The organism is Pseudomonas sp. yb_9, assembly GCF_043103635.1.
GTDB classification, from domain to species: Bacteria; Pseudomonadota; Gammaproteobacteria; order Pseudomonadales; family Pseudomonadaceae; genus Aquipseudomonas; species Aquipseudomonas monteilii.
The window spans coordinates 1-57,671 of the sequence record NZ_JBICKA010000051.1; the positions used below are offsets into that span (position 1 = coordinate 1).

A 57,671-nucleotide genomic window follows, 5' to 3' on the forward strand; every position below is an offset into this window, starting at 1 on the left:
CGCGGGCGCGTCCGGGGTGGCGGCGACTTGCGCCTCGATCAGTTGCTGCAGGCACTGCTCCAGCGGGTAGTCGGCGTGGGTGCGGTTCCAGTCGTAGACCACCTGTTGCTGCTGCGCGGCATTCAACAGCGGCAACTCGGCGATGCGCTGCTGCGGCTGGGCGACGATGGCGGCCAACAGGCCCTGCCAGTGCCCGGCAAGCTGGGCGATGGTGGCTTCGTCGAACAGCGCGGTTGCGTAGGTCAGCGACACTGCAATCCCTGCCTCGTGCTCCACGGTCTCCAGCGTCAGGTCAAACTGCGCTGTCCCGCGTTCCCAGTTCAGGGTCTCGACAGCCAAGCCAGGCAGCTGCCGACCCTGCCCGCGCGCTTCAGTCCGGTGATTGAACATGACCTGGAACAACGGGCTATGGCTGAGGCTGCGCTCTGGCTGCAAGGCTTCGACCAGCTGCTCGAACGGCAGGTCCTGATGGGCCTGGGCACCCGAGACGCGTCGCTGAGTCTGCTCAAGCAGTTCAGTGAAGGTCATCCCCAGGTCGAAGTCCGCCTTGAGTACCTGGGTGTTGACGAAAAAGCCGATCAGGCCTTCGGTCTCCATTCGATTGCGGTTGGCCGTGGGTATGCCGACACGGATATCGTTCTGCCCGCTGTAGCGGTGCAGCAAGGTCTGGTAGCTGGCCAGCAGGAGCATGAACACGGTCACGCCCCGATCACGCGCCAGCTGCTTGAGGCCGGCACACAGTGTGTCGTCCAGGCTGATATCCAGGCTTGCACCTGCCCGGCTCTGCACGGCCGGGCGAGGACGGTCGATCGGTAGTTCCAGCACCGGCTGCTCCCCCCCCAGCTCGGCCTCCCAGTACGCCAGCTGACGCGCCAGCTCACCCGCTTCCATGCACCGGCGCTGCCAGATGGCATAGTCGGCATACTGGATCGGCAGTTCCGGCAACGACGCCGGCTGGCCAAGGCGATGCCCCTCGTAACTGCGGATCCACTCGTCCAGCAGTATCGGCATCGACCAGCCATCGGAGACGATATGGTGCATGACCAGGATCAGCACATGGTCGGCCTCGTTCACCTGCAGCAGCCTTACCCGCCACAGCGGCGCCTGCCCCAGGTCGAAAGGCTGGCCGGCCTCTTCTTCGATGCGACGTTCAAGGCGCTCGGCAAAATCAGCGTCGGGTGCCGCTGCAAAGGGCTCCTGCACAATGTCCACCCGCACACTCGGTTCAATGACCTGGACAGGCTGGTCGCCGTCCTGGGCAAAAGCGGTGCGCAGGCTTTCGTGGCGGTGCACCAGGTCTTCAAGGCTACGCTGCAGAAGCGCGGGGTCCAATGCGCCCCTGAAACGCAGGGCCATGCTGATGTTGTAGGCCGCGCTTTCGGGCTCGAACTGCCAAAGGAACCACTGGCGCTGCTGGGCATACGACAACCCGATGGGCCCCCATTCGTCCCGTATCCGCGGGATCGGCAGCCGAGCGAAGCTCATGCCCTTGGACTGCATCTTTTCAAAGAATTGCTTGCGCTGCTCCAGTGGCAGATGCAGAAACCGTTTAACCAGCTCGATGTTCTGGGCCGTCATTTCAAACACTCTCCAGTTCTGCCAGGAAATCACTCAACTCATCGACATCCGCTGCGCTGGCAGGCGCCAGCTCAGCCATCGTCGCCACGTAGTCCGCAAGTCGCCCGGCACTGAACAGGGCCGAAAGCGGCACCTCCAGCCCCAGCAGCAACTGCACGCGCTGGGTCGCCTGGACTGCCAGCAGCGAATGCCCGCCCAGCTCGAAGAAGTTGTCGTTCATGCCGACCCTTTCAAGCTTCAGCACATCGGCCCAGATCGCTGCCACCTGCACTTCAAGTTCGCTGCAAGGCGCCACGAAACCTTCCTGAAGCGTGTTTGCATCCGGTGCAGGCAGGGCTTTGCGGTCCAACTTGCCATTGGGGGTCAGTGGCAGAGCGTCCAGCGCGACGAAGTGCGCCGGGACCATGTATTCCGGGAGCATGGCCTTCAGATACTCACGCAGGGTGTCGCGAAGCGACTGCATGCACGCATCAGCCACAAGGTACGCGACCAGTTGCCGCCCACCCGGGCCTTCGCTATCGATCACCACCGCTTCGCGAATGGCGGGATGCGCAAGCAGCTTGAGTTCGATCTCGCCCAGCTCGATGCGGAAACCACGGATCTTCACCTGATGATCGATACGCCCGATGTACTCGATCATGCCGTCGTTGCGATAGGACGCCAGATCACCGGTCCGGTACAGACGGCCTCCGCCATGCTCGGAAGTGTCGAAAGGATCAGGCAGGAATTTCTCCGCGGTCAGTGCCGCACGCCCCAGGTAGCCCCGGGCAAGACCGGCACCGGTAAGGCAGAGCTCGCCCGCAACCCCGGACGGCATGGATTTACCATTGATGTCCAGCGTGTACGCTGTCGTGTTCGCGATAGGCCGGCCAATATTGGCTCGCCCACCGGACTCACGGCGGGTCCAGGTGGAATAGGTGGTGTCTTCGGACGGCCCGTACAGGTCGTAGACATGCTCCACGTGGCCCAGTGCATAGAGCCTGTCCACCACTGGCTGCCGCAAGGGTTCGCCTGCCAGGTTGACAATGCGCACGCTCGCAGGCAGCGAACCGGCGTCGAGCAGCGCCTTGATGGCCGAGGGCACGGTATTGACCAGGCGTACGCGTTCTCGTGCCGCCAGGTAGGGCAGTTCCAGCGCATTCTGCGCGAGCACCGCGTAGCCACCCGCAGCCAGCGTGACAAACAGCTCCCATACCGACAGGTCGAAACAGATGGACGTCGATGCCAGCACGCCTTGCAGGTCCTGCGTGGTGTAGACCGTGCGCGCCCAGCCGATCAGCGCCGTGACATTGCGGTGCTCGATCAGCACACCTTTGGGCAGCCCTGTGGATCCCGAGGTGTAGATGCACAGTGCCAGGTTGCCCGGCGCGGTGACATTGTCCAGATGCCCATCAGCGTCGTCTCGCAGCTGCAACCGGTCAAGCAGCAAGACTTCGGCCGTCCCGCCCTGCGGCAAGCGATCCGCCAGCGAAGCCTGGGACAGCAACAGACGAGCCTGACTGTCCTGCATCATGTAGGCCAGGCGATCACGGGGGTAGAGAGGGTCCAGCGGCACATACGCACCGCCTGCCTTCAAGATCGCAAGCAGACCGATCACCATCTCCAGGCTGCGCTCGAGTGCAACCCCTACCAGTACATCCGGGCCCACCCCGCGTTCGCGAAGGTGGTGCGCCAACTGGTTGGCACGCCGGTTGAGCTGCTGATAGGTCAGGTGTTGGTCGCCGAAAATCAGCGCGGTGGCATTCGGCGTGCGAGCGGCCTGCGCTTCGATCAACAGGTGTACACAAGGCGCGTCCGAAAGCAACAAGGCATCACCGTGTCGATGAGCGAGGTCTTGCAGGTCCTCGTCCTCGGTCGTCATTGCCAGGTCACCCAGCCTCTGATCTGCACCACTGACCAGCGCCTGCAACAGCGTGCCGAAGTGGCGGGCGATCTGCGCGATGCTTTCTTGCGTGAAACACTGGCGGTCGTAGCTGTAGTGCACCGACAGGTGCGTACCTGCGCCAATCGCCAAGGTCAGCGGCACGCTCGACTGTTCATGCCCGTGCACGTTGCCGAACACGAGCCCGGCGGGTGCGCTCTGCTGCAGCGCATCGCCGACCGGGTAGTTCTCGAACACCAGCAAGGTATCGAACAGCCCTTCCCCACCCGATCCGGCCCAGCGCTGGATGTCGTACAAGGGGCTGTGTTCGTATTCGCGCAGCGCCAGGTTCTGCGCCTGCAGTTGCTGCACCCATTCTGCCACCCGCTGCTGCGGACGCGGGTTGGCGACCACCGGCAGCGTGTTGATGAACAGCCCCAGCTGTTGCTCCACACCGCGCAGCTCCGCCGGGCGACCGGATACCGTCGCACCGAAGCTCACGCACGATTGCCCGGTGTAACGCTGCAGAAGCAGCAGCCACGCCGCTTGCACCAAGGTATTGACGGTCACCCGCTGCTGCCGGGCAAAAGCAGCCAGCGACTGCGTCTGCTGCTCGCTCAAGCGCTGCTGGTGTTCACCGTAGCTGGTACCCAGGCGGGCCTTGTCCTGACGCATGGCCAGTGCCAGGCGCGTAGGCTCGTTCAGGTCATGCACCTGCTGCTGCCAGAAAGCCTGAGCTTGCCGGGCATCCTGGCGCTGCAACCATTCGATGTAATCGCGATAGCGGCCCGGCAGCCCACCGTTCGGCACCCCGGCATACGCCTGGAGCACCTCCGCGAGCAACTGTGCATTGCTCCAGCCATCCATCAGAATGTGATGGCTGGTGAAGACCAGATGGCACGATGCTTCACTGGTGCGGATAACCGCCAGGCGCAGCAGGGGGTCATGCTGCAGGTCGAAGCCCTTGCGCAGATCCGCTTCGGCCCAGCTGTCCAGAGCCGCACCCTGCTCGGCGATGCCGGCCCAGTCCAGGTACGTGAACGGCAATTCGAGCTGCCTGCGAATGACCTGCAGCGGGTGCTGGAAGCAGGTCACGAAGTTGGCCCTGAGCACCTCATGGCGATCGACAGCGGCCTGCCAGGCGAGCCTGAAGCGTGGCACGTCGAGCCCTTTGACGTCGACGCGCATCTGGTTGATGTAATGCCCCCCGCCTTGCTCGAACAGGCTGTGGAACAGCATGCCCTGCTGCATGGGCGCAAGGGGATAAAGATCTTCGATCTGCGCCGCCGGAACAGGCAGGCTGTCCAGTTGGGCCTGGGTCAGCCCGGCCAGCGGAACATCCGAAGGCGTCAAACCTGCGTGGGTATCCGCCAGGCAATGCTCGACAATCGCCTTGAGCTCGGCAGCGAACTGGTCGGCCAGGCGCTGCACCGTGTCAACGTTGAACATGTCGCGGCTGAAGGTCCACTCAAGGTTCAGCTCACCGGCATAGACCTGGCCATTGATCGACAACCAGTTGTCCAGCGGCGCTTCGCTGCTCTGGCTGGCGCCGGCGCTTTCGCCAGCAGGCACCAGGAACGCCGACGCATCGGCGTCCGAGCCCGGCGCGAAGCTGCCGTCGAACTGCCCCAGGTAGTTGAAGGTGATGCGGGGGTTCGGCAACTGCGCGAGCGCCGCGCGGGCCTGCTCATCGCCCAGGTAGCGCAGGGCACCGTAGCCAATGCCTTTGTCCGGGATCGACCGTAGCTGTTCCTTGATCCGCTTGATCGACGCATCAAGCGTCTGCTCTGGGCTCAGTCGCACCGGGAACACGCTGGTGAACCAACCCACGGTCCGCGTCAGATCAATGGTATCGAACAACGCTTCGCGGCCATGCCCCTCCAGTTGCACGAGCACGTCGCTGCGCTGGGTCCAGCGTGCGATGACGCGGGCCAGTGCGGTCAGCAGCAAGTCGTTGATCTGCGTACGGTAGGCAGCAGGTGCCTGTTGCAGCAGTTGCCGGGTACTGGCCGAGTCAAGACGGGTGCGGGCGGTGCCGACATGCATGCCATGCAACGAGCCACCCGGGTTGTCGCAAGGCAGGTCGGCATCAGCCTGGCCGAGTTGCGCCTGCCAGTAAGCCAGCTGCGCCTGCAGCGTTTCGCTGCGAGCGTAGCGCTGCAAGTGCGCAGCCCACGCCTGGGTCGCGCTGGTCTTGGCTGGCAGGTCGACTGGCTGGCCGGCGTGCAACTGGCGGTAGGCGGTTTGCAGGTCTTCCAGCAGCACGCGCCAGGACACCCCGTCCACCACCAGGTGATGGATCGCCAGCAACACGCGCTGGCTGCCATCCGCGAGGGTTGCCAGCAATGCCCGCAGCAACGGGCCGCGCTGCAGGTCAAGGCTACCCTGGACGTCATTGCACAACGCTTCAAGCGCCTCGGCATCCGCCACAGTAGCCTGCCACAGCAGACCTTGCTGTGGCTCTGGCGAACCGTAACGAGCCGTCCATTCACCCGCTGCACAATCGAAGCGCAGGCGCAGCGCGTCATGGTGGATCACCAGGGCCTGAAGCGCTTGCTCCAGTGCCTGGCTGTCGAACGCCTGACCTGCCTTGAGCAACAGCGCCTGGTTCCAGTGGTGGCGCTGGGCAATGTCCTGCTCGAAGAACGATTGCTGGATCGGCAGCAGCAGGGTCTGGCCAGTGGCAGCCTTCTGCTCGATCAGCAATCCGCCTTCGTCCCCTTGCCTGGCGACCGAGGCCAGTCCTTGGACGGTCTGGTGCTGGAACAGCTCTTTGGGGGTGAAGTGGATACCCGCCTGACGCGCGCGGCTGACCACCTGGATCGACATGATGGAATCGCCACCCAGTTCGAAGAAGTTGTCGGACAGCCCCACCTTGTCGACTTTCAGAACATCCGCCCAGATCCCGGCGATGGTCTGCTCCAGCGCGTTTCGAGGTGCCACGTACACTTGCTGCAGCTGAGTGACGTCAGGCGCTGGCAGGCCCTTGCGGTCCAGCTTGCCATTGGGCGTGAGCGGCAACGTGTCGAGGAACACCAGGTGCGTGGGCACCATGTAGTCCGGCAAGGTCGCCTTGAGGTGATCGCGCAGTTCGCTGCGCAGCAGGCTTTGCCCCGGCAGGTCGTCAAGCTGCACATCCGCACTGACCAAATACGCGGCGAGCTGCTTGCCGCCTGGGCCCTGGATGTCGATGACCACACTTTCGCGCACCGCCGGGTGATCCTGCAACCGCGCCTCGATCTCGCCAAGCTCGATACGGAAACCGCGGATCTTGACCTGATGGTCGATGCGCCCCAGGTAGTCAACCAGACCGTCGGCGCGTGTGCGGGTCAGGTCACCGCTGCGGTAGACGCGCTCGCCGTTCGCGGCGAACGGGTCGGGGACGAAGCGCTCGGCGGTCAGGCCTGGGCGGTCGAGATAGCCACGCGCCAGGCAGAGCCCGCCAAGGAACAGTTCGCCACTGTGCCCCAACGGCACCAGGTTGAGGCTGGCATCGAGGACATAACTGCGGCGGCGCCCGACCAGGCGGCCGATAGGCGCGTAGGCCGCGCCGCAGGTATCGCCTGGCGACGCGCTCCAGAGCAACGGTGTGACCACCGTTTCGGTCGGCCCGTAGCCGTTGAAGATGTATTGCGGGCGCAGGGCCTGCCAGGCCAGCTCGTATCCAGCTTGCGGTACGGCATCACCACCGAAGCAATAAATGCGCACCGGTGGCGGGTTGCCCACCCGCAGGGCATGCTCGGCCAGCTGTTGCAGATAGACCGGCGGGAACACGGCAATGGTCACGCCATGCCGGTGCATCTCGGCGTAGGCCTGCTCGGGCAGCCACAGGCTGTCGTCACGCACCAGCACACTGGCGCCGTTGATCAGCAGGTGCATCCAGGCCTCATGGGCGCCATCGAAGGCGAAGGACATGAAGTGCAACTCGCAATCCTGCGGGCCGGTTTCATAGCGTTCACCGTTGGCCAGAATGTGCGAGGCCAGAGGCCCGTGCGCCACTGCGACACCCTTGGGCATGCCGGTCGAACCCGAGGTGTAGATCACATAGGCAAGGTTGTGCTTTGACAGCGCCACCTCGGGCGCCGTGTCCGGGCCTTGTTGCCAGGTGGCCGGCAGGTCCACCGCCAGCGTCGGCAACCCGTGCGGGATTGGCAGCGTGCCCAGCACATCGCTCTGCGTCAGCACCAAGGCCGCAGCGCAGTCCTGCATCATGTAGCGCAGGCGGTCCTGCGGATAGGCGATGTCCAGCGGTACATACACGCCACCGGCCTTGAGCACCGCCATGAACGCCACCATGATCTCGGTGGAGCGGCGCATGGCGATGACCACCCTGACCTCCGGGCCGACGCCTTGCTCGATCAAGCGGTGCGCCAGGCGATTGGCCTGCGCATCGAGTTGGCGGTAGCTCAGGCGTTGATCGTCGAAGCGGATCGCGATGGCTTCGGGGGTGCGGGCAACCTGGTCTGCGAACAGTTGATGGACGAAACGGTCGTCCGGATGGTCGTCGCCAGTCTGGTCCCACCTTGCCAACAGTTGCTCACGCTCCTGCCTGCCCAGCATCGCCAGTTCGGCGACACGCTGATGGGGTTGACGCACGATGTCGGCCAGCAGGTTGCACCAATGCTGCGCCAGCGCCTCGATGCGCGGGCGGTCGAACAGCGCGGTGGCGTAGACCAGCGAAGCGCCCAGCCCCTCGGCATGCTCGAAGGTATCAAGGGTGAGGTCGAACTGTGCGGTATAGCGCTCCCAGGCCATGCCTTGAACTTCCAGCCCGGGCAGGCTGCGCACCTGCCCCCGCTGTTCGGTCTGGTGATTGTAGAGCGCCTGGAACAGCGGGCTGTGGCTCAGGCTCCGCTCAGGGTGCAGCGCCTCGACCAACTGCTCGAACGGCAGATCCTGATGAGCCTGGGCCGCCAGGGCCGTCTGACGCGTTTGCTCAAGCAGCTGGCTGAAGGTGGTGTGCAGGTCGAACTCGGCCTTGAGCACCTGGGTATTGACGAAGAAGCCAATCAGGCGCTCGGTTTCCAGGCGGTTACGGTTAGCGATCGGCACCCCAACGCGAATGTCGTCCTGCCCCGAATAGCGGTGCAACAGGGTCTGGAAGCTGGCCAACAGCAGCATGAACAGGCTGACGCCCTGCTGCTGGGCCAATGCCTTGAGCGCGTGCACGAGGTCGCGGTCCAGGTCGATGGCGAAACTGGCGCCGGCGAAGTCCTGGTTGGCCGGGCGCGGGCGATCACCGGGCAGTTCGAGCACCGGCTGCCGGTCGCCCAGCTGGGCCTTCCAGTAGGCCAGCTGGCGCTCACGCTCACCGGCCTCCATCCACTGGCGCTGCCATACGGCGTAGTCGGCGTACTGGACAGGCAGCGCAGGCAACTGCGCCGCCTGCCCGTTGCGCAGCCCTTGGTACAACTGCACCAGTTCATCGACCATCACCGGCATCGACCAGCCATCGGAGACGATATGGTGCAAGGTCAGTACGAGGACATGGTCATCCTCGGTCACGCGCAACAGTTTCACGCGCAACAACGGCCCGTGCTCCAAATCGAAGGGGCGTTGCGTCTCTGCCTCGACCAGGCGCTTGAGCAGCGCGGCCTGTTCGTCTCCCTCGCACGGTTCGACCCCTTCGCAGGCCAGGCTGAACGGCTGCGCCGGGTGGATCACCTGCAGGGCTTGGTCACCGGCCTGGCGGAAGGTGGTACGCAGGGTCTCGTGCCGCGCGATCAGCGCTTCGAAACTCAGGCGCAGTGCCTCGACATCCAGCTCGCCGCGCAGTCGCAGGACCGTGGCCATGTTGTAGGCGGTACTTTCAGGGGCCATCTGCCAGAAGAACCACTGCCGCTGCTGGGCATAAGACAAGGCCAACGGCTGCGTGCGGTCGACCGGCTGCAACGCCAGGGCAGGCGCGTGCGTGCCCTGCCCTGTCAAGGCAACGAAATCAGCCAGCACCGGGGCTTCGAAAAGCGTGCGCAGGGGTATTTCCAGGCCCAGTACCTGGCGAATGCGCGAGGTGACCTGGGTAGCCAGCAACGAATGCCCGCCCAGTTCGAAGAAATGGTCGGTCAGGCCGATGCGTTCAACCTTGAGGACCTGGGCCCAGATGGCTGCAATCTGTTTTTCGCGTTCGCTGCGAGCGGGCACGTAGGCAGGCTGGTCGAGGCTCAGGTCAGGCCTTGGCAGTGCCTTGCGGTCCAGCTTGCCGTTCGGCGTCAGCGGCAATTGGCCGAGGAACATCAGGTGCGCCGGAACCATGTAGTCCGGCAATGCAGCCTTGAGGTGGCTTGAGAGGTTTTCACGCAGCGCATCCTGCGGCTCAACACCGCCCTCGATTACCAGATAGGCGACCAGTTGCTTGCCGGTGGGCCCGTCGATGTCGATGACCTGTGCTTCACGCACCCTGGCATGCTCTTGCAGTCGCGCTTCGATCTCGCCCAGTTCGATGCGCAGGCCGCGAATCTTGACTTGATGGTCGATGCGACCGACATAGTCGAGAACACCCTCGACACGCGCGCTTGCCAGATCACCGGTACGGTACAGACGGCCGCCGCCGACCGGGTCGAACGGGTCGGGAATGAAACGCTCGGCGGTCAGCGCCGGGCGGTTGAAATAGCCACGGGCGAGGCAGCCGCGACCACCGATCAGCAGTTCGTTCACCCAACCGGCCGGGGCCAGGACAAGGCCATCGTCACAGACATAGGTCACCCTGCCGCCCACCGCCCGCCCGATCGGCACGATGGCCTTGCCACCGGCACCCGGCTTCAAGCCTGCACAGTCCTGAACAGTGGTTACCACGGTCGCCTCGGTAGGCCCATAGGTATTGAGCAGACGTGCCTGCTGCAATCCGCTGGCGTACCAGTCGCCAAGGCTTTCCATCGGCATGGCTTCACCGCCCACGTGCACCTGACGCAGCGATGCGCAGGCGCCGGCGGGCAGCTTTTCCGCCGCCAGCATGCGCCAGTAGGCGGTGGTCAGGTCCGCCACGGTGATGCCGTGGGTGACGATGGCCTGCTTGAGGGTTTCGATGTCCCACAGCTGCGAGCCGCGCATGACGACCCGGGCACCGCAACACAAGGCCGGGTAAAGCTGCTCGACAAAGCCGTCGAAGTTGACCGTGGCGAACTGCAGCACCCGATCACTGGCATCGAGCCGCGAATAGTCAGCCGCCACGCTGCAGAACACCGACAGCTCCCGATGAGCGATGGCCACACCTTTGGGCTTGCCGGTGGACCCGGAGGTGTAGATCACATAGGCCAGGTTGTCGGGGACGGTCAGGCTCACCGGGTTGGCCGTACTGTAGTTGCCCAGCCACTGCTCACCCGCCTGCATTTCAAGGCAGGTCACCGTTGTGGAAACCGGCAGCATCGGTACCAGGTGGGGCTGGGTCAGGAGCAGGTGAACACCGCTGTCCTGCATCATGAAGCGCAGGCGCTCCTGCGGGTATTGCGGGTCGAGCGGCACGTAGGCACCACCGGCCTTGAGAATGCCAAGCAGGCCTACCACCATGTCCAGGCTGCGTTCCACGGCGATGCCAACACGTACCTCAGGCCCCACGCCAAGCTCGCGCAGCTTGTGGGCCAACTGGTTGGCGCGGCGGTTGAGTGCCTGATACGTCAGTGCCTGATCATCGAGGACCAGCGCCGTAGCCTCCGGTGCGCGCAGAACCTGCGCCTCGAACAGCTGATGCACACCGAGGCCTTCGGCGAAACGCAAGGGGGCCTGGTCGACGGCTTCGAGTGCCAGCGTGTGCTGGGCAGCCGACAGCAAAGGCAGCTCGGCCACCGGCAATGCCGCGTCCTTGGCCAGGGCGCCCAGCAGGTTGACCCAGACCGATGCCAGGCGTTCGATACGCTCGACGTCGAACAGGTCCGATGCATAGCCAAAGGAAGCGATCACACCATCGCTGCGTTCGAGGGTGTCCAGCGACAGGTCGAACTGCGTGGTGTGTTCGACCAGGTCGACCTCCTCGACACGCAACCCTTGCACGCTGTCGCCGGAGACCCGCTCGCCAAGGTCGCTCAGGTGGTTGTACATGACCTGGAACAGTGGGTTGTGGCCCAACCCCCGCTCGGGTTTGAGCGCTTCCACCAGCACATCGAAGGGGATGTCCTTGTTCGCCTGAGCCTGCAGGGTGGTCTCTTTGACCGCCAGCAACAAGTGCCTGAAGGACTGCAACGGATCGACCGCCACGCGAGCGACCAGTGTGTTGACGAAGAAACCGATCAGCCCTTCCAGCTCAAGGCGATTACGGTTGGTCACCGGCATGCCGATGTTGAGCGTTTCGCGCCCGCTGTAGCGCGACAGCAGCAGTGCGAACGAGGCCAGGAACACATGGAACAGCGTGGCATTGGCAGCAACCGCCAGACGCTGCAGATCGGCGGTGAGCGCGGCAGGCAGGAGTATATCCACGCGCCCGCCGCGATAGCTCTGGACCTGAGGGCGAATACGGTCGGCAGGCAGTTCGAGGACTGAAAAATCGTCTTCCAGCGTGGTTTTCCAGAATGCCAGCTGGGCCTGCAGCTCGCCCGAGGCCAGGCGTTCGCGCTGCCAGGCGGCGTAATCGGCGTACTGCACCGCCAGCGCCTGGCGCTCGAGCGACTGCCCGGTGGTGTGGGCGTTGTAGACGGCAGCCAGCTCGCGGACCATGACGCTCATGGACCAGCCGTCCGAGACGATGTGGTGCAACAGCACGGTCAGCACCTGCTCGTGCGAGCCACCCTGGAACAGCTTGACCCGAATCAGTGGCCCCTGCTCGAGGTCGAAGGGCGTAAGCGCCTCGTCCTGTAGGCACTGCTGCAGCGCCCGGCCGTCGGCAGTGCTGAGGTCATGGTACTCGATGCACGGCGACGCTGCGGGCAGTATGCGCTGCCGGGGGATGCCGTCATGCTCTTCGAAGACCGTGCGCAGGGATTCATGGCGCATCACCAGCGCATCGAACGCGGCCTGCAACGCGGCCCGGTCCACCTGGCCTTGCAAGCGGATGGCCAGGGGGGTGTTGTAGGCGGTGCTTTGCGGGTGCAGCTTCCAGAACATCCACTGGCGATACTGGGCGTGCGAAACCTGCAGCGGCACCGTCCGGTCCAGCACCTGGATCTCGCCCCCGGCGACCTGCTCCAGCCCCTGCAGCGCCTCGACGAAACCGGACAGGTCGGCAGTGTCGAACAGCACCCGCAAGGCCACGTCCAGGCGCAGTTGCTGCCTGATCCGCGAGACCACCTGAGTGGCCAGCAGCGAATGGCCACCCAAGGCGAAGAAATTGTCGTCGAGGCCGACCCGGGATTGTTGCAACACGTCGGCCCAAATGGCCGCGACCTGCATCTGCAGTGCGGTCTCGGGAGCCCGGTAAAGGGCTGTGACGGCGACCGGCTCAGGCAATGCCTTGACGTCGACCTTGCCGTTGAGGGTTACCGGCAGATGCTCCAGCAGCATCAGGTAATGCGGCACCAGATGCTCAGGCAGGGCGAGCTTCAACGCGGCCCGGACACCGTCGACGACTGCTTGACGGGCTTCGTCCTGCGCAGCCCAGTGCTGCGGGACCAGGTAGGCGGCCAGCTGCCGATCGGCGTCTTCGCCAACCACGCGCACAACGGCGCTTTCGATTCCCGGCAACTGCCGCAGACAGGCATCGATCTCGGCCAGTTCGACGCGGTAACCGCGAATCTTCACCTGGCCATCGATGCGCCCGGCAAACATGCATTCGCCGTCAGCGTTCAGGCGTACCCAGTCGCCGGTACGGTACATCCTCGCACCCTCGGTGCCGCAGGGGTCGGGCACGAAGCGCTCGGCGGTCAGCGCCGCCTGGCCCAGGTAGCCACGCGCAAGCCCTGCACCGGCGATATAGAGCTCCCCCCTGGCCTTGCCGGGCACGGGCTGAAGGCAGCTGTCCAGCGCATGGGCGCGCAGGTTTTCCAGCGGCTGGCCGAGCACCGGTCGATCCTGCAGGGCATGGGTAAGGACGCCGACCGTTGTCTCGGTGGGACCATAGTGGTTGATCACCTCGAGGTCGGGCGCCAAGGCCTTGATGCGGCCCAGAAGCGCCGCAGTACACGCTTCGCCCCCGACCACCAGGCAGCGCCGTGGCAAGGCTTCGGCACCTGCGGCGAGCATGGCCTGCAAGTGCGAGGGGACGATCTTCAGTGCATCGATGGCATGCGCCTGCAGGTAGGCGGCGAAGACCTGGGCATCGAGCACGGTCTCCTTGGGCAGCATGTGCAGGGTCTTGCCGTAGCACAGTGCACCGAACAGCATGGTGTGGCCAAGGTCGGCCGTCGGCGTGGTGACCATCGCCAGGTTGGCGATCTGGTCCATGGGCAGGCGTTGGCTGACGCCGTGCACGTAGTTGACCAAGGCGCCATGGCTGACCGCGACGCCCTTGGGCTTGCCGGTGGTGCCGGAGGTGTAGATGACATAGGCAAGGTTGTCGGCATGGACCGCCACCTTGGGCGCCGACGCTGACGGGTAGTCGCCCGCCACGTCAATCGCTGTGACGCCTTCAGGCAAGCTGATCTGCCTCGCTCGGCCCACTACCCATTTGACCTCGCTGTCGGCAAGCATGAAGTCGATGCGCGCCTGGGGCTGGTCAGGGTCCAGCGGCAGGTAGGCGGCACCGGCCTTGAGCACGGCCAGGATGCCGATGAGCATCTCGCAGGATCGGTCGGCCACCACGCCGACCCGCTGATCCAGCTGTACGCCACGCGCCAGCAGTGCGTGGGCCAGGGCATCCGAGCGTGCCTGCAAGGTGGCATAGCTGATTCGACCGGCGTCGCCGCTCGCTGCAAGGCCTTGCAGGTTGAGGTTGGCGGCCGTTTCGATCAGGTGATGAACGCACAGGCCGGGCGTTTGCGCCCCGGCAGCTTGCGGTTCCAGCGGCTGTACCGCCTGGGTCGCCAAGGGCAGCTCGCCGACCGCAGTGGAGGGCGATTGGGTCAGCCCGTCGAGCAGTCGCAACCAGTCCTCGCCGAAACCGATGATCGTGGCTTCTTCGAAGACATCCAGCGCATAGGTGAACACCGCGTGCAGACGCCCGGCGCTTTCATAGGTGTCCAGGGAAAGGTCGAAGCGAGCGCTGTGCTTGTCCAGGGCGACTTTTTCCAGCGTCAGCCCACTGCCAAGGCGGACCTGACCGGCGTCGGCGATGGCCGCCTGGTGGTTGAACAGCACCTGGAACAACGGGCTTTGCGCGCTGCTGCGATCCAGTTCGAGCGCCTCGACCAGGCGCTCGAACGGCAGGTCCTGGTGCGCCTGGGCGCCCAGGGCGGTGTCTTTGACCCGGCCGAGTAGCTGGCTCACATCCATGAGCGGGTCGATATCGGTATGCAGCACCTGGGTGTTGATGAAGCAACCGATCAAGCCTTCTACTTCGGTACGGTGGCGGTTGGCGACCGGAACGCCGACGCGGATGGCGCGCTGGCCACTGTAGCGTTGCAGCAGCAGCTTGAACGATGCCAGCAGCACCATGAACAGGGTAACCCCTTGGGCGCTGGCCAACGCCCTGAGACGCTCGGCAAGCGCGGGGTCGACCTGCAACTCGCGCCGCGCACCGCGATGGCTCGGTGCGCCGACACGGGGATGGTCGAGCGGCAGCTCAAGCACGGCATGATCATCGCCCAGTTTCTCGCGCCAGTAGCTCAGCTGTCGCGCCTGCTCACCGGCTTCCAGCCAGCTGCGTTGCCACAGCGCATAATCGCGGTACTGGATGGGCAGCGCCGGCAGGGTCGCTTCGCTGCCCTGACAGGCAGCATCGTACAAGCGCACGAACTCATCGATCAGCACGTTCAGCGACCAGCCATCGGCCACGATGTGGTGCAGGGTGAGCAGCAGCACGTGCTCGTCGGTAGCCAGTTGCAGCAGGTTCACGCGCAACAGCGGCCCTTGCAGCAGGTTGAAAGGTGCCTGCGCCTGGCCTTCGGCCAGTGACGCGACACGGGCCTCGCGTTGCGCCGCTGCCAGGGCGGTGAGGTCGTGCTCGACGATGGCAACGGCCTCGGCAGCGAGGACCTCCTGGTACAGATGCTCACCCTGGGTACGCAGGCGCGTACGCAGGCTCTCGTGGCGCGCAACCAGGCGATCGAACGCTTGCTGCAGGGCCTGGCGGTCGAGCTTGCCCTTCAGGCGCACAGCCATGGGCAGGTTGTAGGCAGCGCCCTGGGGGTCCAGCTGCCAGAGAAACGACATACGCCGCTGGGCGTAGGACAACCCATCGCGGTCATCGCAGGCAACATCGGCAGGGATCGGAAACAAGGAAAAATCGACGCCCTCTGCCTTTAGCCCGGCCAGGAACAAACGGCGTTTCTCCGGCGGCAGTTCGATAAAGCGGCGAGCGAGTTTCAACGAGTTTTCGGCATTCATGCAATGCGTCCTTAGCGATAGGAAGCGGGACCACAGGGCCCAGTCATCCCTCAAAGACGAAACAGCCGCGAGCTGATTTAGCCAAAGCCCCGGCCACCGCCGGCAGCCCAGGCTGCGCGCTTAAATCACCGGGTGGGCGACTCGTCTGAACGTCATACCCATCCTCCAGAAGGCGGCCCTCGCGATGCTCTCCACCCTGGCCAACAACCTGCGCAAGCGGGTCACTCAAGCGCTCCCCGGCAAACGCCCCAGCTATCGAATCTTCAATGTCCAGCTGAAGCGGCGGATCGCGCTCAGCCCTTCGCTCACCCGGCTGGTATTCACCGGCCCGGAGGTTGCTGAAATGACCACCCTGGCCCCAGACCAACGGGTCAAGCTGCTGTTTCCCGCCCCCGACGGCTCACCGCCCAGCCTGAACAACGACCTGCACTGGAAGGCCGCGCACAGTGCCCTGCCACCGACCCAGCGCCCGCCGATGCGCACCTACACCATCCGTGCCTTGCGCCGTGAGGCGCTGGAGGTGGATATCGACTTCGTGCTGCATGGTGTCAACGGCCCCGCCTCGGCCTGGGCCACCCACGCGCAGGTGGGTGACCGTTTGCAGATAGTCGCGCCCAACCTGGCCTATGACGGCGACCCCGGCGGTTATGAATGGAAGCCACCGCAAGGTGTGCGCAATGTGCTGCTGGTAGGTGACGAAACCGCACTGCCGGCGATTGCCGGCATCCTGGAGCAACTGGCTGACACCCAGCCCGAGCTGGCGGTGCAAGCATTCATCGAGGTGCCGCTGGAGGCGGATTGCCTGAGCCTGCGCCATGGCGATGCCACGGCGCTGCGCTGGCTGCCGCGCGAACGGCTGAGCTGCGCACATGGCCAAGCCATGCAGCACGCCGTGCGCGAGCTGGCCAGCCTGCCGCTTGGGCACGCCGCACCACGGGCGAAGCTGGAAGACGTGGATATTGAGACTCGCATCCTGTGGGAACAGGCCAGTAGCGACAGCAGCGAGTTTCACGCCTGGGTGGCGGGGGAATCGGCGACGGTGATGGAGATACGCCGGTACCTGATCAAGGAACGTGGATTGCAGCGAGAATGCCTGACGTTGATGGGGTATTGGCGGGCCGGCCGAACCTTTGATTGACGTGAGACAGCCGAGGGCGTTGTGCGCCCCCGGCTATCGGTCAGACTGCCGCGATGAACGCCTCGGCAAAACGCTGCGCCACTTCATCGACCTGCTCGCCGCTGATGATCAACGGCGGCAGGAAACGCACCACGGCGCCATGCCGCCCACCCAGCTCCAGAATGAGCCCACGCTTCAGGCACTCTCGCTGCACCTTGGCCGCCAGATCGCGGTTGGCCAGCGGCTGGCCAAGCGCATCCCGCTTACCTTGCGGGTCCACCAACTCCACGCCGAGCATCAACCCACGCCCGCGAATGTCGCCCAGCTGCGGGTAATCGCGCTGCAACTGCTGCAGGTGCCTGCGCAAGCGCAGCCCCATGGCCTCGGCGTGGTCGGCCAGGCGGTGTTCCACCAGGTAGTTGATTACCGCCGAACCCGCCGCCATGGCCATCTGGTTGCCCCGGAAGGTGCCGGCGTGCGCGCCCGGCTTCCAGGTGTCCAGCCAGTCGCGGTACACCACCACCGCCAGCGGCAGGCTGCCGCCAATGGCCTTGGACAAGGTGACTACGTCCGGTACGATGCCGGCATGCTCGAAGGCGAACATACGCCCGGTACGGGCAAAACCGCTCTGGATCTCGTCGACGATCAGCGCCACACCGGCCTGCTCGGTGATGCGGCGAACGCCCTTGAGCCATTCGATATCGGCCGGAATCACCCCGCCCTCACCCTGCACCACCTCCAGGATCACTGCCGCCGGCAGCGGCACACCGCTTTCCGGGTCGAGCAGCAGGTTTTCCAGGTAATGCAGGTTGGCCTTCACCCCGGCTTCGCCACCCAGGCCGAACGGGCAGCGGTAGTCGTAAGGGTACGGCATGAACTGCGCGCCATTGCCGAGCAAGGCCCCCAAAGGCTGCTTCGGCCCATGGCTGCCCATCAGGCTCAACGCCCCCAGGCTCATGCCATGGTAAGCGCCCTGGAACGCCAGCACGGTGCTACGACCGGTGGCCGTGCGGACCAGTTTCAGCGCTGCCTCTACCGCATCGGTGCCAGTCGGGCCACAGAACTGCACCTTGGCCTCGCGGCATAGCGCCTCGGGCAGGATGCCGAACAGGTCCTGGACGAAGCGGTCCTTGACCGGCGTGGTCAGGTCCAGGGTATGCAGAGGCAACTCATCGGCCAGTACCCGCTGGATCGCCTCGACCACCACCGGGTGGTTATGGCCCAACGCCAACGTGCCGGCGCCGGCCAGGCAGTCGATGAACTGGCGGCCTTCGACATCCTCCACGTAGATGCCACGGGCGCGCTTTAGCGCCAGCGGAATGCGCCGTGGGTAGCTTCGGGCGTTGGACTCCTGTTGTTGCTGGCGTTGCAGCAGGGGCGATTCGGTAAATTCGTACAAAGGTTGCGACGCGCTGACCGGTGCAACCTGGACAAGGCTGGAAGCGGTGGACATGGGTGAATCCTCGCAAACAAGCGAATGGGCAGTTATCGCTTGGAAAACGCTTGAGTGCCGGGAGGATTTAGCGGTTGTTACTGAATTTTACTTAGCCCGCGCCGGCCCTTTCGCGGGTAAAACCGCGAAAGGGCCAGCACAGGCAGTGAAGATCAACCGGCCGAGCGCGCCGGTACTTGCAAGAGCACCCGCAACCCATCGCTACGGCTGTCGAAGCGCAAGCTGCCGGCACACCGCTGCACGATCGCCTGCACAATTGCCAACCCCAACCCGCACCCACCACTCTGTCCATTACGCCAAAAGCGCTCGGTCAGGTGCTCAAGGTCGGCGTCGGCAATCCCCGGCCCATGGTCGCGCACCATGAACCCCACCTGCCCGTCGGCCATCTGCACCTCCAGCTCCACTGCCTCGTCGCCACCATGGCGCAGGGCGTTGTCCAGCAGGTTGCGCAGCGCGGCCACCGCCAAGGGGGCCGGCATGCCCAGGTAGATCTGCGTCGCTTCTTCAGGCAAACGCAGCACGATGCGCCGGTTATCGCCGCCACCGGCGTCCTGCACCGCCTGCCGGGCCACCTGTTCGGCGCTGCACTGCACGCCATCTTCGAACGACAGGCTGCCTTCCACCCGCGCCAGCATCAGCAACTGTTCCAGCGTGCGATGCATGCGGTCGGCCCCTTGTTCGGCATGCTCCAGCGCCTGCTCGCGCACGGTACCGTCGGTCATGCGCGCCACTTGCAGGTGGGTCTTGATCGCGGTCAGCGGGCTGCGCAGCTCATGGGCGGCATCGTCGGTCAGGCGCCGCTCGCGCTCGAGGGTCTGGGCAATGCGCAGGAACAGCTGGTTCTGGGTTTCCAGCAACGGCTGCAATTCGCTGGGCATGCCTGCCACCTGCAGTGGCTCGACGCTATCGGCACGCCTTCGCCGTAGCGCATCGCGCATGCGGTTGAGCGGCTCGAGGCCTTTGCCCAGGCCAATCCACAACAACCCCAGGCTGCCGAGCAGGGCCATCAGCACCGGTGCAGATGCCGCCAGCAGAATCGACTGGTTCAGCGCCTCACGCTCCATGTGCCGGTCAGCCGTGGTGATGCGCACATCACCATGGTTGTAGGTGAAGGTACGCCACAGTGCACCGTCGATCGTCTGGTCACGGAAGCCACTGCGCTCATCGTCCATGGCGCCATCGTGCTTGTGGTTGCTGGCAAGGATCTCGCCACGCAGCGAGCTGACCTGGCAGGCCATGCCGTCCGGCACGCTGAACTGGTCGGCAGAAATGTGCGCCTCCCCGCCCTTGGCGGTGAGCGGCTGCGGCAACTGGTCGATCAGCCCGGCGACCATACGCGCCGACGCCACCAGGCGCTGGTCGAGGGAAAACATCATCTGCTGGCGCAGGTCACGCAGCATCCACGCAGCGGCCAGCACCCAGATGATCACAAAAGCACTGCCCAGGATCAGGCTAAGGCGTACCCGCAGGCTCATGATGCGGCCTCTTCCGGCGCCTGCGCCGGGCCCAGGCGGTAACCCAGGCCACGCACAGTCTCGACGATGCCGTTGCCCAGCTTGCGCCGCAGGTGGTGGATATGCACGTTCAGGGCGTTGCTCTCGACTTCGTCGCTAAAGCCGTACACACAGTCTTTCAGTTGTTCGCTGGACAACACCCGCCCGGGGTTCTGCAGCAATGCCTGGAGCAGGGCCTGCTCCCGGCGGGACAAGTCGACCGGCCGCCCGGCCAGGGTCGCCTCGCAGCTGCTGGGGTCGTAACGCAACGGGCCGTGTTCGATCACATTCACCGCCCGCCCCGCCACCCGCCGCAGCAGCGTGTGCAGACGAGCGGCCAGCTCGCGCAGGTCGAAGGGTTTGAGCAGGTAGTCGTCGGCACCGGCCTGCAGGCCATCGACGCGGTCGGTGACGGCATCACGGGCAGTGAGCACCAGTACCGGCAGTGTTTCGCCCTGCTGACGCAGGCGGCGCAGCAGTTTCAGGCCGTCTTCGTCGGGCAGGCCGAGGTCGAGAATCATCACATCGAACTGCGCGGCCTGCAGCATCGCCCGCGCACCGGCGGCGTTACCCACCCGGTCAACGGTCAGGCCCTGGGCGGTAAGGCCGGCGCAGATGCCGGCGGCGATCAGGTCGTCGTCCTCGCAGAGCAGAACGTGCATGGTGGGGCTCCCGGAGTGGTGTGGCTGGCATTGCACCTTGGGCGGATTAAGGTGGGATTATGAACCAAGCGAGGCCCTGCGGCGTGTCGACATCCAGCAATACCCCTGCATCTTCCACCTCGACCACCACACAGCTACCCCGGTGGGCATGCACCACCGAGCGCGCCCCTCCATCGCCATGCAGTTGCCCCAGCGCCGGCCAGAAATCCCGCCCGAAGATCACCGGGTGCCCCTGCTGCCCTGCGTGGCGTGGCAGCACGATACGGGACGCATTGGCGGCCTCGGCCAGGCGGCGCAGGGTTGCCGGGTCGATACATGGCATATCACCCAGCAAAATCGCTACCGCCTGTGCCTGGCTGTCGTGAAGCGACCGTGCCCCGACAGCCAGGCTATGCCCCATACCGGACGCGGCATCAGGGCTGCCGATTACCCGGCAACCGGCAGGCAACCCGAAATCCTCCCCACGCTCCCCCTCACGCAAGACCACACGCACCTCGTCGAACACCGCCCTGGCCCGCTCCACGCTGTGCGCCAACAGGCTGCGGCCATCGGCCAGGGTTGCCCGGCGCTTGTCGGAACCGAAGCGCGTGCTGCTGCCAGCCGCCAACACCAGCGCCATGACGCTCACGGCGTGACCTTCTGGCGCTTGCCAAGCCACTGCAACGCCCGGCATACCCCCTTTCGTTCACAATGCTGCACGTTTGCTCCGCCTTCAGCGCGACGAATCGCAGGGATTCAGGACCGACATACAGGGGGCCACAATTCGAATCCGTTGAAAAGGGGTTAACCTTGGGTTAATCGACTCCAGCCAGCATGACCCCATTCCTGGATCTACCAAGGCGAAGACATGCGCGTTTTCCTGCTCTTCCTGACACTGTTGCTGGCCGGCCCCTTGCAGGCCAACCCGTTCGACGTCAAACCTGACTTTTTACCGGTCAACCAAGCCTTCGTGCTCACCCACGACCGCCAGGCCGATGGCCAGATGCGCCTGTACTTCCAGATCAAGCCGGGCTACTACCTGTACCAGAAGCGCCTGAAGTTCGACGGTTTGCCCGCCGACCAGCACCCGCAGCTGCCGCCGGCGCTCAACCACCATGACGAGTTCTTTGGTGACAGCGCGGTGTACCGCGACCAGCTTGAGCTGCTGCTGCCCGCCAATGCCCAGGGGCAATTGCGCCTGGGCTGGCAGGGCTGTGCCGACGCCGGCCTGTGCTACCCGCCGCAAACCACGCAAATCGACCTGGGTGGCGGTGTGGCGCCTGCCGCCGAGCAAGCCGGCGACCAGGCGCTGGCCAGCGGCCTGCAACAGGACCACCTGGCCTGGAGCCTGCTGGCGTTCTTCGGCCTTGGCCTGCTGCTGGCCTTTACCCCCTGCTCGCTGCCAATGCTGCCGATTCTTGCCGGGCTGGTACTGGGCAACGGCGCTAGCGCCCGGCGCGGCTGGCTGCTGGCCGGGGTGTATGTACTAAGCATGGCGCTGGTGTACGCCGCCCTGGGCGTGGTTGCCGCGCTGCTGGGGGCCAGCCTGCAAGCCTGGCTGCAGCAACCCTGGCTGCTGGGCAGCCTGGCGGGGCTGTTCGTGTTGCTGGCCCTGCCGATGTTCGGCGCCTTCGAACTACAATTGCCCGCCGCCCTGCGCGACCGCCTGGACCGCGCCGGGCAAGGCACCCGTGGCGGCAACCTGTATGGCGCTGCACTGCTGGGGGCGTTGTCCGGCCTGCTGCTTGGCCCGTGCATGACCGCGCCACTGGCCGGGGCGCTGCTGTACATCGCCCAAAGCGGCGACGTGTTGCAAGGCGCGCTGGTGCTGTTCAGCCTTGGCCTGGGCATGGGCGTACCGCTGCTGTTGCTGGTGACCCTGGGCAACCGCTACCTGCCGCGTCCGGGCGCCTGGATGGAGCGGGTCAAGGGCGTGTTCGGCTTCGTGTTCCTGGCCATGGCGCTGTACACCGTGCGCAGCCTGCTGCCCGCCACCCTGCTGCTGGCGCTGAGTGGCGCCTGGCTCATCGCCTTGGCCTGGGCCAGCTGGCCGGCCCTGCAGCGTCTGCCAGCATTGCGCGCTGTGCCACTGTTGGGTGCCCTGTGGGGCGGCTTGTTGCTGGTAGGCGCCGCAGCAGGTGGCGACGATCTCTGGCAGCCGCTGCAACCGTTCGCCGGTGGTGGTGCGCCAGTTGCTGGTCAGCATGCCGAGGACAGCTTCGTCACGGTGAGCCGCCCCGAAGACCTGCAACGTGAACTGGAAGCGGCAAAGGCCCGTGGCCAGTGGGTGATGCTCGACTACTACGCCGACTGGTGCGTGTCGTGCAAGGTCATGGAAAAGCAGGTGTTCGCCCGCAACGACGTGCAGGCCGGCCTGGCCGGCGTGCACTTGCTGCGCTTGGACGTGACCGCCGACACGCCAGCCAGCAAAGCCCTGCTGCAACGCTACCAGGTACCCGGCCCGCCCAGCATCATCTGGATCGGCCCGGAGGGCGACGAGCGCCGAGCGCGGCGTATCACCGGTGAAGTCGACGCCGCTGTGTTCCAGCAACACTGGGCCCAGACCAGGAGCCAAGGCTGATGCTGACCGTAACCCTCGGGCCACTGACCATGGCCCTCAACCACCTGCTGATGCTCGCCGCCCTGGGGATTGCCTGCGTGGTCGGCTGGTGGGTCGCCCGGCGCGGTGGCGAAAGCCCGGAGTCGGCACTGTTCAACCTGTTCCTGATCGGCGTGCTGGCTGCCCGCGCAGGCTTCGTGCTGGCCTACTGGCCGATGTACCGCGATGAGCCGTTGCAGATCATCGACATTCGCGACGGTGGCTTCCTGTTCTGGTCGGGCCTGGCCGGTATCGTCCTCGCTGCCCTGTGGCAAGGCTGGCGCCAACCGGGCCTGCGCCGCCCGCTCGGTTGGGCGCTGTTCAGTGGTGCGTTGTTCTGGGGCCTGGCCAGCCTGGGCGGGCACCTGTACAGCAAAGGCACCGAGCTGCCGGAACTGAGCCTGCGCAACGCTGGCGGCCAATCCGTCGCCTTGCACAGCTACCGTGGCAAGCCGCTGGTGATCAACATCTGGGCCACCTGGTGCCCGCCCTGCCGCCGGGAAATGCCGGTGCTGCAACAGGCGCAAAGCGACTATCCGCACGTGACCTTCCTGTTCGTCAACCAGGGCGAGACCCCGGAAAACGTCAGCACCTTCCTTGCCACCACCGGCCTGAGCCTGACCCACGTGCTGTTCGACGGCACCGGCCTGCTGGCCCAGCGCGTCGGTTCCATGGCCCTGCCCACCACCCTGTTCTACGACGCCGACGGGCGGCTGGTTGGCAGCCACCTGGGCGAGCTGTCCCGGGCCAGCCTGCGCCACGCCCTGGAGCCTTTCGACCGGGCCACCGCGCCCGCCCCTGCCGCACAAGGAAACTGACATGCGACTGACTGCCCTGCTGCCCCTGTCCCTGGCCCTGCTGGCCGCCCCCGCCTTGCAGGCCGAAGAGCTGCCCAAGGCCGTTCAGCAACTGCAAGCCAAGGGCGCTGTGATCAAAGGCAGCTTCGATGCGCCCAACGGCCTGCGCGGTTACGCCGCCGAGTACCAGAACAACGCCCTGGCCCTGTACCTCACCCCCGACGGCAAGCATGTGCTGGTCGGCAGCCTGTTCGACGAACAAGGCAAGGACCTGAGCGCCGAACCGCTGGAAAAGCTGGTGTATGCGCCGATGAGCAAGGAAATCTGGGCGAAGATGGAGAAAACCGCGTGGATTGCCGACGGCAAGGCCGATGCGCCACGCAAGGTGTACCTGTTCAGCGACCCCAACTGCCCGTACTGCAATATGTTCTGGGAACAGGCACGGCCCTGGGTGGAATCGGGCAAGGTGCAGTTGCGCCACATCATGGTCGGCATCATCCGCGAGGACAGCCCGGGCAAATCGGCAGCCCTGCTGGCGGCGAAAGACCCGGCCAAGGCATTGCAAGCGCATGAAAAAGCCGGCAAGGCCAGCAAGCTGAAGGCACTGGAGCAGGTGCCGGAGGCCGTGCAGCAGAAGCTGGCGGCGAACATGGCATTGATGGAAGAGATGGGGTTGCAGGCAACCCCGGCGATTTTCTATCAGGATGAACAGGGCAATTTGCAGAGCCAGCAAGGGGCACCTCGGCCAGAGATGCTTGGGAAGATTCTCGGTAAGCGCTGATCGGCGGTTGCCTGTACCGGCCTCTTCGCGGGCGTGCCCGCGAAGAGGCCGGTACAGGCTAGCCAATCACTTTAGAGCCCCTCAAGCTCAGCCATCAGGTCACTAAGCCGGTCGACCTTGTCGTCATCCAGCGCACTGCCCTGAAGCCCCTGCACATACTCGGCCAGCTCCTCCACCGTGCTGCACTCGAACATCGCCCGCAGTGGCACGTTCAGTTGCAGCTGTTTCTGCACCCGCGAGGCAATTTGCGTGGCCAGCAACGAATGCCCGCCCAACTCGAAGAAGTTGTCGTGCACCCCCACCCGTTCGGCCTTGAGCACATCGGCCCAGATACCGGCCAACACTTCCTCCAGCGCGTTGCGCGGCGCCTGATAGGCCTGGCTGTGCTGGCCGCCGATGTCGATGGCTGGCAACGCCTTGCGGTCGAGCTTGCCATTGGCGTTGTGCGGAAGGTGGTCGAACCAGCCCCAGTGCAGCGGCACCATGTATTCCGGCAACTCGGCACGCAGGCGTTGCTTTACCTGCTCCAGCAACCCGGCGTCAGCGACGATACCCTGGTGGGCCACGAGGTAACCGACCAGATGCTTGCCATTGACGCCTTCCTGCACGCCCACCGCAGCGTCGCGGATTTCTGCCTGTTCGTGCAGGCGCGCTTCGATCTCGCCCAGCTCGATGCGGTAACCGCGAATCTTCACCTGGTGGTCGATGCGCCCGACGTATTCCAGCACACCGTCCGGGCGCTGCCGAGCCAGATCGCCGGTGCGGTACAGGCGCTCGCCCGGCGATCCGAAAGGATGAGGAATGAACGCCAAGGCCGTGCGCACCGGGTCGCCGACATAACCACGGCCCACGCCAGTCCCTGCAACACACAGCTCGCCCACCGCACCCAGCGGCACCAGCGCCTGGTCTTCGCCGAACAGGTACAGGCGGTTGTTGTCGGTCGGTGTGCCGATAGGCAGGTAGCTGCCTTGGGTTGACGCAGCATCGACACGGAAGAACGCCACGTCATCGGAACATTCTGCCGGCCCGTAGGCATTGACCAGGCCAATGTGCGGGTAGCGTTGCAGCCACTGCGCCGCCAGCTCCGGCGGCATGGCTTCGCCGGTCGGCAGCATCCAGCGCAGGCCGTCGAGGGCCTGGTGGTCGTTGGCCAGCATGCCTTGAATCAGCGATGGCACGCTTTCCAGCACGGTGATGCCGGTCGCCTGCACATGTGCCAGCAGGCCCTGCGGGTCATGGGCGATGGCGTTCGGCACAATCTCCACCTTGGCCCCGAACAACGGTGCAGCGAGGAACTGCCACACCGAAATATCGAAGCTCTGCGAGGCAGTCTGGGCGATCACGTCCTGCTCGCTCAGCGCCAGGTACGGCACCTTGCTCAGCTGGTTGTTGAGCATGCCGCGCTGCTCCACCATCACCCCTTTTGGCAGGCCGGTGGAGCCTGAGGTGTAGATCACATAGGCCAGGTTGTCCGGGCCACTGTGAATGCCAGGGTTATGGCTGGCAACCGGGCTTGCCTGGATGTCTTCCCACACCAGCAACTGTGGCCGTAGCGCAGCCTCCAGTTCGCCCAGCAACTGCCGGCCTTGCTCGGCACAGGCCGCGCTACACACCAGCACCGGGGTACGACTGAGCTGGATGATGCTTTGCAGGCGCGCCGCCGGCAGGCCCGGGTCCAGTGGCAGGTAGCCCGCACCGGCCTTGAAGCTGCCGACGATCATGCCCAACAGCGGCAAACCGCGCTCGGCCAGCAGTGCCACCGGCTGGTCCACCTTCACGCCTGCCGCGACCAAGGCGTGGCCCAGGCGGTTGGCCGCCAAGTTCAGCCCGGCGTAGTCGTAAGACGCTTCCAGGCAGCGGGCGACGGTACGTTCCGGGTGCGCAGCCACCTGTGCTTCGAACTGCGCGATGTAGCTCTGCTCCAGCGGATAAGCCCGCTCAGTGCGGTTGCAGTCCTCCAGCAGGAAGCGCTGTTCTTCTGCACCCAGCAGCGGCAGTTCGCTGACCTCGCCGTCGAAGCCTTGCACCAGCGCCAGCAGCAGGCGCTTGAACTCGGCCAGCAAGCGCTCGACGGTTGGGAAGTCGAAGTAGCGCTGGTCGAACGACAGGTGCAGGCCAAGGTCGTCGCCCGGGTAGCACACCGCCGTCAGCGGAAAGTTGGTGTGGGTACGGCCCGAATCGGAACTGGCATTCAGGTGCTGGGCATGATCGAGCACGGCGGTTTCCACCGGGGCGTTCTCGAACACGAACAGGCTGTCGAACAGCGGCTGGCCTTTAGGCAGCTCGCTGCACTCCTGAATCGCCACCAGCGGCAGGTATTCGTACTCGCGCAGCTCCATGTTGCTTTGCAGCAGGCCTTGCAGCCACTGGCGCACACTGCGGCGCTCACCGGCTACCGGCAACTGCACGCGTAAGGCAACGCTGTTGATGAACAGGCCGACGGTGCGCTGCATCTGCGGCATGCTCACCGGGCGCCCGGCCACGGTCACGCCAAAGGCCACATCGCGGTCGCCGCTGTAACGCGCCAGCACCAAGGCCCAGGCCGCCTGGGCGAAGGTGTTGACGGTGAGCTGGTGGGCCTGGGCCAGTTCGCGCAGGCGCACGCCATCACTGACGTCAAGGCGGGTGTAGCAATCACCCACCACCATGCCGCTGCCGGCTTGGTCATGGCGCAGCGGGCGGTCACTCAGGATGGCAGTGGCGCGCTCGAAACCGGCCAGGTTCGCCTGCCACCAGGCGCGTGCGTCGTCCAGGCCCTGGCGTTGCAGCCAGCCGATGTAGTCGCGGTAACGTGGCGGCACCGGTAGCTGGGCCTGACGGCCTTCGCCAAGGGCCTGGTACACCTCGAAGAAGTCGTTCATCAACAGCGAGCGGCACCAGGCATCGATCAGGATGTGGTGGTTGCTCATCATGAACCAGTAGCGCTCGTCGGCCACGCGCACCAGGCGCAGGTGGAACGGCGCCTCACTGAGCAGGGCGAACCCGGCCTCACGCTCCTGCTTGTGCAGGGCTTGCAGGCGCTGCTCCTGAGCATCGTCCGCGAGACCGCGCCAGTCCTGATAGTCCACCGCCAGGCTGCCCGGCTTGTGGATGATCTGCAGCATCGCCTCGCCACTGTTCCAGCTGAACGATGCGCGCAACGCTTCATGGCGCGCCACCACGGCCTGCCAGGCCTGGGCGAAACGCGCGGGGTCCAGGGCGCTGTTGATGCGGTAGCGGTCCTGCATGTAGTACAGGCCCGTGCCGGGCTCCAGCAGGGTGTGCAGCAGCATGCCTTCCTGCATTGGCGTCAGCGGGTAGACGTCTTCGATCTGTGCCGCTGGCACGGGCAGCGCATCGATCTGCTCCTGGCTAAGGTGTGCCAGCGGGAAGTCCGACGGAGTGAAGCTGCCGTTGCCATCGGCCAGGCAATGGGCGACCAACGCCAGCAGTTCCTGGCGGTAGGCTTCGGCCAAGGCAGCGATGGTGCGCTCGTCGTAGCGCTCGGCACTGAACTTCCAGCGCAGTTGCAAGGCACCGCCATACACCTGGCCATCGACGCTCAACCCGTTGGGCAGCGGAGCATCGAGGTCATGCGCCAAGCCGGCCGGGGCTTCCAGCGGCTGGAACAGCGCCGCGCGGTCGAACTGCTGGTCGAACTGGCCCAGGTAGTTGAAGGTGATGCGCGCCTGCGGCAAGGCCGCCATCGGCTCGCGCACTTGCGGGTCGGCCAGGTAGCGCAGCACGCCATAGCCCAGGCCTTTGTGCGGCACCTGGCGCAGTTGTTCCTTGATGCGCTTGATCGAACCGGCCCGCGCCGCATCGTCCTCGCCTGGCTGTGGGCGCAGGCTGAGCGGATACGCGTTGGTGAACCAGCCGACGCTGCGGGTCAGGTCCATGTCTTCGAACAACCCGTCACGGCCATGGCCTTCGAGCTGCACCAGCACCTCCTCATCGCCGCTCCAGCGGCACAAGGTTCGCGCCAGCGCCGTCAGCAGCAGGTCGTTGACCTGAGTGTGGTAGGCCGCCGGAGCCTGTTGCAGCAGTTGCCGAGTCTGCTCCACATCCAGGCCGATGGGCAGGGTGCGGGCGTGGCGGTGCAGGTTGCCACCTTGCGGGTGATCGCACGGCAACTCGCGGCGCACGCCACCCAACTGGCCTTGCCACCAGCCCAGTTCGTCACGCAGCGAATCGCTGCCCGCGTAGCTGGCCAGGCGCGCGGCCCAGTCGCCCATGGCGTGGGTCTTGGCCGGCAGCGGCTGGCCACGGTACAACGCCTGCAGGTCTTCAAGCAGCACCCGCCAGGACACGCCATCGACCACTAGGTGATGAATCGCCAGCAACAGGCGCTGGCTGCCCTGCCCGTCACGCACCAGCAAGGCACGCAGCAGCGGGCCCTGTTGCAGGTCGAGGCTACGCTGCAAATCGGTGTATAGCGCCTGGCAATCGGCGAAGTCGGCGACAGTGGCGGTCCACAGCAGTTGCTCGGCGGCTGGCTGGGCATACTCGGCCTGCCAGCGGCCATGGGCCTCGCTGAAGCGCAGGCGCAAGCTGTCGTGGTGCTGGACCAGTGCGGCCAAGGCCTGCGCCAGCGCAGCCTCATCCAGCGGCTGACGCGCTTCCAGCAACACCGCCTGGTTCCAGTGCTGCGGCTGCGGCACCTCGCTGTCGAAGAACCAGTGCTGGATCGGCGTCAGGCCGACCTGGCCCTGGCGCTCGCCCTGTTCGATGGTGCTGGCAGCTTCGCTGCGCTGAACCACCTCAGCCAAGATCTGGATGGTCTGGTGCTGGAAAAGGTCGCGCGGGGTGAATTGCAAGCCGGCCTGACGGGCCCGGCTGACCACCTGAATCGACAGGATCGAGTCGCCGCCCAGTTCGAAGAAGTTGTCTTGCACGCCAACCTGGGCAACATTGAGCACATCGCGCCAGATCTGCGCGAGTTGCGCCTCCACTTCGTTGCCGGGGGCTTGGGATTGCTGGCGGGCCTGCTCCAGATCGGGCAGCGGCAAGGCACGGCGGTCGAGCTTGCCGTTACCCATCAGCGGCAGGCTTTCGAGCAGCACCAGGTGCGCAGGCACCATGTAGTCCGGCAGGTGCTGGCGGGCATCAGCCTTTACTCCTTCGCGCAACAGGCTTTGCGCCTCGCTACCGGCAGCGGCCTGCTTGCACACCAGGTAACCCACCAGCTGCTTGCCACCAGGCAGGTCGAGGGCCAGCACCACAGCCTCTTCGACGTCGGCATGCGCCTGCAGGCGGCTTTCGATTTCGCCCAACTCGATGCGGAAGCCGCGAATCTTCACCTGCTGGTCGGCACGGCCGACGTATTCCACCAGGCCATCCGTGCCCAGGCGCACCAGGTCGCCGGTGCGGTACAGGCGCCCGCCTTCAGTGCTGAACGGGTCGGCGACGAAGCGCTCGGCGCTGAGGCCCGGGCGGTCGTGGTAGCCCTGGGCCAAGCCGGCACCGCCGACATACAGTTCGCCAATGCCGCCCTGTGGCAGCAAGGCCAGATCTTCGTCGAGGATGTAGGCCGTGCGGCTACCGATGACGCGGCCGATCGGCACGCTGCCCAGCTCTGCCTGCAGCGTTTCTGGCGCCAGGCAGGCCAGCGGCATGACCACGGTTTCGGTCGGGCCGTAGGCGTTGAAGAACTGCTGCGGCGCAAAGGCCTGGCGAATACGCTGCAGGTGCTCGCCAGTCAGCGCTTCGCCACCGGTAATCACCAGGCGCACCGGCAGTTGTTCGCCTTGCCCGCCCAGGTATTGGGCCAACTGGCTGCCATAGCTGGGGGTAAAGCCCAGAATGCTTACCTGCTGATCACGTACCAGCTGGCAGATCTCTTCGGCGCCCCACTGCCCCTGAGCGCGCAGCACCACGCGGGCACCGCATAGCAGCGGCACCCACAGGCGCTCGCTGGCCGCGTCGAAGTTGATCGAATAGAAATGCAGCTCGCAGTCATCGCTGCGCATGCCGAATGCGGCGATCACCGCCTGGCAATGCATGGCGAATTCGCCGTGGCTGACCACCACGCCCTTGGGCTTGCCGGTGGAGCCGGAGGTGTAGATCAGGTAGGCCTGGTGCTGCGGCAGGCTGAGGTTGTTTAGCGGTGCATCGCTGTAGGCCGAAAGGCTGGCGGCATCGTCTTCCAGGCTCCAGCGGGCCACGCCTTCGGGCAGGTCGCCCAGGGTTTGCAGCAGCTCGCGCTGGCTGATCAGCAAGCCAATGCGGCTGTCCTCGATCATGTAGCGCAGGCGGTCGAGCGGGTACTCTGGGTCCAGCGGCACATAGGCGCCCCCCGCCTTGAGGATGGCCAGCAGGCCGACGACCATTTCCAGCGAGCGTTCCAGCGCCAGGCCCACGCGTACCTGCGGGCCGACACCACGCTCACGCAGGGCGCGGGCCAGGCGGTTGGCCTGCTGGTCGAGCTCGGCGTAGGTCATGTGCTGGCCGGCGAAGGTCAGCGCACCCGCCTGTGGCGTGCGGGCCGCCTGGGTGGCGAACAGGCCATGCAGCGTGTGGTCAAGGTCGAAGTCCTGCTCACCCTGCAACTGGCCCACCAACACCTGCTGCTCGGCGCTGCTCAGCATCGGCAGCTCGCACAGGCGCTGTTGCGGGTTGTCCAGCAGACCGACCAACAGTTGTTGCCAGTGCTCGGCCATGCGTGCGATGCGTGGCTCTTCGAACAGGTCGCGGCTGTAGGTCAGGCAGCAGCCCAGGCGGCCGTCGAGGTCGGTCACTTCCAGGTACAGGTCGAACTTGGTGGCGCTGGCGTCGTTGACCAGGTAATCCACCTGCATGCCGGCCAGCGTGCGGCTTTGCTGGAAGGCCCAGCGCTGCACGTTGCACATCACCTGGAACAGCGGGTTGTAGGCACTGCTGCGCGGTGGCTGCAAGGCCTCGACCAGCTGGTCGAACGGCAGGTCCTGGTGCGACTGGCCTTCGATGGCGGCCTGGCGCATCTGCTCCAGCAGGTCGCTGGCGGTCATCTGCCCGTCCAGCTCGCAACGCAGCACCTGGGTGTTGAGGAAGGCGCCGATCAGGCCTTCGCTTTCCGGGCGAATGCGGTTGGCCACCGGCGCGCCGATGCGCAGGTCTCGCTGGCCACTGTAGCGGTGCAGCAAGGCGGCCAGGGTGGCGGTCATGGTCATGAACAGGGTCAGGCCGCGCTGGCTGTTGAAGGCATGCACGCGAGCGACCAATGCTGGGTCGAGCTCGAAGCGGTACAGCTCGCCACGGTGGCTCTGCACGGCCGGGCGCGGGCGGTCGGCGGGCAATGCCAGCACCGGGTGTTCGTCGCCCAGACGGGCCTTCCAGTAATCCAGCTGGCGGGCACCCTCGCCGCTTTCCAGCCACTGCCGTTGCCACACGCTGTAGTCCAGGTATTGCACCGGCAGCGGCGCCAGCGGCGATTCGCGGTCATCGACAAAGGCCTCGTACAGCTCGCCCAGTTCGCGGGCGAAAATGTCCATGGCCCAGCCTTCGGTGACGATGTGGTGCAGGGTCAGCACGAAGAAGTGCTCACGCTCCTCGGCCTTGACCAGGCAGGCGCGCAGCAGCGGGCCACGCTCCAGGTCGAACGGCTGGTGCGCCTGGTCGTCGGCCAGTTGTTGCAGGCGTTGCTGGCGGGTATCGGCGGGCAAGGCGCTGAAGTCTTGCCAGTCCAGCTGCAGGCCGCTGTCTTCGGCCACGCACTGGTACGGCACACCGTCGATGCTGGGGAACGTGGTGCGCAGGGTTTCATGGCGCACGATCAGCGCCTGCAGTGCACGCTCGAAGGCGTCTACATGCAGGGTGCCGCGCAGGCGCGCCATGCCGCCGACGTTGTAGGCCGGGCTGTCCGGCTCCATTTGCCAGAGGAACCACATGCGCTGCTGCGAATACGACAACGGCACGGCCCGGCTGCGGTCGACACGGGCGATTTCGCCTTGCAGGTTGCGCTCGCCGGCGGCGCGGATGCGTGCGATCTCGGCACAGAACGCGCCCAGCTCGCTGGCTTCGAACAAGGCCTTGAGTGGCAGTTCGACGTCACAAGCCTGGCGGCTGCGCGAGACGATCTGGGTGGCCAGCAGCGAATGCCCGCCCAGGGCGAAAAAGTCGTCCTGCAGGCCGACACGCGGCAGGTTCAGCACCTCACGCCAAATGGCAGCGACCTGCTGTTGCAGCTCGGTTTTTGGCTCGACGTGTTCGCGTTGCTGCCACACCGGGGCCGGCAGCGCCTTGCGGTCGACTTTGCCGCTGGGGCCCAGTGGCATCTGTGCCAGCGGGATGAGTTGCGCCGGCACCATGTAGGCGGGCAGTTGTTCAGCCAGCACCGCCAGCAACCCGGCGGGTTGGGCACTGCCGCTGTAGTAGCCGACCAGTTGCGCGCCGACAGCATCCTTGTGAATCAGTACCAGTGCCTGATCGACACCGGCCTGGGCCAGCAGGCAGGCCTGTACTTCCTCCGGCTCGACACGGAAGCCGCGCACCTTCACCTGCTGGTCGAGGCGACCGAGGTACTCCAGGGCCTCAAGCTGAACCTGCCAGCGGGCGCGGTCGCCGCTGCGGTACAGGCGTTCGCCATTGCCGTCGGCCTGGGGCACGAAGCGTTCGGCGGTAAGGCCGGGGCGGCCCAGATAGCCACGGGCCAGGCCTGCGCCACCGAGGTACAGCTCGCCCGGTACGCCGGGGGCCGTCAGTTCCAGCTCATCGTCCAGCACGCGGCACAGCACATTGCCCAACGGGCGGCCGATGGGCGAGCGCTCGCCATCGGCCACCTGGCAGTGCCAGTGGGTGACGTTGATGGCGGTTTCGGTCGGGCCATAGCGGTTGTGCAGTTGCACCTGTGGCAGCACTTGCAATACGCGGTCGCGCAAGGCGGCGGACAGCGCTTCGCCGCCCGAGAACACGCGGCGCAGGCTGTTGCAGGCGGCCACCTGCGGCTCCTGGACAAACACTTGCAACAGCGGCGGCACGAAGTGCAGCGTGGTCACACCATGGGCCTGTACCAGCGCAGCGATGCGCTGCGGGTCGCGGTGCTCGCCGGGGCCGGCCAGTATCAGCTTGCAACCGGTGACCAGCGGCCAGAAGCATTCCCATACCGATACATCGAAGCTGATCGGCGCCTTCTGCATCAGCACGTCGCTGTCATTCAGCGCATAGGTGGCCTGCATCCACTGCAAGCGTTCGGCCAGTGCCGCATGGGTGTTGCCCACGCCTTTGGGCTGGCCGGTGGAGCCGGAGGTGTAGATCACGTAGGCCAGGTTGTCGCCGTGCAGCTGCAGGCCTGGCGCGTGGCTGGGCCAGCTGTCCAGGTGCAACTGGTCGAGGGCGATGGCGCTGACGCCGTCGACCTGCGGCAACTTGCCCAGCAGGCTGCTGTGGCTCAGCAGCAGGCCGGCGTTGCAGTCGGTGAGCATGTAGGCCAGGCGTTCGGTCGGGTAATCGACATCCAGCGGCACGTAGGCGCCGCCCGCCTTGAGGATGGCCAGCAGGCCAACCAGCAACTGCGGCGAACGCTCGATGGCAATGGCGACGCAGGTGTCGGGGCCGACGCCTTTGTCACGCAGGTAATGGGCCAGGCGGTTGGCCTGCTGGTGCAGTTCGGCGTAGTCGAGGCTGCCGCCGTCCCAGACCAGCGCTGTGCGCTGCGGGGTCAGGCGGGCCTGTTCGTTAAGCTGCTCGACCAGCAGCCGTTGCGGCGCGATGGCCGGCGCCTGGCCCCAGCTCAGCAGCTGCGCTCGGCCAGCCTCGTCCAGCAATTGCACCTCACCCAAGGCCCGCTGTGGCGCGGCACTCACTTGCTCCAGCAGCGTCAGCAAGTGATGGGCCAGGCGTTTGACGGTGCTGGTGTCGAACAGCTCGCCCGCATAGTCGAAGGCCAGGCTCAGGCGGCCCTGGTGGTCTTCTTCACTGTGCAGCTGCAAGTCGAATTTGGCTTCGCGGCTGTGCCACGGCAGCTCCTCGGCCAACAGACCCGGCAGGCGGCGCAAGGCCGACAGGTCGCGCTGCTGGTGGTTGAACATGACCTGGAACAGGCCTTGTTCGCGCGCTTCGGGCAGGGCTTCGACCAGCTGTTCGAACGGCAAGTCCTGGTTGGCCTGGGCCTCCAGGGTGGCTTGGCGCACCTGGGCCAGCAGCTGCGTGAACGGCAGGCGGCCATCGAGCTGTGCGCGCAGCACCTGGGTGTTGATGAAGAAGCCGACCAGGCCTTGGGTTTCCAGGCGCGGGCGGTTGGCGTTGGGCACGCCGACGCGGATGTCGGCCTGGCCACTGTAGCGGTGCAGCAGCGCCTGCCAGCCGGCCAGCAGGACCATGAACAGGCTGGCCTGCTGTTCGCGGGCCAGGCCTTTGAGTGCTTCGGTGAGCTTGGCCGGCACCTTCAGATTGAAACGTGAAGCACTGTGCTCGCGCTGGCTGGCGCGGGGGTGGTCGGTGCACAGGTCAAGCGCCGGCAGGTCGCCGCCCAACTGTACCTTCCAGTACTGCAATTGGCGTTCGGCTTCACCGTCGGCCAGCCATTGTCGCTGCCAGGTGCCATAGTCGGCGTAACCCAGGGTCAGCGGCGCCAGGTTGGCCTCCAGGCCCTGGCAGCAGGCGGCGTACAGCCTGGCGAATTCATCCAGCAAGATGTTCAGCGACCAGCCGTCGGCGACGATGTGGTGCAAGGTCACCCACAGCTGGTGGTCTTCATCGTCCAGCCGGGCCAGGGTCACGCGCAGAAGCGGGCCCTGGGTCAGGTCGAACGGCTGGCGGGCTTCGGCTTCACGCTGGGCGCTGACCTGCTCGGCGGACTGGCCTTCGAGGTCCAGGCGGTGCAGGCTGAACGGCTGTTGCGCCAGGATGCGCTGCAGGGCCTGGCCGTCTTCTTCACTGAAGACGGTGCGCAGGGATTCGTGGCGTGCCACCAGCGCCTGAAAGGCAGCCTCCAGCGCGCTTTCGTCCAGCTCGCCACGCAGCTGCAGGCCGGCCGGAATGTTGTAGGCCGCCGATTGTGGCGCCAACTGCCACATCAGCCATAAGCGGTTTTGCGCCAGCGACTGGGGCAAGGCCTGGCCGCGTTCCAGCGTTGCGATAGTGGCGGTTTCGGCAGCGCCCTGCGCGATGACCGACGCCACAGCGCTACTGTAATCGGCCAGCACCGGCGCTTCGAACAGGGTGCGCAGGCTCAGGTTGATACCCAGCTCATCGGCCAGTCGGGCGGTGGCCTGGGTGGCGGCGATGGAGTTGCCGCCCAGCAGCAGGAAGTGGTCGTCGGCCGCAATCGCCTCGACCTTGAGGATGTCGCGCCACACCGCAGCGATGCGTGCCTGCAGTTCATCGGCAGCACCCGCGCCCGTAGCGGCTTCGCTCACATCCGGGAAGCGGGCATAGCAGTCCAGGCTGCCATCGCCCATGCGCAGGCGGCAGGCCGAGCGCTGCAGCTTGCCGCTGGAGGTCTTGGGCAGCGCGCCGGGGTTCAGCAGCAGGACCACGGCCGGGGCCTGGCGGCAGGCATCGGCGATTACCTGGCGCAGGGTCTTGATCAGGTCTTGAGGCTTGATTGCCTTTTGCACGTTGCGGCTTATCTCCACCGCCACGCCGATGCCCTCCTCGCCCTGATGCTCGACGGCGAACACGGCCACCCGCCCTTTGCGCAATACTTCAACTTCACGCTCGAGGGCTTTCTCCAGGTCCTGCGGGTAGAGGTTCTGCCCACGCACGATCAGCATGTCTTTCAGGCGCCCGGTGACGAACACCTCGCCCTCGCGCATGAAGCCCAGGTCGCCGGTGCGCAGCCAGGTCTGGCCGTCCATTTCGACAAAAGTGCGTGCGCTGGCTTCGGGGTTGCGCCAGTAACCCAAGGCGATGCTTGGGCCACCCGCCCAGATTTCACCCACCTGGTTGTCGCCCAGTACCTGCAGCTGCTGCGGCTCGACAATGCGCACGGCGTGCCCAGGCTGCGGGTAGCCGCAGCTCATCAGCACGCTGCCCTGGCCCGGCTGGGCACGGTTGGCGGCGAAGGCTTCGGCGTCCAGCTCCAGCGCGGCGATACCCTGGCCGCGGCGGCTGCCGCTGACGAACAGGGTGGCTTCGGCCAGGCCGTAGCTGGCGAAGAAACTGGACGCATCGAAACCGCAGGCCTGGAACTTGTCGGCGAAGGTGGCCAGGCTATCCTGGCGGATCGGTTCGGAGCCGGAATAGGCCACGCGCCAGCGGCTAAGGTCTAGCCCGGCCAACGCGGCCTCGCTGACCCGTTCGCTGCACAGGCGGTAGGCAAAGTCGGGGCCACCGCTGATGGTGCCGCCGTACTCGCTGATGGCCTGCAACCAGCGCAGTGGCCGGGCCAGGAAGTAGCCCGGCGACATCAGCACACACGGCACTCCGCTGAAGATGGGTTGCAACAGGCCGCCGATCAGGCCCATGTCGTGGTACAGCGGCAACCAGCTGACGATCACGTCGTCGGGGTTGAGATCGATGCCGAAGCCTTGGCGAATCAACTGCTCGTTGGCCACCAGGTTGCCATGGCTGACTTGCACGCCCTTGGGCAACGCGGTGGAGCCGGAGGTGTATTGCAGGAAGGCGATGTCATCGCCTTTCAGCGTAGGTTCGCGCCAGTTCGCGGCCAACGCCGGGTCCAGGCTATCCACTGCCAGCAGCTCAGGGCCGTTGTCCGCTGCCAGGGCTTCCAGGCCCTGCAGGTTGCCGTGCAGTGCCGCCACGGTCAGCAACAGACGTGGCTCGGCGTCATCGATGATCGACAGCAAACGCTCCTGGTGGTGCTGGCGCGCGGACTCTGGCGGATACGCCGGTACCGCGATCACGCCGGCATACAGGCAGCCGAAGAACGCTGCCACGTAGTCCGGGCCGCTGGGGAACAACAGCACCGCACGGTCGCCGAAGCCGGCACGGGCCTGCAAGGCGGCGGCGATGGTGCGGGCGCGCTGGTCGAGGTCCCGATAGCTGAGCACGGCCTGCTCGCCGGGGGCGTCGGCCAGAAAGCGCAAGGCGACCTTGTCCGGGGTCTGGGCGGCGCGTTGCGCCAGGGCCTGGACCAGCGAGAGCGGGAGTTCGAAGGCGTCCGTCATGGGGTGTTCCTGCCAGTGTCTGGGTGGGGCGGGCCGGCTGCGGCGCGAACGTGGGCGGGCAGCGAATGGCGACCAAGGATGTACACAGGGGAACGGATGGGCAGGGGCAGAAATTAACGGGTCATGTCTTGAGAGGTGTGACGCCTGGGAGATCGAGCGCCGCCCGCGCGGCGCATCGCCGGCAAGCCGCCTCCCACATTTGTTTCGGGCCAGTTATTCCTGAGACAGAGACGCGCGGCCTTAGAACTGAAAAATACAGATACTAATTACGTTTCGCATTTGACAATCATTATCATTCTGAATAGCTTGTCGCACGTCGTAGGAAGCTTCCCAGCCTTGGGTGCCTCCTTTCCCCTCTGTGACAAGGTGATTTCCATGGCGGAACAACTATCCACAAGTAAGTGCGATTCACCATTACTGCAGGCCTTCGTCGACAACCGCAGCATCCTGGTCAAGATCGCTGCGCGCATTACCGGCTGCCGCTCGCGCGCCGAAGATGTGGTGCAGGACGCCTTCTTCCGGCTCAGCGCCGCCCCGCAGATCACATCGTCGTTCAAGGCGCAGCTCAGCTACCTGTTCCAGATCGTGCGCAACCTGGCGATCGACCATTACCGCAAGCAGGCGATGGAGCTGAAATACTCCGGCAGCGAGGAGGAAGGCCTGAATGTGGTCATCCAGAACGCCTCGCCCGAAGCCACGCACATCAACCTCGCTGCGCTGGATGACATTGCCGAGGCACTGAACGAGCTGCCGCAGCGCACCCGCTACGCCTTCGAGATGTACCGCTTGCACGGCGTGCCGCAGAAGGACATCGCCAAGGAGCTGGGCGTGTCGCCGACACTGGTCAACTTCATGATCCGTGATGCACTGGTGCATTGCCGCAAGACGGCCAATCGCCAAGGTTGATCTTATGGGGCCGCTAAGCGGCCCCATGACCCTCAAGCCAATCTGCAGCGATCGAAGAAGCGCTCCCGCCCCAGAATCATCAACGCCGCCCGCTTGTGCGGGAAGTCGAACTCCTTGTCGCAATGGAAGCACTGGTCCTGCATGTAGCCGATCATCTTGCCGTTGTCGGCACGCGGCTCGGCCACCACCCGTTGGGTACGCGGGTCATCCAGAAACAGGTAGTGCACCAGCGCCGACAGCCAGCTGGCGACCTTGTGTGGCCCGCGATGGCTCTCTTCCCCTACCAGCATGTGGATGCCACGGTCGTAATCATCGGCCGGGTAGAACGGTGCAATACGGTCTTCCTTGGCCCAGTACGCCTCGAAGTAGGCAAACGGCTCATCATCGAAGCAGCCGATCAGCGTCAGGGTGTGCGGGTCGGCTTCGAGTTTGTCCAGGTATTCGCGGTGCTGCGCCAGCGTACCGCCCTCCTGCCAGAACGCCTCTACCCGTGGGTTGTTCTGCCAGCGGTTGAAACGCTCCAGGTCGTGCTCGATCTCAAGGGTGCGCAACGACACCCAGCTTCCCAGGCGCGCATCGAAGCGCCGGTACACCTCACCACGCGGCTTGGGTGCGCGGCGTGGGTGGCGTTTGCCGTTGCTGATCTGCATCTGCTGCGGGTACACCGCCGCCATCGACTCCCCCAGCCAAGGCTGTGGCAACTGCCAGAACAACGCCCGCTCGCACAGGTATTGGCCAGGCTGCTCGCCCACCCGCAGCAAACCACAGGCCAGCGCCTGAGGCTGTGGCTCGGGCAAGTGCCAGACCAGGCGCTGGCAGGCCGTGTCTCGAGACAGCAACCAGTAGCAGGCAGCCCACAAGGCCTGGTACGGGCGCTCGGGGCAAAGACGGTCCAGGTGAACATGCAAGGCGGCACCGGCCTCCAGGCGCACCTGGATCAACGGTTGGCCTTCAAGGGTAAGGCTCAGCCAGCCGCCCCCCTCCTCGGCACTGAGGTGGCGCCAGCGTGGCGGTGACGGGGGCTGCGAAGCGGCATCGAACGGCATGGGCTTGACTCACGAAAATGAAGAAAAGGCTCACTGCTGAGAACGTTGCCGTGGCGCGTGAATTTAGTCTTTCGGGGCCAAGACGGTGATACGGTAAGGCTCGAAGATCCGGGCCAGCTCACCGCTGTCACGCAGGTCTCGCAGCAGGCCGGCGAACGACTGCTGGCCGATAGGCGCCCCCGGGCGCAGCAAGGCGTAGTGGTGATACACCTGATCAATGCGCTGCGAGGGCACAAGCTGCGCCTTGCTGGCCGGGTTGCGCGCCATGAAGTCACTGAGGTAGGAGCGCGTGACCAGGGCGATGTCGGCGCGGCCGGCCTGCACCATCAGCAGGTTGCTGTCATGGGAGTAGGTCAGGGTCGCGTTGTACGCCTTGCGCAGGTAGTCCGGGTCGGGGTTGAAGCGGGCGAACGCGTAATGGTAGCCGTTGAACAAGGCCAGGCGTTTGCCGCGCAGGTCGTCGAAGTAATGCGGGTCACGGCCATTGGCCTGGCGGGCGACGAACACTTCGGCATCTTCCAGGCCCATGTCCACGGTCTGGTGGGCAATCTGCTCCCAGCCCCATTGCGGGTTCTCGAAAATGGCCATGTCGGTGCGGCCCTGCTGGAAGTCACCAAAACGCCGCTGGATGGACGTGGGCACCAGGACGAAGTGGTAAGCCTGTTGCAAGCGGTTGAGCGCGTCGACCAATTGCGGCAGCAGGCCGGTGTCGGCCCCCTGTTCGGGGCGCACCGTGTAAGGCGGGAAGTGCGCAGCGCCGATCTTCACCTCGACGGCATCTGCGGCCCATGCCGGCACCGCCAGCCAGTACACGGCCAGCAGCATCAGGGAGGACAGGGCCTTGAGGCCGGGCGCTGGAGTCAAGACGGACACTCATCACGGTTCATGCCTGGGTCCGTCTAAGCTAGGCGTTTTCCCTTGACGGCACAACTGCCGGTTCCCATCTTTGTGCCAAAGCAGGCGGCAAAATGCCATAGGGTGCCGTATGCCCCGACATTGGCTACGCTCTAGCAGGATCTGCAAGGGAGCCTGGTATGGGCCATTGGTTGGTGATCGACCTGGAAGCCACCACCGACGATGGTGGGTGGCCGGTCACAGAGATGGAAATCATTGAAATCGGCGCAAGCCTGGTCACCCGCGAAGGCCGCGAGGTTGACCACTTCCAGCGTTTTGTGCGGCCACGGCGGCGTCCGCAGCTTACCCCGTTCTGCCGTGAGCTGACGCACATCAGCCAGGCCAGCGTGGACGGCGCCGCACCGTTTCACGAGGTGTGGGCAAGCTTCGAGCGCTGGCTCGGGCACCACCGTGGGCAGCTTCAGGCCTGGGTCAGCTGGGGCGACTACGACCGCCAGCAACTGCACCAGGAATGGCAGCAGCACGGGCTCGACAGCCTGCTGCGCACCCTGCCGCACATCAACCTCAAACAACGGTTTGCCAAAGCCCGTCACCTGCAACGCCCCACGGGTTTGAACGGGGCCTTGCAACTGGCCGGCATGCACTTTTGCGGGCAGCAGCACAGGGCGCTGGAAGACGCGCGCAATACGGCGCGGTTGCTGCCGCTGACGCTCCCCGCCAATGGCCCCTGAAAGCAGATGACGCAGGCAATGGGCTTGGGCATACTGGCCAGCCATTTTTCATCACCCTGTTCAGGAGTCGCCCATGTTCCAGGTCAACGAGTACTTCAACGGCACCGTCAAGTCGATCGCATTCACGGGCGAAGAAGGCCCGGCCACTGTCGGCGTGATGGCCCCGGGCGAATACGAGTTCGGTACCGCCAAACGCGAGATCATGCATGTGGTGTCGGGTGCGCTGACCGTGAAGCTGCCAGGCAGCGACAACTGGGAAACCTTCAAGGCGGGCGACAAGTTCAATGTACCGGCTGACAGCAAGTTCCAGCTGCAGGTGAAAGTGGATACCGCTTACCTGTGCGAGTACCGCGACTAAGCGGTAGCCCGTTCCGGCCTCTTCGCGGGCTCGCCCGCGAAGAATCCAGCACTAACCCTTCAGGAATGCCGCAACCTTTTCAGCCGCCGTCTGCAAATGCTGCTCATGGCTGAACCCCGAAGCCTTCAACGGCTTCAGGTCATGGTCCCCCGCCACTAGCCAGCTCACTTCGATCGACGGCGGCAACGCATACCCTGCCACCGCCTCACGGTTGCCCAGCGCATCGCGCTCGCCCTGCACGATCAACGTCGGTGTTTTCAACCCGGTCAGGTGCTCCACGCGCGGCTTCTCAGGTTTACCCACCGCGTAAAAGGGATAGCCCAGGCACACCAGTGCATCCGCACCCAGTTCGTCGGCCAGCAGGCTGGCCATGCGCCCGCCCATGGACTTGCCACCCACCGCCAACCTGCCCGCGACCAAAGGTCGCACCTGCCGGTACACCTCGCGCCAGCATTCCAGTAACACCTTCTGCGGGTTCGGCGGCCGCTTGCCACCGGTAACCCTGCGCTCGGCCATGTACGGAAACTCGAAGCGCACGACCGCCACCCCAAGCGCCGCAAGCCTTTGCGCCATTTCGTCCATGAACCCGCTGTCCATCGGCGCACCTGCGCCGTGGGCCAGGATCAGGCAGCCCTTGTAGCCGTCCTTACCCTGAACCTGTGGAGGATCGCAGCGCAAGCCTGGGACATTTCCGACCTTCGCCCATTGATCCCCGTCAATACCGGCACTTTGCCCATTAATCATGCTTGCCTCGCTGTAAAGCCTGCCAAATAACCGTGGATGGGAACCCATACATGAACACAACCAGCAGTACCGCCTATAACTACAAGGTGGTCCGCCAATTCGCCATCATGACGGTGGTGTGGGGAATCGTCGGGATGGGGCTCGGCGTCTTCATCGCCGCCCAGCTCGCCTGGCCTTCCCTCAACTTCGACCTCCCCTGGACCAGCTTCGGCCGCCTGCGCCCCCTGCATACCAATGCGGTGATCTTCGCTTTCGGCGGCTGCGCGCTGTTCGCCACCTCCTATTATTCGGTGCAACGCACCTGCCAGACCACCCTGTTCGCACCGGGCCTGGCCGCGTTCACCTTCTGGGGCTGGCAACTGGTGATCCTGCTGGCGGCCATCAGCCTGCCGCTGGGCTACACCAGCTCCAAGGAATACGCCGAACTGGAATGGCCGATCGACATCCTGATCACCATCGTCTGGGTGGCCTACGCCATCGTGTTCTTCGGCACGCTGATGAAGCGCAACACCAAACACATCTACGTGGGTAACTGGTTCTTCGGGGCCTTCATCCTGACCGTGGCGCTGCTGCACATCGTCAACAACCTGGAACTGCCAGTCAGCCTGACCAAGTCGTATTCGGTATACGCCGGCGCTACCGATGCCATGGTGCAGTGGTGGTACGGCCACAACGCGGTAGGCTTCTTCCTGACTGCGGGCTTCCTGGGGATGATGTACTACTACGTGCCCAAGCAGGCCGAACGCCCGGTGTATTCCTATCGCCTGTCGATCGTGCACTTCTGGGCGCTGATCACACTGTACATCTGGGCCGGCCCGCACCACCTGCACTACACCGCCCTGCCCGACTGGGCGCAATCGCTGGGCATGGTGATGTCGCTGATCCTGCTGGCACCGAGCTGGGGCGGCATGATCAACGGCATGATGACCCTGTCGGGCGCCTGGCACAAACTGCGCAGCGACCCGATCCTGCGCTTTTTGGTGGTGTCCCTGGCGTTCTACGGCATGTCCACCTTCGAAGGCCCGATGATGGCCATCAAGACGGTCAACGCCCTGTCCCACTACACCGACTGGACCATCGGCCACGTGCACGCCGGCGCCCTCGGCTGGGTGGCGATGATCTCGATCGGCGCGCTGTACCACACCATCCCGAAAGTGTTCGGCAAAGAGCGCATGTACAGCCTCGGCCTGATCAACGCGCACTTCTGGCTGGCCACCATCGGCACCGTGCTGTACATCGCCTCGATGTGGGTCAACGGCATCGCCCAGGGCCTGATGTGGCGCGCGGTCAACAGCGACGGCACGCTCACGTACTCGTTCGTGGAAACCCTGGTGGCCAGCCACCCAGGCTTTGTCGTGCGCTTCGTCGGCGGCGCGATCTTCCTCAGCGGCATGTTCCTGATGGCCTGGAACACCTGGCGCACCGTGCGTTCGCCAGCGCTTGATGTCGCCCCTGCGAACGCCCAGTTGGCTTGAGGAGAAACGCCTGATGAAACATGAAGTCATCGAGAAAAACGTCGGCCTGATGGCCCTGCTGATGGTGTTCGCCGTCAGCATCGGCGGCCTGACCCAGATCGTCCCGCTGTTCTTCCAGGACGTCACCAACAAGCCGGTGGAAGGCATGAAGCCCTACACCGCGCTGCAGCTGGAAGGCCGCGATATCTACATCCGCGAAGGCTGCGTGGGCTGCCACTCGCAGATGATCCGCCCGTTCCGCGCCGAAACCGAGCGCTACGGCCACTACTCGGTAGCCGGTGAAAGCGTATGGGACCACCCGTTCCTGTGGGGCTCCAAGCGCACCGGGCCAGACCTGGCCCGCGTGGGCGGCCGCTACTCGGACGACTGGCACCGCGCGCACCTGTACAACCCCCGCAACGTGGTACCGGAGTCGAAGATGCCGTCGTACCCGTGGCTGGTCGCCCAGCAGGTCGACAACAGCCACACCGACACCAAGATGCGCACCCTGCGCACCCTGGGCGTGCCGTACTCCGACGACGACATTGCCGGCGCCCGCGACGCGGTCAAGGGCAAGACCGAGATGGACGCGCTGGTCGCCTACCTGCAGGTGCTCGGCACCGCGATCAAGAACAAGAGGTGAGTGCGATGGAACTGGACATCGGCATGATCCGCGGCCTGGGCACCCTGGTGGTGATGATCGCCTTCATCGGCCTCTCGCTGTGGGTATTCAACCGCCGCCGCGACCGTGATTTCGCCGAAGCGCGCCTGCTGCCCTTCGTCGACGACCGCCTGCCCCCTGCCGGGCAGGAACCTGCTGCAAAAAGGAGTAACGGGCAATGACCACCTTCTGGAGTACGTACATCAGCGTACTAACCATCGGTAGCCTGATTGGCCTGACCTGGCTGTTGCTCGCCACCCGCAAGGGCGAGAGCAAGAACACCACCGACCAGACCATGGGCCACAGCTTCGACGGCATCGAGGAGTACGACAACCCGCTGCCCAAGTGGTGGTTCTGGCTGTTCGTCGGCACCTTGGTGTTCTCGGTCGGCTACCTGATCCTCTACCCGGGCCTGGGCAACTGGAAAGGCATCTTGCCGGGTTATGAAAACGGCTGGACTGGCGCCAACGAATGGCAGAAGGAAATGGACAGGGCCGATGCCAAATTCGGCCCGATCTTCGCCAAGTACGCTGCCATGCCCGTGGAAGAAGTCGCCAAAGACCCGCAAGCGCTGAAAATGGGTGGCCGCCTGTTTGCCTCCAACTGCTCGGTGTGCCATGGCTCGGACGCCAAGGGTGCCTTCGGCTTCCCCAACCTCACCGACAAGGACTGGCGCTGGGGCGGCGATGCGGAAACCATCAAGGCGTCGATCATGAACGGCCGCCATGGTGTGATGCCGGCCTGGGCCGAGGTGATCGGCGAGCAGGGTGTGGCCGATGTGGCCGCGTACGTGCTGACCAGCATGGACGGCCGCACCCTGCCGGAAGGCGCCAAGGCCGACCCGGCCAAGGGCAAGGAGATCTTCGCCGGCAACTGCGTGGCCTGCCACGGACCGGAAGGCAAAGGCACTCCCGCCATGGGCGCGCCAGACCTGACCCACCCGCAGGCGTTCATCTATGGGTCGAGCTTTGCCCAGTTGCAGCAGACCATTCGTTATGGTCGCCAAGGGCAGATGCCGGCGCAGGCCGAGATCCAGGGCAACGACAAGGTGCACCTGCTGGCGGCTTATGTGTATAGCCTGTCGCAGGATGGCGCTGCTGAAACTGTGACCGCCAAATGAGTTCGCCGAGAGGGATTCGGCGCCTGTGAGACCGAGCGCCGCCCGCGCGGCGCATCGCGAGCTGCGCTCGCTCCTACGTCTGTTTCGGGCCAATTATTCCTGGGGGATTTGCGCGCGAACGCCTTGGCGCATGGCGTAATATCGGGTCGTACAAACAAGGCGGTCGCGCGCGCCTGTAACAGGCGTTACTGGCCCGAAGCAAACGTAGGAGCGAGCGCAGCTCGCGATGCGCCGCGCGGGCGGCGCTCGATATCCGCCCCACCACAACACGAAAGCCTTACCCCCACCCTACCCCCTCCTTGCACCCCCTCCGAACAGAACTAAGCTTGTTGCCTCAGTGGGCTTCGCTCCGAAAGGACCGATGCAGACGCGGCGCATAGCCTGTCGCCGTCCCGATAAAAAGCCTGACCGATCGATCAGAAAAAGATGGAAAACGGTACACATTACAAATATTTATTTGTGTACAATCGTCCGGACCCGATCGCTGCGGGACATCAGCGAACGGGCTCGGACACGGGTCGGCGTACCAAAGTTGCGTTGCGGTAACCCTGATGGTTATCAATACTGGCGCCGATTTTTCGACCAACAAGAACATTAAAACCGTGGAACCTTAGCATGAGCACAGCAATCAGTCCGACTGCTTATAACTATAAGGTCGTCCGCCAGTTCGCCATCATGACGGTGGTCTGGGGGATCCTTGGCATGGGCCTCGGCGTCTTCATCGCCTCGCAGCTGGTATGGCCGCAACTGAATCTGGACCTGCCCTGGACCAGCTTCGGCCGCCTGCGCCCGCTGCACACCAACCTGGTGATCTTCGCCTTCGGGGGCTGCGCGCTGTTCGGCACCAGCTACTACGTGGTGCAGCGCACCTGCCAGACCCGGCTGATCTCCGACAGCATGGCGGCCTTCACCTTCTGGGGTTGGCAGGCGGTGATCGTCGGCGCGCTGATCACCCTGCCGATGGGCTATACCACCACCAAGGAGTACGCCGAGCTCGAATGGCCGCTGGCGATCCTGCTGGCCATCGTCTGGGTGACCTACGGGTTGGTGTTCTTCGGCACCATCGTCAAGCGCAAGACCAAGCACATCTATGTCGGCAACTGGTTCTACGGCGCCTTCATCGTGGTGACCGCGATGCTGCACATCGTCAACCACATCTCGCTGCCAGTGAGCCTGTTCAAGTCGTACTCGGCGTACTCCGGCGCCACCGACGCGATGATCCAGTGGTGGTACGGCCACAACGCCGTGGGCTTCTTCCTCACCACCGGCTTCCTGGGGATGATGTACTACTTCGTGCCCAAGCAGGCCGAGCGGCCGATCTACTCGTATCGCCTGTCGATCGTCCACTTCTGGGCGCTGATCACCCTGTACATCTGGGCCGGCCCTCACCACCTGCACTACACCGCCCTGCCTGACTGGGCACAGTCGCTGGGCATGGTGATGTCGATCATCCTGCTGGCGCCAAGCTGGGGCGGCATGATCAACGGCATGATGACCCTGTCGGGCGCCTGGCACAAACTGCGCACCGACCCGATCCTGCGCTTTTTGGTCGTTTCGCTGGCGTTCTACGGCATGTCCACCTTCGAAGGCCCGATGATGGCCATCAAGACCGTGAACTCACTGTCGCACTACACCGACTGGACCATCGGCCACGTCCACGCCGGCGCCCTCGGCTGGGTGGCCATGATCTCGATCGGTGCCGTGTACCACATGATCCCGAAACTCTACGGCCGCGAGCAGATGCACAGCATCGGCCTGATCAACGCGCACTTCTGGCTCGCCACCATCGGTACCGTGCTGTACATCGCCTCGATGTGGGTCAACGGCATCACCCAAGGCCTGATGTGGCGCGCCATCAACGATGACGGCACCCTCACCTACTCCTTCGTCGAAGCCCTGCAGGCCAGCCACCCTGGCTATATCGTCCGCGCCCTGGGCGGTGCGTTCTTCGCCAGCGGCATGCTGCTGATGGCCTACAACGTGTTCCGTACCGTACGTGCCGCCAACCCGGCACAGGCCGAGGAAGCCGCCAAGATCGTCGTTGTGGGAGCGCACTGATGAAGCATGAAGCCGTCGAGAAGAACATAGGCCTGCTGGCCTTCTTCATGGTCATCGCCGTGAGCGTCGGTGGCCTGACCCAGATCGTCCCGCTGTTTTTCCAGGACGTCACCAACAAACCCGTTGAAGGCATGAAGCCGCGCACCGCGCTGGAAGTGGAAGGCCGCGACATCTACATCCGCGAAGGTTGCGTGGGCTGCCACTCGCAGATGATCCGCCCGTTCCGCGCCGAAACCGAGCGCTACGGCCACTACTCGGTAGCCGGCGAAAGCGTGTGGGACCACCCGTTCCTGTGGGGCTCCAAGCGTACCGGGCCGGACCTGGCCCGCGTGGGTGGCCGCTACTCCGATGACTGGCACCGCGCGCACCTGTACAACCCGCGCAACGTGGTACCGGAGTCAAAGATGCCGTCCTACCCGTGGCTGGTCGAGAACAAGCTCGACGGCAAGGACACCGCGAAAAAACTGGAAGTGCTGCGCACACTCGGCACCCCGTACACCGACGCCGACATAGCCGGCGCGCGTGACGCGGTCAAGGGCAAGACCGAAATGGACGCTATCGTCGCGTACCTGCAGGGTCTTGGCACCATCATCAAAAGCAAACGGTGACGCTGATGGATATCGGGATGATTCGCGGCCTGGGCACCGTCGTGGTGATGGTGGCCTTCGTGGGCCTGGCGCTGTGGGTGTTCAACCCACGGCGTAAAAAGGACTTCGACGAAGCAACCCAACTGCCCTTCGCGGATGACCCCGAGGCCACCCGGCACGTCGAGCAAGCAAAAGCTTCTGGGAGCAAACAACAATGACAACCTTCTGGAGTCTGTACGTTACCGTCCTGACCCTGGGCACCATCTTCTCGTTGACCTGGCTGCTGCTGTCCACCCGCAAGGGGCAGCGCGAAGAAGTGACCGACGAAACCGTCGGGCATGCCTTCGATGGCATCGAGGAGTACGACAACCCACTGCCGAAATGGTGGTTCTGGCTGTTCGTCGGCACCATCATCTTCGCCCTTGGCTACCTGGTGCTGTACCCGGGCCTGGGCAACTGGAAAGGCGTGCTGCCGGGCTACTCGTACCTGGACAACGAAAAGCAGACCGAGTTTTCCAACGGCCAGCCGGGCTGGACCGGTGTGCACGAGTGGGAAAAGGAAATGGCCAAGGCCGACGCCCGCTTCGGGCCGATCTTCGCCAAGTTCGCCGCCATGCCCATCGAGGACGTGGCCAAGGACCCGCAGGCGCTGAAAATGGGCGCACGGCTGTTCGCCTCCAACTGCTCGGTGTGCCACGGTTCCGACGCCAAGGGTGCCTTCGGCTTCCCTAACCTCACCGACAACGACTGGCGCTGGGGCGGTGAGCCCGACACCATCAAGACCACCATCATGGGCGGCCGCCACGGCGTGATGCCGGCCTGGGCCGAGGTGATCGGTGATCAGGGCGTGGCCGACGTGGCGGCGTTCGTGGTCAGCAAGCTGGATGGCCGCACCCTGCCGGAAGGCGTCAAGGCCGATGCCGAGAACGGTCAGAAGATCTTCGCAGCCAACTGCGTGGCCTGCCACGGGCCGGAAGGCAAAGGCACACCGGCCATGGGCGCACCGAACCTGACCCACCCGCAGGCGTTCATCTACGGGTCCAGCTTTGCCCAGCTGCAACAGACCATCCGTTATGGTCGCCAGGGGCAGATGCCGGCGCAGGAACAGTTGCAGGGTAATGACAAGGTGCACTTGCTGGCGGCTTATGTGTACAGCCTGTCGCATCAGGACCAGGCGCCGGCCAAGACCGAGTAAGCAGGCCTGGCCTCTTCGCGGGCAAGCCCGCGAAGAGGCCAGCACTGACAAAGGTTTTCCACCGCCAGACTGACCTGGATCAATTGACACCCGCCATAACACGATTCACACCACAAACCCAACGCGACTAAAGGTCGCAGTGCGACCCCATACCGCCATCAGCGGCGTATCATGGGCCGTAGAGCGCTAGCAGATTGCGCGAGACTGCGGCCGGCACGCACTGGCCGCGGCGTTTCTCCACTGCCGTGGGACTTGATGATGAGCAAGCAAATTCCGGTACATGACGTCACCCCGCCTGCCAGCAAAGGGAAGGATTCCGTCGACCTCTACGCCTCCCGGGAAAAGATCTACACCCGCGCCTTCACCGGCCTGTTCCGCCGCCTGCGCATGGTCGGTGGTGCCGTGTTGTTCCTGCTCTACTTCGGCACCGTATGGCTGAACTGGGGTGGTCACCAGGCCGTATGGTGGAACCTGCCCGAGCGCAAGTTCTACATTTTCGGCGCCACCATCTGGCCGCAGGACTTCATCCTACTGTCGGGCATCCTGATCGTCGCCGCCTTCGGCCTGTTCTTCATCACCGTGTTCGCCGGCCGGGTGTGGTGCGGCTACACCTGCCCGCAAAGCGTGTGGACATGGATTTTCATGTGGTGCGAAAAAGTCACCGAAGGCGACCGCAACCAGCGCATGAAGCTCGACAAAGCCCCCATGAGCGGCAACAAGTTCCTGCGCAAATTCGCCAAGCACAGCCTGTGGCTGCTGATCGGTTTCGTCACCGGCATGACCTTTGTGGGCTATTTCTCGCCCATCCGCGAACTGGTCATCGAATTCTTCACAGGCCAGGCCGATGGCTGGGCCTACTTCTGGGTCGGGTTCTTCACCCTCGCCACCTACGGCAACGCCGGCTGGCTGCGCGAACAGGTGTGCGTTTACATGTGCCCCTACGCCCGCTTCCAGAGCGTGATGTTCGACAAGGACACACTGATCGTTTCCTACGACCCGCGCCGCGGCGAAACCCGCGGCCCGCGTAAAAAGGATGCCGACTACAAGGCACAGGGGCTGGGCGACTGCATCGACTGCACCATGTGCGTCCAGGTCTGCCCTACCGGCATCGACATCCGTGACGGCCTGCAGATCGAGTGCATTGGCTGCGCCGCGTGCATCGACGCCTGTGACGGCATCATGGACAAGATGAACTACCCCAAAGGGCTTATCAGCTACACCACTGAACACAACCTGTCCGGGCAGAAGACCCACATGCTGCGCCCGCGCCTGATCGGCTATGCCGTGGTGCTGCTGGTGATGATCATCGGCCTGGCCACCGCCTTCGCCACCCGCTCGCTGGTCGGCTTCGACGTCAGCAAAGACCGCGTGCTGTACCGCGAGAACGCCCAGGGCAGGATCGAGAACGTGTACAGCCTGAAGGTGATGAACAAGGACCAGCGCGACCACGTCTACGTACTGGACGCCGCCGGCCTGCCAGACCTCAAGCTTGAAGGCCAGCGCGAGATCCGCGTGGCTGCCGGTGATATCGTCAGCCTTCCGGTGCAGCTGTCGGTGGCCCCCGAGAAGCTGCCCTCGACCACCAACGAAATCACCTTCATCCTTAAAAGCGCCGACGACAGTGACGCCCAGGTTGAAGCCAAGAGCCGTTTCATCGGCCCACAGATCCGCTAAGAGAGATAACGCACAATGCCTGTCGCCACCGCCGCCAGCCCCTGGTACAAGCACCTCTGGCCCTGGATCATCATCGGCATCCTCACCACCTCGGTGTGCCTGAGCCTGACCATGGTCAGTATCGCCGTGAACAACCCGGACAACCTGGTGAACGACAACTACTACGAGGCCGGCAAGGGCATCAACCGCTCGCTGGACCGTGAACTGCTGGCGCAGCAGTTGGGGCTGAAGGCCAGCGTGCACCTGGACGAGCTCACCGGCGAAGTGGACCTGCGCCTGACCGGCAACAGCGGCCCGCAGAGCCTGGAGCTGAACCTGATTTCGCCTACCCAGCCAGAGAAAGACCGCAGAGTGCTGCTGAGCCGGGTTGAAGCAGGGCGTTATGTGGGGCAACTGGAGGACAAGGTGGAGGGGCGGCGCTTTGTTGAGCTGCTGGGGAGCGAAGGTGGCCAGGTGTGGCGCTTGTTCGAAGAGGAAAAAGTGGAGCATGGGGTGACCTTGCAGCTGGGTGACGAAGCGCTGCAAGGTGCTGAACACCAATAACTGCACCACCACCGCCCCTTGTGGGAGTAACTGTCTTGCACAAAAACTAGAAGTTGGCGCGATCACTGTGGAAGCGGGCTTGCCCGCGAACACGGACGAAGCCCGTGCCATCCACCGCGTCGCCTGCTTCGCGGGCAAGCCCGCTCCCACAGGTAATGTGTATCGCTCGCGAAATGTGTAAGGCAATGATGTGATGACCCAGCCCACCCCCTGCTACCACTGCGCCCTGCCCGTCCCCGCTGGCAGCCGCTTCACCGCCGTGGTCCTTGGCCAGCCTCGGCAGTTCTGCTGCCCCGGTTGCCAGGCGGTGGCCGAGTCGATCGTTGCCGGTGGCCTGGAGCACTACTACCAGCACCGCAGCGACAACAGCGCCAACCCCGAAGCCTTGCCCAAACAGCTGCAAGACGAGCTGGCCCTGTACGACCGTAGCGACGTGCAGCAAAGCTTCGTGCGCCACCAGGGCGAGCTGGCCGAAACCACGCTGCTGGTCGAAGGCATCAGCTGCGCCGCCTGCGGCTGGCTGATCGAAAAGCACCTGCGCAACCTGCCCGGCGTCGCCGAAGTCCGCCTGAACCTGTCCAACCACCGTCTGCTGCTGAACTGGGACGACAAGCAACAGCCGCTCTCGCGCCTGCTGGCCGAGCTGCGCCAGATTGGCTACGCCGCCCACCCCTACCAACCCGACCAGGCCGCCGAACAGCTGGCCCGCGAAAACCGCAGCGCCCTGCGCCGCCTGGGCGTGGCCGGGCTGCTGTGGTTCCAGGCGATGATGGCAACCATGGCCACCTGGCCGGAATTCAACATCGACCTGTCGCCTGAACTGCACACCATCCTGCGCTGGGTGGCGCTGTTCCTCACCATCCCCATCGTGTTCTACAGCTGCGCACCGTTCTTCAAAGGCGCAGCACGCGACCTGCGCACCCGCCACCTGACCATGGACGTTTCGGTATCGCTGGCCATTGGCCTGGCCTTCGGCGCCGGCATCTGGACCGCCATCACCGGCAGTGGCGAGCTGTATTTCGACACCGTGGGCATGTTCGCCCTGTTCCTGCTCACGGGCCGCTACCTGGAGCGCCGCGCCCGCGAACGCACTGCCGCCGCCACCGCGCAACTGGTCAACCTGCTGCCGGCCTCGTGCCTGCGCCTGGACGCCCTCGGCCGCAGCGAACGCATCCTGCTCAGCGAACTGCAATGCGGCGACACGGTGCAAGTACTGCCGGGCGCCGTGATCCCCGCCGACGGGCGCATTGTCGAAGGCCGCTCCAGTGTGGATGAATCGCTGCTGACCGGCGAATACCTGCCACAACCGCGCCGGGTGGGCGAACGGGTCACCGGCGGCACGCTGAACGTCGAAAGCACGCTGAACGTGGAGGTTGAAGCACTGGGCCACGATTCGCGGCTGTCGGCCATCGTGCGCCTGCTGGAACGCGCGCAAACCGAAAAACCACGCCTGGCCGAAATCGCCGACCGGGCCTCGCAGTGGTTCCTGCTGTTCTCGCTGCTGGCCGCCGTGGCCATTGGCTTGTGGTGGTGGTATCTGGACCCAGCACGGGCGTTCTGGATCGTGCTGGCGATGCTGGTAGCCACCTGTCCCTGCGCGTTGTCCCTGGCCACGCCAACGGCGCTGACCGCCGCCACCGGCACCCTGCACAAGCTCGGCCTGCTGGTCACCCGTGGCCATGTGCTGGAAGGCCTGAACCAGATCGACACGGTGATTTTCGACAAGACCGGCACACTGACCGAAGGCCGCCTTACCCTGCGCAGCATCCGCCCACTCGGCAGCCTGCCCGCCGACCGCTGCCTGGCCCTGGCAGCCGCGCTGGAAAACCGCTCCGAACACCCCATCGCCCGCGCCTTTGGCCGCACCGCCACACCCGCGGATGATGTGCAGACCGTACCCGGCCTGGGCCTGGAAGGCCTGGTGGACGGCCAGCGCCTGCGCATTGGCCAGGCCACCTTCGTCTGTGCCCTGAGCGGCGCGGAGATCCCCGGCGTGCCGGAACCGCGCGGCCAGTGGTTGCTGCTGGGTGACCGCCAGGGGCCGCTGGCCTGGCTCGGCCTGGACGACCGACTGCGCGACGATGCGCCTGCCCTGCTCGCCGCCTGCAAGGCCCGGGGCTGGCGTACGCTGCTGCTGTCGGGCGACAGCTCGCCGATGGTCGCCGAAGTGGCCGCGCAGCTGGGTATAGACCAGGCCATTGGCGGCCTGCGCCCGGACGACAAGCTGGACCGGCTGAAAGCGTTGCAGGCAGCCGGAAGCAAGGTGCTGATGCTGGGTGACGGGGTCAACGACGTGCCAGTACTGGCCGCCGCCGATATCAGCATCGCCATGGGCAGTGCCACGGATCTTGCCAAGACCAGCGCCGATGCGGTGCTGCTGTCCAACCGCCTTCAGGCACTGGTGCAGGCCTTCGACCTGGCCCGCCGCACCCGCCGCAACATCCTCGAAAACCTGCTATGGGCATCGCTGTATAATGGCCTGATGTTGCCGTTTGCCGCGCTCGGCTGGATTACCCCGGTTTGGGCCGCCATCGGCATGTCGGTCAGCTCGCTGATCGTGGTGCTCAATGCCCTGCGCCTGACCCGCATGCACCCGGCAGCGGCCTTGCCGAACACCGAAACACCCCTGCCCGGGAGGAAGTCGCCATGCCCGCCCTCTATGTCATGATTCCCGCCGCTTTGCTGCTGGTGGGCGTGGCCGTGTACATCTTCTTCTGGGCGGTGGACAGCGGCCAGTACGACGACCTTGAAGGCCCCGCCCATAGTATCCTCTTCGACGACCAGGACCCGCGCCACCAGGCGGCGGTAAAACCTGACGACGCCCCGGCCGACACCGACAAGGAACCACCGCCCCGTGCCTGACCTGCTTCCCCTGCTGGGCTCGGCACTGGTCCTTGGCCTGCTTGGCGGCGGCCATTGCCTGGGCATGTGCGGCGGCCTGATGGGCGCACTGACCCTGGCCATCCCGCCCGAACAGCGTGGCCGGCGTTTGCGCCTGCTGCTGGCGTACAACCTCGGGCGCATTACCAGCTATGCCTGTGCCGGCCTGCTGCTGGGCCTGGCTGGCTGGGCCGTGGCCAGCAGCCCGGCAGCACTGGCACTGCGGGTGCTGGCGGCACTGCTGCTGATTGCCATGGGGCTGTACCTGGCCGGCTGGTGGAGCGGGCTGACCCGCATCGAAGCGCTGGGCCGGGGGCTGTGGCGGCACATCCAGCCGGTCGCTTCGCGCTTGCTACCGGTATCCAGCCTGCCCCGGGCATTGTTGCTGGGCGCGCTGTGGGGGTGGCTGCCGTGCGGGTTGGTGTACAGCACCCTGTTGTGGGCGGCCAGCCAGGGCAACGCCGGGTATAGCGCGGCGTTGATGCTGGCATTCGGGGTGGGGACGTGGCCAGTGCTGCTGGCTACCGGGTTGGCAGCAGAGCGGGTAAACGCTTTGTTGAGACGGCGCAGTGTGCGGGTGGCTGGCGGGGTGTTGGTGATGCTGTTTGGGGTGTGGACCTTGCCCGGGCCGCACCAGCATTGGCTGATGGGGCATTGATGGGGCCGCTTTGACGCCCCGATGCCCTTGATACAAATCAACACAGTTTCCTACAGACGGCCATAGACTCCGGTGCACTGCTGCTCTTTCCGGGGACCGCCCTCATGCTCGACGACCTACGTTGGGATACCGACCTGATCCGCCGCTACGATCTGGCCGGACCACGCTACACCTCTTACCCGACCGCCGTGCAACTGCACAGCGAGGTGGGCTCGTTCGACCTGCTCCATGCCCTGCGCGAGAGCCGTCGAGCCGTGCGCCCGCTGTCGCTGTACGTGCATGTGCCGTTCTGCGCCAACATCTGCTACTACTGCGCCTGCAACAAGGTCATCACCAAGGACCGCGCCCGCGCTGCGCCCTATTTGCAGCGCCTGGAGCAGGAAATCCAGCTAATCGCCTGCCACCTGGCCCCTAAACAACGTGTTGAACAGCTGCATTTCGGCGGCGGCACGCCGACCTTTCTCAGCCATGTGGAACTGCGCCAGCTGATGGCCACCCTGCGCCAGCACTTCCACCTGCTGGACGACGACTCTGGCGACTACGGCATCGAAATCGACCCCCGCGAAGCCGACTGGTCGACCATGGGCCTGCTGCGCGAGCTGGGTTTCAACCGTGTCAGCCTGGGCGTGCAGGACCTGGACCCTGCCGTGCAGCGTGCGGTCAACCGCTTGCAAAGCCTTGAGCAAACCCGCACCTTGATCGAAGCCGCACGCACGTTGCAGTTCCGCTCGGTCAACCTCGACCTGATCTACGGCCTGCCCAAGCAAACCCCGGAAGGCTTTGCCCGCACCGTCGAAGAGGTGATCCGCTTGCAGCCCGACCGGCTGTCGGTGTTCAACTACGCCCACCTGCCCGAGCGCTTCATGCCGCAGCGGCGCATTGACAACAACGACCTGCCCAGCGCGGCGGCCAAGCTGGAGATGCTGCACGCCACCATCGACCAACTGACCGCCGCCGGTTACCGCTACATCGGCATGGACCACTTCGCCCTGCCCGACGACGAGCTGGCCATTGCCCAGGAGGAAGGCACCCTGCAGCGCAACTTCCAAGGCTACACCACCCACGGGCACTGCGACCTGATTGGCCTGGGCGTGTCGGCCATCAGCCAGATCGGCGACCTGTACTGCCAGAACAGCAGCGACCTCAACACCTATCAGGACAGCCTGTCCAACGCCCAGCTGGCCACCCAGCGCGGCCTGCTGTGCAACCACGACGACCGTATCCGCCGGGCCGTGATCCAGCAGCTGATCTGCCATTTCGAGCTGGACTTCGAGCCGATCGAACAGGCCTTCACTATCGATTTTCGCGGCTACTTCAACGACCTCTGGCCCGAGCTGCTGACCTTGCAGCGCGACGGCCTGATCAGCCTGGACGACAAAGGCATCCGCATCTTGCCGGCGGGCCGCTTGCTGGCACGCTCGGTGTGCATGGTGTTCGACGCCTACCTGGCCATGCAAAACCGCCAGCGCTTCTCGCAGGTGATCTGAAAACCGAGGCGTTCAACCGCATGGACAAGTTTCCTTGCCGGGCACACTATGGGCACACAAGGACTCCCGGCAGGGCACCTGCCGGGGTTTCGCCAGTGCGCACCAAAAACGCGCACACTGGCCTACACCCTGTGTCGTAGGTTACCCTTACGACTTATGTGTGCTTTCCCACAAGGATCGATTCAAATGTCCGAGCCAGTCAAACTGCGCCCACACAACCAGGCCCACTGCAAGGACTGCAGCCTGGCCCCCCTGTGCCTGCCTCTTTCGCTGAACCTGGAAGACATGGATGCACTGGATGAAATCGTCAAACGCGGCCGCCCGCTGAAAAAAGGCGAGTTCCTGTTCCGCCAGGGTGACAATTTCGGCTCGGTCTACGCGGTACGTTCCGGCGCCCTGAAAACCTTCAGCCTCAGCGACAGCGGCGAAGAGCAGATTACCGGCTTCCACCTGCCCAGCGAGCTGGTCGGGCTGTCGGGCATGGACACCGAGGCCTACCCGGTATCGGCGCAGGCTCAGGAAACCACTTCCGTGTGCGAGATTCCCTTCGAGCGCCTCGACGAGCTGTCGGTACAGCTGCCGCAGCTACGCCGCCAGCTGATGCGGGTGATGAGCCGGGAAATCCGCGACGACCAGCAAATGATGCTGCTGCTGTCGAAAAAAACCGCCGACGAGCGCATTGCCACCTTCCTGGTCAACCTGTCGGCACGCTTCCGCGCCCGCGGCTATTCGGCCAACCAGTTCCGCCTGAGCATGTCGCGCAACGAAATTGGTAATTATCTGGGCCTGGCGGTGGAAACCGTTTCGCGGGTGTTCACCCGGTTCCAGCAGAATGGCCTGATCCGCGCCGAAGGCAAGGAAGTGCACATTCTCGACCCGATCCAGCTGTGTGCGCTGGCCGGTGGTGCAATCGAGGCCTGAGGCCAGCGTTTAGCGGGTATACTTGGGCATTCGTTTTCCCAGGATGCCCGCAACAATGCACAGCGACACCTTCGACCTCAAAGCCCTCATCCGCCCGGTAGTG

General features: G+C 64.9%; 33 protein-coding genes (1 of these 33 running past the window's edge). 23 read left to right on the plus strand and 10 right to left on the minus strand.

The genetic code is table 11. The features are described from left to right. A partial coding sequence (locus ACF8MI_RS14380) for a condensation domain-containing protein (RefSeq protein ID WP_392517574.1) occupies positions 1 to 1,578 on the minus strand: 1,578 nt, incomplete at its 3' end. Between the two features lies 1 nt (position 1,579). After that, positions 1,580 to 15,784, minus strand: a complete 14,205-nt coding sequence (locus tag ACF8MI_RS14385; protein ID WP_392517575.1) for a non-ribosomal peptide synthase/polyketide synthase — start codon at positions 15,782 to 15,784, stop codon at positions 1,580 to 1,582. A gap of 184 nt (positions 15,785 to 15,968) precedes the next feature. Between ACF8MI_RS14385 and ACF8MI_RS14390 the strand changes: the two genes are divergently transcribed. Beyond that, positions 15,969 to 16,922, plus strand: coding sequence for a siderophore-interacting protein (locus tag ACF8MI_RS14390; RefSeq protein ID WP_060501180.1), 954 nt, complete (start codon positions 15,969 to 15,971; stop codon positions 16,920 to 16,922). A gap of 40 nt (positions 16,923 to 16,962) precedes the next feature. Here the strand turns inward: ACF8MI_RS14390 and ACF8MI_RS14395 are convergent, their stop codons facing one another. From ACF8MI_RS14395 to ACF8MI_RS14410, 4 genes are all read right to left on the minus strand, one after another. Continuing rightward, on the minus strand, positions 16,963 to 18,354 hold the full coding sequence (locus tag ACF8MI_RS14395) for an aspartate aminotransferase family protein (RefSeq protein ID WP_200928660.1): 1,392 nt from the start codon (positions 18,352 to 18,354) through the stop codon (positions 16,963 to 16,965). Positions 18,355 to 18,506: 152 nt separating this feature from the next. Next, a complete protein-coding gene (locus tag ACF8MI_RS14400; RefSeq protein ID WP_060501184.1) occupies positions 18,507 to 19,829 on the minus strand; it encodes an ATP-binding protein in 1,323 nt (440 codons plus the stop codon). Then, entirely contained in the window at positions 19,826 to 20,509 is a 684-nt protein-coding gene (locus ACF8MI_RS14405) for a response regulator transcription factor (RefSeq protein ID WP_016711682.1), read from the minus strand. Before ACF8MI_RS14405 ends, ACF8MI_RS14400 begins: the two co-directional genes overlap by 4 nt. 46 nt (positions 20,510 to 20,555) lie before the next feature. Next, a complete protein-coding gene (locus ACF8MI_RS14410; RefSeq protein ID WP_164524861.1) occupies positions 20,556 to 21,137 on the minus strand; it encodes an NTP transferase domain-containing protein in 582 nt (193 codons plus the stop codon). Between the two features lie 219 nt (positions 21,138 to 21,356). On the opposite strand from ACF8MI_RS14410, the gene dsbD reads away from it, so the two are divergent. Genes dsbD through dsbG form a run of 3 tightly spaced genes read left to right on the plus strand, consistent with a single transcriptional unit; the run spans position 21,357 to position 24,665 of the window. After that, on the plus strand, positions 21,357 to 23,069 hold the full coding sequence (dsbD, locus tag ACF8MI_RS14415; RefSeq protein ID WP_104834262.1) for a protein-disulfide reductase DsbD: 1,713 nt from the start codon (positions 21,357 to 21,359) through the stop codon (positions 23,067 to 23,069). Continuing rightward, positions 23,069 to 23,905, plus strand: a complete 837-nt coding sequence (locus ACF8MI_RS14420) for a TlpA disulfide reductase family protein (RefSeq protein ID WP_060501190.1) — start codon at positions 23,069 to 23,071, stop codon at positions 23,903 to 23,905. Before dsbD ends, ACF8MI_RS14420 begins: the two co-directional genes overlap by 1 nt. Before the next feature lies 1 nt (position 23,906). Continuing rightward, on the plus strand, positions 23,907 to 24,665 hold the full coding sequence (gene dsbG, locus ACF8MI_RS14425; RefSeq protein ID WP_016711686.1) for a thiol:disulfide interchange protein DsbG: 759 nt from the start codon (positions 23,907 to 23,909) through the stop codon (positions 24,663 to 24,665). Between the two features lie 71 nt (positions 24,666 to 24,736). Here the strand turns inward: dsbG and ACF8MI_RS14430 are convergent, their stop codons facing one another. Further along, positions 24,737 to 37,690 carry a non-ribosomal peptide synthetase gene (locus ACF8MI_RS14430; RefSeq protein WP_392517576.1) on the minus strand — a complete coding sequence of 4,318 codons (12,954 nt, stop codon included), beginning with the start codon at positions 37,688 to 37,690 and terminating at the stop codon, positions 24,737 to 24,739. Positions 37,691 to 38,065: 375 nt separating this feature from the next. Between ACF8MI_RS14430 and ACF8MI_RS14435 the strand changes: the two genes are divergently transcribed. Further along, positions 38,066 to 38,596 (plus strand): RNA polymerase factor sigma-70, encoded by a 531-nt coding sequence (locus tag ACF8MI_RS14435; protein ID WP_016711688.1) that lies wholly within the window; start codon positions 38,066 to 38,068, stop codon positions 38,594 to 38,596. 32 nt (positions 38,597 to 38,628) lie between these two features. Here ACF8MI_RS14435 and ACF8MI_RS14440 read toward each other — a convergent pair whose 3' ends face one another. Beyond that, positions 38,629 to 39,642 (minus strand): GNAT family N-acetyltransferase, encoded by a 1,014-nt coding sequence (locus ACF8MI_RS14440; protein WP_200928662.1) that lies wholly within the window; start codon positions 39,640 to 39,642, stop codon positions 38,629 to 38,631. A gap of 63 nt (positions 39,643 to 39,705) precedes the next feature. Further along, a complete protein-coding gene (locus tag ACF8MI_RS14445; RefSeq protein WP_060501196.1) occupies positions 39,706 to 40,506 on the minus strand; it encodes an ABC transporter substrate-binding protein in 801 nt (266 codons plus the stop codon). Between the two features lie 170 nt (positions 40,507 to 40,676). On the opposite strand from ACF8MI_RS14445, the gene ACF8MI_RS14450 reads away from it, so the two are divergent. Both ACF8MI_RS14450 and ACF8MI_RS14455 read left to right on the plus strand, forming a co-directional pair. Beyond that, the gene (locus tag ACF8MI_RS14450) at positions 40,677 to 41,228 is read left to right on the plus strand and encodes an exonuclease domain-containing protein (RefSeq protein WP_060501198.1); all 552 of its coding nucleotides are present in this window, start codon (positions 40,677 to 40,679) and stop codon (positions 41,226 to 41,228) included. Between the two features lie 73 nt (positions 41,229 to 41,301). Beyond that, complete coding sequence (locus ACF8MI_RS14455) at positions 41,302 to 41,586, plus strand: pyrimidine/purine nucleoside phosphorylase (protein WP_060501200.1); 285 nt, start codon at positions 41,302 to 41,304, stop codon at positions 41,584 to 41,586. A gap of 51 nt (positions 41,587 to 41,637) precedes the next feature. On the opposite strand, the gene ACF8MI_RS14460 is transcribed toward ACF8MI_RS14455, so the two are convergent. Continuing rightward, positions 41,638 to 42,330 carry an alpha/beta family hydrolase gene (locus ACF8MI_RS14460; protein ID WP_233458191.1) on the minus strand — a complete coding sequence of 231 codons (693 nt, stop codon included), beginning with the start codon at positions 42,328 to 42,330 and terminating at the stop codon, positions 41,638 to 41,640. Positions 42,331 to 42,380: 50 nt separating this feature from the next. Between ACF8MI_RS14460 and ccoN (ACF8MI_RS14465) the strand changes: the two genes are divergently transcribed. From ccoN (ACF8MI_RS14465) to ACF8MI_RS14540, 16 genes are all read left to right on the plus strand, one after another. Next, the gene (gene ccoN, locus ACF8MI_RS14465; RefSeq protein ID WP_016488335.1) at positions 42,381 to 43,805 is read left to right on the plus strand and encodes a cytochrome-c oxidase, cbb3-type subunit I; all 1,425 of its coding nucleotides are present in this window, start codon (positions 42,381 to 42,383) and stop codon (positions 43,803 to 43,805) included. 13 nt (positions 43,806 to 43,818) lie between these two features. Beyond that, the gene (ccoO, locus tag ACF8MI_RS14470; protein ID WP_060501205.1) at positions 43,819 to 44,427 is read left to right on the plus strand and encodes a cytochrome-c oxidase, cbb3-type subunit II; all 609 of its coding nucleotides are present in this window, start codon (positions 43,819 to 43,821) and stop codon (positions 44,425 to 44,427) included. 5 nt (positions 44,428 to 44,432) lie between these two features. Next, the gene (locus ACF8MI_RS14475) at positions 44,433 to 44,627 is read left to right on the plus strand and encodes a cbb3-type cytochrome c oxidase subunit 3 (protein ID WP_016711696.1); all 195 of its coding nucleotides are present in this window, start codon (positions 44,433 to 44,435) and stop codon (positions 44,625 to 44,627) included. Beyond that, complete coding sequence (ccoP, locus tag ACF8MI_RS14480) at positions 44,624 to 45,565, plus strand: cytochrome-c oxidase, cbb3-type subunit III (RefSeq protein WP_104834258.1); 942 nt, start codon at positions 44,624 to 44,626, stop codon at positions 45,563 to 45,565. The genes ACF8MI_RS14475 and ccoP (ACF8MI_RS14480) overlap by 4 nt, the downstream gene beginning before the upstream one ends. Before the next feature lie 615 nt (positions 45,566 to 46,180). Then, a complete protein-coding gene (ccoN, locus tag ACF8MI_RS14485; protein WP_003254284.1) occupies positions 46,181 to 47,623 on the plus strand; it encodes a cytochrome-c oxidase, cbb3-type subunit I in 1,443 nt (480 codons plus the stop codon). Continuing rightward, positions 47,623 to 48,231, plus strand: a complete 609-nt coding sequence (ccoO, locus tag ACF8MI_RS14490) for a cytochrome-c oxidase, cbb3-type subunit II (protein WP_016488340.1) — start codon at positions 47,623 to 47,625, stop codon at positions 48,229 to 48,231. Before ccoN (ACF8MI_RS14485) ends, ccoO (ACF8MI_RS14490) begins: the two co-directional genes overlap by 1 nt. A 5-nt stretch (positions 48,232 to 48,236) precedes the next feature. After that, positions 48,237 to 48,428 carry a CcoQ/FixQ family Cbb3-type cytochrome c oxidase assembly chaperone gene (locus tag ACF8MI_RS14495; protein WP_003254287.1) on the plus strand — a complete coding sequence of 64 codons (192 nt, stop codon included), beginning with the start codon at positions 48,237 to 48,239 and terminating at the stop codon, positions 48,426 to 48,428. Next, the gene (gene ccoP / locus ACF8MI_RS14500) at positions 48,425 to 49,405 is read left to right on the plus strand and encodes a cytochrome-c oxidase, cbb3-type subunit III (protein ID WP_060499659.1); all 981 of its coding nucleotides are present in this window, start codon (positions 48,425 to 48,427) and stop codon (positions 49,403 to 49,405) included. Before ACF8MI_RS14495 ends, ccoP (ACF8MI_RS14500) begins: the two co-directional genes overlap by 4 nt. A 258-nt stretch (positions 49,406 to 49,663) precedes the next feature. After that, the gene (gene ccoG / locus ACF8MI_RS14505) at positions 49,664 to 51,079 is read left to right on the plus strand and encodes a cytochrome c oxidase accessory protein CcoG (protein ID WP_060499658.1); all 1,416 of its coding nucleotides are present in this window, start codon (positions 49,664 to 49,666) and stop codon (positions 51,077 to 51,079) included. Positions 51,080 to 51,094: 15 nt separating this feature from the next. Then, positions 51,095 to 51,622 (plus strand): FixH family protein, encoded by a 528-nt coding sequence (locus tag ACF8MI_RS14510; RefSeq protein ID WP_060499657.1) that lies wholly within the window; start codon positions 51,095 to 51,097, stop codon positions 51,620 to 51,622. A gap of 193 nt (positions 51,623 to 51,815) precedes the next feature. After that, a complete protein-coding gene (locus ACF8MI_RS14515; protein WP_104834257.1) occupies positions 51,816 to 54,290 on the plus strand; it encodes a heavy metal translocating P-type ATPase in 2,475 nt (824 codons plus the stop codon). After that, positions 54,269 to 54,484 carry a cbb3-type cytochrome oxidase assembly protein CcoS gene (gene ccoS, locus ACF8MI_RS14520; protein WP_021783040.1) on the plus strand — a complete coding sequence of 72 codons (216 nt, stop codon included), beginning with the start codon at positions 54,269 to 54,271 and terminating at the stop codon, positions 54,482 to 54,484. The genes ACF8MI_RS14515 and ccoS overlap by 22 nt, the downstream gene beginning before the upstream one ends. Continuing rightward, positions 54,477 to 55,160, plus strand: coding sequence for a sulfite exporter TauE/SafE family protein (locus ACF8MI_RS14525; RefSeq protein ID WP_027615219.1), 684 nt, complete (start codon positions 54,477 to 54,479; stop codon positions 55,158 to 55,160). Before ccoS ends, ACF8MI_RS14525 begins: the two co-directional genes overlap by 8 nt. A 104-nt stretch (positions 55,161 to 55,264) precedes the next feature. Continuing rightward, complete coding sequence (hemN, locus tag ACF8MI_RS14530; protein WP_104834256.1) at positions 55,265 to 56,647, plus strand: oxygen-independent coproporphyrinogen III oxidase; 1,383 nt, start codon at positions 55,265 to 55,267, stop codon at positions 56,645 to 56,647. A gap of 186 nt (positions 56,648 to 56,833) precedes the next feature. Beyond that, positions 56,834 to 57,568 carry a Crp/Fnr family transcriptional regulator FnrA gene (fnrA, locus tag ACF8MI_RS14535; RefSeq protein ID WP_016711709.1) on the plus strand — a complete coding sequence of 245 codons (735 nt, stop codon included), beginning with the start codon at positions 56,834 to 56,836 and terminating at the stop codon, positions 57,566 to 57,568. A gap of 55 nt (positions 57,569 to 57,623) precedes the next feature. Then, on the plus strand, positions 57,624 to 57,671 hold the 5' portion of the coding sequence (locus ACF8MI_RS14540; protein ID WP_016711710.1) for an adenine phosphoribosyltransferase. 501 nt of this gene lie beyond the right edge of the window; only the first 48 of its 549 coding nucleotides appear in the window; it begins with the start codon at positions 57,624 to 57,626; its stop codon lies off the right edge, out of view.

Excerpts from the sequence above, each read along its gene's own strand:
- ccoP (WP_060499659.1), top strand. The coding sequence starts at position 48,425 with ATGACAACCTTCTGGAGTCTGTACGTTACCGTCCTGACCCTGGGCACC.
- ccoG (WP_060499658.1), top strand. The coding sequence starts at position 49,664 with ATGAGCAAGCAAATTCCGGTACATGACGTCACCCCGCCTGCCAGCAAA.
- ACF8MI_RS14460 (WP_233458191.1), bottom strand. The coding sequence starts at position 42,330 with ATGATTAATGGGCAAAGTGCCGGTATTGACGGGGATCAATGGGCGAAG.
- hemN (WP_104834256.1), top strand. The coding sequence starts at position 55,265 with ATGCTCGACGACCTACGTTGGGATACCGACCTGATCCGCCGCTACGAT.
- dsbD (WP_104834262.1), top strand. The coding sequence starts at position 21,357 with ATGCGCGTTTTCCTGCTCTTCCTGACACTGTTGCTGGCCGGCCCCTTG.
- ACF8MI_RS14440 (WP_200928662.1), bottom strand. The coding sequence starts at position 39,642 with ATGCCGTTCGATGCCGCTTCGCAGCCCCCGTCACCGCCACGCTGGCGC.
- ACF8MI_RS14395 (WP_200928660.1), bottom strand. The coding sequence starts at position 18,354 with ATGTCCACCGCTTCCAGCCTTGTCCAGGTTGCACCGGTCAGCGCGTCG.
- ACF8MI_RS14390 (WP_060501180.1), top strand. The coding sequence starts at position 15,969 with ATGCTCTCCACCCTGGCCAACAACCTGCGCAAGCGGGTCACTCAAGCG.
- ccoO (WP_016488340.1), top strand. The coding sequence starts at position 47,623 with ATGAAGCATGAAGCCGTCGAGAAGAACATAGGCCTGCTGGCCTTCTTC.
- fnrA (WP_016711709.1), top strand. The coding sequence starts at position 56,834 with ATGTCCGAGCCAGTCAAACTGCGCCCACACAACCAGGCCCACTGCAAG.
- ACF8MI_RS14510 (WP_060499657.1), top strand. The coding sequence starts at position 51,095 with ATGCCTGTCGCCACCGCCGCCAGCCCCTGGTACAAGCACCTCTGGCCC.
- ACF8MI_RS14475 (WP_016711696.1), top strand. The coding sequence starts at position 44,433 with ATGGAACTGGACATCGGCATGATCCGCGGCCTGGGCACCCTGGTGGTG.
- ACF8MI_RS14435 (WP_016711688.1), top strand. The coding sequence starts at position 38,066 with ATGGCGGAACAACTATCCACAAGTAAGTGCGATTCACCATTACTGCAG.
- ACF8MI_RS14495 (WP_003254287.1), top strand. The coding sequence starts at position 48,237 with ATGGATATCGGGATGATTCGCGGCCTGGGCACCGTCGTGGTGATGGTG.
- ccoO (WP_060501205.1), top strand. The coding sequence starts at position 43,819 with ATGAAACATGAAGTCATCGAGAAAAACGTCGGCCTGATGGCCCTGCTG.
- ccoS (WP_021783040.1), top strand. The coding sequence starts at position 54,269 with ATGCCCGCCCTCTATGTCATGATTCCCGCCGCTTTGCTGCTGGTGGGC.
- ACF8MI_RS14400 (WP_060501184.1), bottom strand. The coding sequence starts at position 19,829 with ATGAGCCTGCGGGTACGCCTTAGCCTGATCCTGGGCAGTGCTTTTGTG.
- ACF8MI_RS14450 (WP_060501198.1), top strand. The coding sequence starts at position 40,677 with ATGGGCCATTGGTTGGTGATCGACCTGGAAGCCACCACCGACGATGGT.
- ACF8MI_RS14405 (WP_016711682.1), bottom strand. The coding sequence starts at position 20,509 with ATGCACGTTCTGCTCTGCGAGGACGACGACCTGATCGCCGCCGGCATC.
- ACF8MI_RS14420 (WP_060501190.1), top strand. The coding sequence starts at position 23,069 with ATGCTGACCGTAACCCTCGGGCCACTGACCATGGCCCTCAACCACCTG.
- dsbG (WP_016711686.1), top strand. The coding sequence starts at position 23,907 with ATGCGACTGACTGCCCTGCTGCCCCTGTCCCTGGCCCTGCTGGCCGCC.
- ACF8MI_RS14515 (WP_104834257.1), top strand. The coding sequence starts at position 51,816 with ATGACCCAGCCCACCCCCTGCTACCACTGCGCCCTGCCCGTCCCCGCT.
- ACF8MI_RS14385 (WP_392517575.1), bottom strand. The coding sequence starts at position 15,784 with ATGAATGCCGAAAACTCGTTGAAACTCGCTCGCCGCTTTATCGAACTG.
- ccoN (WP_003254284.1), top strand. The coding sequence starts at position 46,181 with ATGAGCACAGCAATCAGTCCGACTGCTTATAACTATAAGGTCGTCCGC.
- ccoN (WP_016488335.1), top strand. The coding sequence starts at position 42,381 with ATGAACACAACCAGCAGTACCGCCTATAACTACAAGGTGGTCCGCCAA.
- ACF8MI_RS14455 (WP_060501200.1), top strand. The coding sequence starts at position 41,302 with ATGTTCCAGGTCAACGAGTACTTCAACGGCACCGTCAAGTCGATCGCA.
- ccoP (WP_104834258.1), top strand. The coding sequence starts at position 44,624 with ATGACCACCTTCTGGAGTACGTACATCAGCGTACTAACCATCGGTAGC.
- ACF8MI_RS14430 (WP_392517576.1), bottom strand. The coding sequence starts at position 37,690 with ATGACGGACGCCTTCGAACTCCCGCTCTCGCTGGTCCAGGCCCTGGCG.